Below are 56,518 nucleotides of genomic sequence, written 5' to 3'. Positions count from 1 at the left end.
CTTTGCGATGCAGCCAGCCGGCTTCGCCCTGGATCACCGACGGCGTCACCAGGTTGTGGTGCACGTCCAGCACCTGTTCGCCCTTGGCTCCCAGGCGGTCCAGCATGCGGCGCGCGATCAGTTGCCGGTTGGCTTCGGCGTAACGCAATGCGCCGTCGTGCTGGGCCAGGTAGGCCGTGCAGTCTGCGCTGCCTTGCGCCAGGCCGGCATGCCCATGCCGATGGATGTGGTCTTGCAGAATCGCGCCGCCCAATCCGCGCGAGCCGCTGTGCACCAGCAGCACCAGCCGTTTGACGTCCAGCTGCAAGGCCGCGACGGCCTCGGGGTCGTGGATCTCGTCGATGCGTTGCAGCTCGGCAAAATGATTGCCGCCGCCGATGGTGCCCAGCGCCTGCCGATAGCCCACGTCAGCGGGCGCCAGTTCGGACGCGAGCGCTTGCCAGCGGTCGTCCAGCTGGGCATCCAGGTTGCCCAGCTTTCTTTCCAGCTTGTCGGGCGCCGCTTTCCGAGCGTCGACGTCGGTCGACCACAGCGCCATGCCGCAGCCGATGTCGCCGCCGATCAGGGCGGGGTACAGGCGGCCAGTGGAAAAGAATGCTGCGCCCACCGGGTAGCCCCGGCCGGGATGCAGGTCAGGCATGCCGGCCACGCGGCGCATGCCGGCAAGTTCAGCGGTGGTGTGTAGTTGTTGGATCGCGTTGCCTTCGATCCAGGTCTCGTCCGAGGCGATCAACGTGACGCGCTCGGACAAGGTTTGAATGCAATTGCCCATGGTATTTCCAGATCAGATCATCCGGGGCTCCCTGGGCCGCGCGTCCTGCCAAGCGCAGGCGTGCGGATACCGCGCTCGGGCAGGCGATGGCCGTGCGGGGGCGAGGCGTATGGGAGACCCTGTGTGGCAGGTCCGGGCCAAGGCAATGCGAATGGATTGCTATGCGAACGTTGCCCGTCGCGTGGACGGGCGGGGCTGCATGCGCGGGTGGCATGCAGTGGCGACAGCAAGAAGAATTCGAACGGACTAGACGCGGCCTGCAGCGTGGGAAGTTTGTTGTTGCATCGTGTTTTGCATGATTTTTTTCCTCCTGTGCAGTTCGGTAGTGTGAGGGCGCGGGGCCCAACAGAGCGCCACTCTATCATCGATTGCCGCGAGGTGACGCATCAGCATGGGCAAAGCGCCGTCAATCTGGCTGCAGGCGTATGAATTGCGCCACAGTCGTGTCAGTTTCGTGCCAAGCGCGCAGCAGTATGATGCGCATCCCTGACTTGATAACAATAGGGATGGAGACATCATGCAACGCATTACCCTGAACGTCCTGCGCACCGTGGCCGCGCTGGCGGTGGTCCATGGCGCCGCCGCCGCGCAGGCGGCCGGCTATCCGGCCAAGCCCATCACCTTCATCGTGCCCTACACGGCGGGCGGCACCACCGATCTGGTGGCGCGCACCGCGGGCCAGAAGGTGGCCGAGAAACTCGGCCAGCCCGTCATCGTCGAAAACCGCCCCGGCGCGGGCGGCAACATCGGCATGGACGCCGTGGCCAAGGCCGCGCCCGATGGCTACACGATCGGCTTCGGCGCCATTTCGACCAACGCGCTCAACCCGTTCGTCTATCCGTCGATGCCGTTCGACCCCACCAAGGACTTCACCGGCGTCAGCATGCTGGGCGCGTCCACGGTCGTGCTGGAAACCGGCCCAGCCTTGAAGGTCGACAGCGTCAAGGACCTGGTGGCCTACGCCAAGCAGCATCCGGGCACCGCCTTCGGTACGCCGGGCACCGGCACGTCCATGCACCTGGCGGGCGTGATGTTCGATCAGCTGACGGGCGCCGGCATGCAGCACATTCCGTACAAGGGCAGCGCGCAGGGCCTGAACGACCTGTTGGGCGGCCATCTGCCGGTGATGTTCGACAACCTGCCGGCGTCCTTGCCGCACATCAAGGCGGGCAAGGTCCACGCCTTGGCAGTGACTGGCAGCAAGCGCGCGCCCGCGCTGCCTGATGTGCCGACGCTGGCCGAACTGGGCTACGGGGCGGCCGTGGTGGACCCGTGGTTCGCGGTGTATGGCCCGGCCAAGATGCCGGCGGACGTGACGGCCGCGCTCAGCGACGCGTTCCGCGAAGCGCTGGCGATGCCGGATGTGAAGGACAAGCTGGAACAGGCCGGCTTCATGCCGTACGGTTCGACGCCCGAGGAAGTGGAGCGCCTGACGCGCAGCCAGTACGAGGCCTTCAAGGCCTTGTCGCAAAAGGTGAAGCTGTCGGCCGATTGAGGCAGCGGCAGGGCGGTGGGCGGCGCGCGCCGCCGCCCACATGGTCGGTCACGTGCGGGCCGGCTAGCGGCCGCGCGCGAACACCTGTTCGCGCTGTTCGGCCAGCGTTTCGCGGCGGATGAAATCGCGTACGAAGTCGTCGGCCGGGTGGTGGTGCAGGTTGTAGGGCGTATCCCACTGCGCGATGCGCCCGGACGCCATCACGCCGATGCGGTCGGCGATGGCGAAGGCCTCGGCCTGGTTGTGTGTCACCAGGATGGCCGTGTGGCCCGTGGTCTTCAGGATTTCGCGCACTTCGAACGCCAGGCGTTCGCGCGTGTCCACGTCCAGGTTGGAAAACGGTTCGTCCAGCAGCAGCAGGTCGGGCGAGGGCGCCAGGGCCCGCGCCAGCGCCACGCGCTGCTGTTGGCCGCCGGATATCTCATGCGGATAGCTGTTGGCCGCGTGCGCCAGGCCGACCAGCGTCAGCATTTCCTCGACGCGGCGGGTGCGTTCGGTGCGTTCCAGGCGGCGCAGGCCGAAGGCCACGTTCTCGGCCACCGACAGATGCGGAAACAGCGCGTAGTCCTGGAACATCATGCCGACGCGGCGCTTTTCCGGGGCGACCTGTTCGGTGGGTGACGAGATGACGGTGCCGTCCAGCAGGATGCGGCCGGCGCGCACCGGCTCGAAGCCGGCGATGGCGCGCAGCACCGTGGTCTTGCCGCAGCCGGATTCCCCGAGCAGGCAGCCGATGTGGCCGGCGGGCAGGCCCAGGGTCAGGTCCTGCACCACGGGGCGCAGGCCCTTGGGGGTGTCGTAGGCCAGCGAGAGATGGTCGAGTTCAAGCAAATCGGGCACGGTGGTCAATGTCCCATTTTCAGATTGGTGCGCGCCAGCAGGATCACGGGCAACAGGCCGGCCAGCACGATGGCCAGCGCCGCGACGGCGCCTTCTTCGTAAGTGCCGCGGGCCGCTTCGGCATAGAGCCAGGTGGCGAGCGTGTCGAAATTCATCGGCCGCAAGAGCAGCGTGGCCGGCAGTTCTTTCATGGCGTCCACGAACACCAGCAGCGCGCTGGCGGCCAGGGCCGGGCGCAGCAGCGGCAGGTGAACGCGGCGCAGCGTGCCGGCCGACGTCTCGCCCAGCAGCCGCGAGGCCTGTTCCAGCGACGGCGGCACGCGGGCCAGGCCCGCTTCCAGCGCACCGGTGGAAATGGCCAGGAAGCGGATGGCGTAGGCGCATACCAGCGCGGCCATCGACCCCATCAGGAACAGGCCCGTGCCGCCGAACACCTTGGCCACCGCTGTGTCGATCCAGACGAAGGGCGTGAGCAGGCCGATGGCCAGCACGGTGCCGGGCACCGCGTAACCCAGGCTGGCAATGCGGGCGCAGGCGCGGCCCGGGTTGAAGCCGGCGCTTTCGCGCAGTGTGCGGCCGGCCCAGGCCACGATCAGACCGCAGACCAGCGTGACGATCGTGGCGCTGAAGGCGACGATGAGGGTGTTGCTCAAGCCGTTGAGCAACTGGTTCGAGACGCCGCCCACCAGGTGCAGGCGCTTGTAGGTTTCCACCACCAGGTACAGGGCCGGCGCGACAAAGCCGATCAGCACCGGAATCCACCCCAGCACGGCGGCCAGGGCCGCGGCCGGTCCGCGCAGCCGGCGCGGCTGCATGGGCCGCATGCGTTGCGTATTGGCGTAGCGCTGGCGCTTGCGGCCATGGCGTTCCAGCAGGATCAGGCCGATCACGATGGCCAGCATGGTCAGCGCGATCTGCGCGGCGCCCGCCAGGTCGGACCGCGTGACCCAGGTGGTGTAGACCGACACAGTCAGGGTCTGCACGCCCAGGAATTCCGAGGCGCCGATGTCGTTCAGCGTTTCCAGCAGCGCCAGGCTGACGCCCACCACGATGGCCGGCCGGGCCAGCGGCAGCGCCACCCGGAAGAACACGCCGTAGCGGCCGGCGCCGAGCGTACGGGCCGCTTCCAGCAGGCTGGCCGCCTGCGTCATGAACATGACGCGGGTGCTGAGATACACATAGGGATACAGCACGAAGCCCAGCACGAAGATCGCGCCGTAGATCGAGCGCAGGTCCGGCAGCCGGAACTGGCGCGGGCTGTCGTAGCCCAGCAGGGCGCGGATGGCGGTCTGGATCGGGCCGATCGGGTGCAGCAGGTCCAGGTAGGCGAAGGCGATGATGTAGGTCGGCACCGCCAGCGGCAGCAACAGCGCCCAGGTCAGCGCGCGCCGCGTCGGGAATTCGTAGGCGGTCACCAGCCAGGCGGATCCGGTGCCCAGCAGGGTCACCAGCACGCCCACGCCGGCCAGCAGCATGGCGGTGTTGGCCAGGGCCTGCGGCAGCACATAGTTGGCCAGGTGCTGCCAGTGCGACAGGTCGCCGCCCAGCGCCCACCACACCAGCGTCAGCACAGGCGCCAGCACGGCCAGGGCGATCAGGACCGCGCCGGCCAACCAGCCGGCGCCGCGTTCAGCCCAGCGCAACCGCAGCGGCCGGGGCAGGGAATCGGTATGCATGCTTCAGAAAGGGTGCTGCTTCAATAATGCTGCGGATCGGGCGCCGCGCGGGGCAGCGCCTGTAGCGTCAAGGCCTGCCGCCGCCCAATCCGGCGCGAATCCGGGTTTGGGCGAGGGCAGGCCTGAAGGCAGAAGGGCGGCGCCGAGGCGCCGCCGTGCCGTGTTTTAGTTGTCGAAACCGACCTTGTCCACCAGTTCGCTGGCTTGCTTGCGGTACTTGGCGATTTCGGTCAGGGGCAGGGGATCGACCTTCAGTTCGCCGAAGCTGGCGACCACGGGGTCGAGCTTGACGCCCTTGCGCACCGGGTATTCGTAGTTGGCCTGGGCGTACAGCGCCTGGGCGGGTTCGGACACCAGGAAGTCCAGCAGCTTGACCGCGTTGGCCTTGTTGGGCGCGTTGACCGCCACGGCGGCGCCGCTGACGTTCACGTGGGTGCCGCCGCTCTTGCTGTTGGCGAAGGTCGGACGGATCACCTTGATGGCGTCGCCCCACTTGCGGGCGTCGGTGCCGGCTTCGGCGTTCTTCATGTGACCGACGTAGTAGGCGTTGGCCAGGCCGATGTCGCAGATGCCGCCCAGGATGTCGCGGGCCACGTCGCGGTCGCCGCCAGCGGCCTTGCGGGCCAGGTTGGCCTTCACGCCGCGCAGCCATTTTTCGGTGGCTTCGGCGCCGTCATGGGCGATCATCGAGGCGACCATGGCGGTGTTGTAGGGGTGCTGGCCCGAGCGGATGCAGACCTTGCCCTTCCATTTGGGATCGGCCAGGTCTTCGTAGCGGAAGCTTTCCAGCTTCAGGTCTTTTTCGACATACAGCACGCGGTCGCGCAGCGACAGGGCGAACCACTTGCCGTCGGCGCCGCGCAGGTTGGCGGGAATGACCGATTCCAGCGTCTGCGACTTGACCGATTGGGTCACGCCGCCGTCCACCAGGTCGAGCAGGTTGCCGATGTCCACGGTCATCAGCACGTCGGCGGGCGACTTGGCGCCTTCGGCCTTCACGCGCTCGAGCAGGCCGTCTTTGACGAAGACGGTGTTGACCTTGATGCCGCTTTCCTTGGTGAAGGCGTCCAGCAGCGGTTGGATCAGCTTGGGTTCACGCGTGGTGTACAGGCTGACTTCCTCGGCGGCGTGGGCCGGGACGGCAAACGCGGCGGCGCCGGCCAGGGCCAGGGTGCGCAGCAGCGTTTTCAATTGGGGACGCATAGACATGAAAGGAACTCCGGCAAGGTCTGCAGCGGTCAAAGCCAGGGCGGGCCGGGCTAGTCCGCTGCTCAAAACGGTCTGCTAACGAAAATGATTATCAAATGAGAACCGCACAATAACAGGAAGTTTTAAGGCGTTCAACTGTTCGTAAGGCTTGCGATCAGACCCTTGATCCCCATCAATACGGCATAAGGGTATTACGGAATAATGAGAGCAATTATCATCGGGACCCTGTAGAATAGGGTCAACCCTAATAGTCTCTAGATACGACATGGCTGCTTTCAACACCGAGCGCGTGCTTAGCGTGCACCACTGGAACGACACCCTGTTTTCCTTTACCACCACGCGTGACGCGGCCTTGCGGTTCCACAACGGCCACTTCGTCATGATCGGCCTGGAAGTCGAAGGCAAGCCCCTGCTGCGGGCCTACAGCATCGCCAGCGCCAACTACGAAGAAAACCTCGAATTCCTCAGCATCAAGGTGCAGAACGGTCCGCTGACCTCGCGCCTGCAGCATCTGAAGGAAGGCGACACCATCCTGGTCAGCCGCAAGCCGGTGGGCACCCTGGTGGTCGACGACCTCAAGCCGGGCAAGCACCTGTTCCTGTTCGGCACGGGCACGGGCCTGGCGCCCTTCATGAGCATCATCAAAGACCCCGACGTCTACGAACGCTTCGACAAGGTCATCCTGGTGCACGGGGTGCGCTGGGCCAGCGAGCTGGCCTACGCCGACTTCATCGAAAAAGAACTGCCCAACAACGAGTTCTTCGGCGACGTGGTGCGCGACAAGCTGGTCTACTACCCGACCGTCACGCGCGAGCCGTTCCGCAACCAGGGCCGCATTACCGAGCTGATGGAAAACGGCAAGCTGTGCGCCGACATCGGCATTCCCCAGATCAACCCCGAAACCGATCGCGCCATGATCTGCGGTAGCCCGCATATGCTGGCCGACATCAGCGCCATGCTGGACAAGCGCGGTTTCGTGGTGTCCCCGGGCGTGGGCCAGCCGGGCGACTACGTGGTCGAACGCGCTTTCGTCGAAAAGTAAGCCGCGGCGGCGTTTGCCGTGGCAATGAAAAGGCGCAGCCCAGGCTGCGCCTTTTGCATTTGAGCCACATCTCCAACGCCGCTGGCGTCACGCCGGGGTGCGCGGGCCGCCACGCAGTCTTTCTGCGTTGGCCAGGTCGGCAATGGGCGAGAGCAGGGCGCGATCGAACGCTTGCAGGACCAGGCCGTTGCGAAGGCGATGCGGCCAGTCGGCATGGGTCAGTGCCCCGCGGCCCAGCGACACCAGGTCCGCCTCGCCGCGATCGACCATCCCCACGGCTTCGCTGGGGGTGTGCAAGGCGCCGTTGGCGATCACCGGCACGGTGCCGTGTTGCCGGGCCAGCGCGGCAAGGCTGGGGCCGGCGCCAAAGGCCGGCTGCCAGGCTTCGAATTCCGTCGTATGCAGGTAATCGATGCCGGCGGCCGACAGCGTCTTGAAGATGAGCGCCGCCTCTGGCTCGCCGCCTGCCCACTTGTGGGTGAAGTCGTTGACCTTGCCTTGCGACACGCGATAACCCACCGTGAAATCGGCGCCGACGGCGCGGCGCACGGCCTGGATCGTCTCGACGCCCAGGCGCAGGCGGTGCGCCAGCCCGCCGCCGTAGCCGTCGGTGCGTTGGTTGGTGTAGTCCGTCAGGAACTGGTCGAGCAGGTAGCCGTTCGCGCCGTGCAGTTCCACGCCATCGAAGCCGGCCGCCTTTGCCCTGAGCGCCGCCTGGGCGAAAGCCGCCACCGCATCGTTCACTTCCGCCAGCGACAGCGCTTCAGGCAGCCGGTAGGCGCCTTCCCCACGATAGAAGCTCATCTGCATGCCTTTGGGCTGCACCGCTGACGGGCCTTTGGCGTTCGGTCGATGGGGATTGCCTTGCGAAATGGCGCCGGCATGCATGAGTTGGGCAATGATGCGGCCGCCGCTCGCATGCACACGATCTACCACGGGGCGCCATGCGTCGCGCTGCGCGTTGTCGGCCAGGCCGGGCTGCAAGAGATAGCCCTGGGCGTAGGCCTGGTCGGTGTAGACGCCCTCGGTGATGACCAGGCCGAACCCGCCGGCAGCGAAATCGCCGTAGTAATCCGCCATCTGCGCGGTGGCCCGGCCATCGGCCAAGGCACTGACCCGCGTCATCGGTGCGACGGCCAGGCGGTTCGCCAGCCGCAGCGCGCCGATCGCAACCGGGTCGTAAAGCGTCGACGTGGCCATCTCAACGACCCTCTGCGTGGGGGACGACCGCGATCGCTTCGATTTCGATCATCGCATCGGGTGTGTAAAGGGCGCGAATCTCGGCGATGGTGTCGGCCGGGTAGGGCGCCGCGAAGAATTCGCGGCGCAGCGTCACGACGTCATCGAAGTGGCCCATGTCGGTCACGAAAATGGTGACCTTGACCACATCCTTCAGGCTGGCGCCGCCGGCTTCGAGCGCCCGGCGCAGGTTCGCAAAAGCCTGCCGCCCCTGTGCCAGGAAGCCGCCCTGGACGATCTTGCCGTTCTCGCCCGCGCCGGCCTGGCCCGAGATGAACAGCCAGCCATTGGCCTTGATGCCTTGCGACAGCAGGAAGGGTTCGTAGGGGTCAGGCTGGGTGGTGACGCGTTCGATCATGATTAGTTTCTCTCATTTATCAAGTCCGCCGACGATGGCGGGTAGAGAGAAGATAAGGGAGTGGAATCCGCCCGACAAAGGTTCATTTATCAAGCATCAGGTGAGATAATTTCATTCATATCAACACCGGTCCCAGCCTCATGCATCGACGATTCCTGCCCCTGTCAGCGCTACGCGCCTTCGAGGCCGCGGCCCGCCTGGGCAGCTTCAAGGCGGCCGCCGAAGAACTCGCGGTCACGCCCACGGCCGTCAGCCACCAGATTCGAGGGCTTGAACAACAGGTCGGCGCGGCCCTCTTTACCCGGCAGGTCCGGCGCGTCGCGCTTACCGATGCGGGCACGCGCCTGTACCCGGTGCTGCGCGATGGCTTCGACGCCTTCCAGGCGGCGCTGGAACGGCTGACCGAAGCCCGGCAGCGGCCCCAGGTGGTCATCTCGGCGACCAACGCGTTCACGGCGAAATGGCTCTTGCCAAGGATGGGGGCGTTTCGCCGCGACCTGGCGGGTATCGACCTGCAAGTCCAGGCCTCGGACGAGATCGTCGACCTGCGTTCGACGGCGGTCGACATTGCCATCCGCTACGGCCGGGGGCCGTATCCCGGCCTGACCGTCGAACCGCTATTCACAGACCGCTTTGCCCCCGTTGCCAACCCGCGGCTGGGTGTGCGCACAATCGAAGACCTGGCGCGTTGGCCGCTGATCTACTTCGAATGGCGGCGGCAGCATCCGCACAATCCCACCTGGGAGCGCTGGTTTGCCCAAGCCGGGCGGCCCGAGGCATCGCCCGCGGGCGAGCTGCGGTTTTCGGATGAAGGGCACGCCATTCAAGCGGCCGTCGCGGGGGAAGGCATCGCCTTGGTCAGCCAGGCGCTGGTCGCCCAGGAACTGGCGGCGGGCCAGCTCCATCAGCCTTTCGGGCCGAGCATCGACGGGCACACGTACCACGTCGCTGTCAGCGCCGAGCGAGCGCTGTCGCACGGCGCGCGCGCCGTGCTGGAATGGCTGAAGGCGCAGGCGGCGGGGTGACGCGCTTATTCCGGCTGGATGCCGGCCTTCTTGATGATGTCGCCCCACTTCTTCGATTCGGCCAGCTGGAACTGCGCCAGTTCGTCCGGCGTGGATGAGGCCGGATCGGTGCCGGTCTGGGCATAGAACTGCTTGGCCGGCGCGCTCTGGGTGGCCTTGACCAGCAGTTCGTTCAGGCGCTTGACCACGTCGGGCGGCGTGCCGGCCGGCGCGTAGGCGGCGAACCAGTAGCCCATTTCGTAGCCCGGCACGCCGGATTCGGCGATGGTGGGCACATCGGGGGCCAGCGGCGAACGCGTCAGGCCGGTGACGCCCAGCGCGCGCAGTTTGCCCGACTTGACCTGCGGCAGGCCGGTGGCGGTGTCGGTGATCATCATGTCGATCTGCCCGCCCAGCAGGTCGGTCACGGCCAGCGGGTTGCTCTTGTAGGGCACGTGCAGCAGTTGCACGCCCGCCATCTGTTGCAGCAGTTCGCCCGCGATGCGGCTGCTGGAACTGCCGCTGCCGAAACTCAGCTTGCCCGGCGACTGGCGCGCCTGCGCCAGGAAGTCGCCCACCGTCTTGGCGGGCGAGCCGGGGTTGACCACCATGATCTGGCCGCCCTTGCCCAATAGCGAGATCGGGGCGTAGTCCTTGACGGGGTGATAGGTCAGCGTCTTGTACAGGTGCTCGTTGGCGGCGTGTGTGGTGTTGGTGGTGATCAGTACCGTGTAGCCGTCGGGCGCGGCGCGGGCCGCGGTGGCGGCGCCGATCATGGCGCTGGCGCCGGGCTTGTTCTCGATGACCACCGCCTGGCCGGTCTGCTCGGTGACGCCCTGGCCGATGGCGCGGCCGATCTGGTCGGTGGCGCTGCCGGCGGCAAACGGCACGATGAAGGTGATGGGCTTGGCCGGAAAATTCTGGGCCAGGGCGGTCAGCGGCAGGGCTGCCATCAGCAGGGCCAGTCGGCTCTTGAGGGGAATGCGCATGGGGTTGTCTCCTGGGTGTGTTTTTTTATGGGGTGGGGCGTAAAGGTCAGGCGGGGGCGGGGCGGTCGCCCGGGATGTCGGGCAGCCGGTCGGCCAGCGCGGGGCTGACCAGGACCGTCATGTCCAGCAAGCGGAAAGACAGGCTCTTGCCGTGGGCGTCCAGGTTCAGGGCGTCGTTGACGCCGCCGTCCAGCACGCCTTCCAGCACGAAGTTCATCGCGTGCAGGGTGGGCAAGAGGTAACGGGTGACGCGCACCGGGTGGCGATAGGCGAACCAGGCGGCCACGCGGGCCTCGGTCACCTGCTCGGCCAGCACGGCGTGGCACTCGGGGTCCCAGGCGATGAGGCTCAGGTTCGAGATGTCGCCTTTGTCGCCGGACCGGCTGTGGCCCAGGCGGTACAAGGGCACGGCCACCCGGGGCACGGCCACGCGGGACTCGGTGTGGGGCGCGGCCGCCCCGGATGCGGTGGCAGGGTTCATTGTGCGATCTCTTCCAGGAAGCGCCAGCCGCTGTGCACGGCGTCGCGGGGGATGGTGCAGGACACCATGTTCAGGCGCGGGCGCAGCGCGGTGCGCACGCCGCCGCCGCCGGCCGGGCCGCAGGTGTACAGCGCGGTCACTTCGCGCAGCACGCGTTCGGCCACCGCGCGGTCGGCATGTTCGCCGGCCATGCGCAGGCGCACGTCGCGGCCGTGGCCATCGGCTTGCGCGCCGCGCAAAGCGCCGGCGTCATCGTCCAGGATGCTGATGGCGCCGATCAGGTCGGCGCGCAGGCGCAGGGCCGATCCCAGGCGCTTTTGCACGATGTCGGCGGCCAGCCGGGCGCGCGCTTCGGCCTGCACGCCGGCATAGGAAATCTCGGCCTCGGCCAGCCAGCCGCCGTGATAGCAGACGTTGACCTTCAATTCATCGGGCCGCGCATGGCCGGTGATGCCGCGCACGGCCACTCGGTTGCCGCCCAGGTCCTGCACCTGGGCCTGGGACAGGTCGGCCACGACGTCGGGCGTCAGGTAGCGGGCCGGGTCATGCACTTCGTACAGCAGCTGTTCCTTGACCGTGCGCGCATCCACCGCGCCGCCGGTGGCGTCCGCCTTGCCGATGATGAATTCGCCGTCGGCCTGGATCTCGGCGATGGGAAAGCCCGCCGCGTGCACATCGGGCACTTCTTTCAGGCCCGGCACGCAGAAGTAGCCGCCGGTGACCTGCAGGCCGCATTCCAGCATGTGGCCGGCCATGGTGGCGCGGCCCAGCCGCGGCCAGTCGGCCAGGTCCCAACCGAAATGCGCCAACGCCGGGCCCAGCGTCAAGGACGGGTCGGCCACGCGGCCGGCCACGACAATCTGCGCGCCCGCGGCCAGGGCCTGGGCGATCTCGGTGGCGCCCAGATAGGCGGTGGCGCTGACCACGTCGACGCCGTCCAGCGCCGCACCCAGCCGCTGGCGCAGCAGGTCGCGCTGCGCCGGCGATTCCAGCGCGTCGCCATGGATCACGGCGATACGCGGGGCGGGCAGGCCCTGGCGGGCGGCCAGTTCGGCAATGCGGCGGGCCGCGGCGACGGGATTGGCGGCGCCGAAGTTGCTGACGATGTTGATGCCATGGCGCAGGCAGTCGGCCAGCACGGGGGCGACCAGGTCGTCCAGCAGCGGCTCGTAGCCGCGCTGCGGGTCCTGGTTGCGCGCCAGTTGGGCCAGCGCCAGCGTGCGCTCGGCCAGCGTTTCGAAGATCAGCGTGCCGCCGCCCCGGGCGGCCAGCGTGCGCACCACGGCGGCGGCGCCGTCGCTGCGGTCGCCGGAAAAACCCGAAGCGCAGCCGATGAGCAGGGGATTGGAAGGCATAAAGGGTCCAGGCAAGGCGCGGCGGGCAGCAAGCTCGGCGCGCAGGGAAAACCGGACCCCACTATAGGCAGCGCTTGATCATCAGTAAAATAGAAATATCGGATCAATTCATAAAGAAAAGCCATGAATCTGTCTGCCCGCCAATTGCGCGCGTTCGTGGCCCTGGCCGACGAAAAGCACTTCACCCGCGCCGCCCAGCGCTGCCACCTGACCCAGCCGGCCTTCAGCGCCCTGATCCGGCAACTGGAAGACAGCGCCGGGCTGCGCCTGTTCGACCGCAACACCCGCAACGTGGAACTGACCGCCGAAGGGCGGGTGCTGGACGCCTCGGCCCGGCGCCTGCTGGCCGACATGGATCTGGTCATGGAAGACCTGCGCGACCATGCGGCCCGGCGCCGCGGCCGCGTGGCGCTGGCCGCCTTGCCGTCGCTGGCGGCGGGCTGGCTGCCGCAGTTGCTGGCGCAGTTTCGGGCGCAGCATCCCGGTATCGCGGTCGACCTGCGCGATGCCTTGCTGGACCCGTGCCTGGACATGGTGCGCGACGGCCAGGTGGATTTCGCGGTGGCCTCGCGGCGCCCGGACATGAGCGACCTGGACAGCGAATTCCTGCACGCCGACCGCTATTTCCTGGTGTGCCGCGCCGACCACCCGCTGGCCGGGGCGGCCCGGGTGCGGCTGCGCGATATTGCCAAATATCCGGTGATCCAGCTGGCGCGCGGCAGCAGCGTGCGCAAGCACCTGGATGCCGCCTTTGGCGCGGACGCACCGCCGCCGGTGTTCGAGGTGGAACACCTGGCCACCGTCACGGGGCTGGTGCGCGCCGGCCTGGGCGTGGCGGTGGTGCCGGCGATGACCCTGTTCCATTTCGGCGGCGCAGACCTCTCTATCGTGCCGCTGGCGGGCAAGGCGCTGCTGCGGCCGCTTTATCTGGTGTGGCGCCAGGGGCGCAGCCTGCCGCTGGCCGCGCAGGCGCTCTATGACTTGCTGTGGGCCAGTCGCGCGGACATCGGCGGCGCACCGAAGGTTGGGTAAGATGGAAGGTTCCGGGGTTTCGCAAAACCCTATTGCCGATTAAAATCCGATAGTTGTAGCTTCTATCCGTCACCCAAGGATTCCGCCCATGAGCAAGCAAATCATCCATACCGACGCCGCGCCCGCCGCCGTCGGCCCTTACTCGCAAGCGGTTGCCGCGACCGGCACCAAGACGGTTTACCTGTCCGGCCAGATTGGTCTGGAGCCCGGCACGGGCGACCTGGTTTCCGAGAACTTCGACGCCCAGGTGCGTCAGGCGTTCGCCAATATGGAAGCCGTGGTGGCAGCCGCCGGCGGCACGCTGAACGACGTGGTCAAGCTGACCCTGTTCTTGACCGACCTGGGCAAGTTCACCGCCGCCAACGCCATCATGGCCGAACTGATTCCGCAGCCGTTCCCGGCGCGCTCGACCGTTGGCGTGGCCAGCCTGCCCAAGGGCGCGCAGTTCGAGGTCGAAGCGATCCTGGTCCTGTAAGGCCAGACCACGCGCGATTTGCCAGGGGTTTCATCCCATATGCCGGCCGCGGCCGTGGCATCCAAGCGATCCGGCGCCGAACCCAAAGGCGCCGGCAAAGCCATGACGGATACGGAGCGCAAGCTGCGTAACCTGGGTCTGGTGCTGCCCGAGGACTTCGTGCTGCACCTGCCGCTGCGCTACGAGGACGAAACCCGCATCGTGCCGATCAGCGACCTGCGGCCGGGCTTTCCCGGCCAGGTCGAAGGCGAGATCACCAAATCCGAGGTCCTGTACCGGCCCCGGCGCCAGCTCACCGCCACCTTGGTGGACGACAGCGGCGAACTCCAATTGCGCTGGCTGAATTTCTACCCCAGCCAGCAAAAGCAAGTCAGCGTGGGCAAGCGGCTGCGCGCGCGCGGCGAGGTCCGCGGCGGCCTGTTCGGGCGCCAGATGGTGCACCCGCGCATGACCAACGCCGACGCGCCCCTGCCCACGGCGCTGACCCCCGTCTATCCCACCACCGAAGGCCTGCCGCAACTGACGCTGCGGCGCGCCATCGCCCAGGCGCTGGATCGCGCCGACCTGTCCGACACGCTGCCGCCCGAAGCGCTGGCGCGTTACGACCTGCCGCCGTTCGAGCCGGCGATCCGCGCGTTGCACACGCCCGCGCAGGGCGAATCCGAATCGGCGCTGCTCGAACGCGTGCATCCGGCCTGGCGCCGCATCAAGTTCGACGAATTGCTGGCCCAGCAGCTGTCGCTGGCGGCGGCCCGCGCCGCGCGCCGCATCAAAGAGGCCGAGGCGCTGCCCGTGCGCAACGAGGCTGGCGGCCTGGTCGACCGGCTATATCAGGCGCTGCCGTTCAAGCTGACCGGCGCGCAGCAGCGGGTGGTGGCCGAGATTTCCGCCGACCTGGCCAAGTCCTACCCCATGCACCGCCTGTTGCAGGGCGACGTCGGCAGCGGCAAGACGGTGGTGGCGGCCATTGCGGCGGCCCAGGCCATTGCCGGGGGCGCGCAGGTGGCGTTGATGGCGCCCACCGAAATCCTGGCCGAACAGCATTTCCGCAAGCTGGTGTCGTGGCTGCAGCCGCTGGGCGTGAACGTGGCCTGGTTGAGCGGCAGCCTGACCGCCAAGGCGCGCCGCGAGGCCGCGGCTGCCGCGGCCGATGGCAGCGTGCAACTGGTGGTGGGCACCCAGGCCCTGATCCAGGACCATGTCGAATTCCATCGCCTGGGGCTGTCCATCGTCGATGAGCAGCACCGCTTCGGCGTGGGCCAGCGCCTGGCGCTGACCCGCAAGGGCGAAACGGTGCGCGGCCGCATCGTGCCGCATCAGCTCAACATGAGCGCCACGCCCATTCCGCGCACGCTGGCCATGACCTTTTTCGCCGACCTGGACGTGTCGGTCATCGATGAACTGCCGCCGGGCCGCACGCCGGTGCTGACCAAGCTGGTGTCCGAGGCGCGGCGCGAGGAAGTCATCGCGCACATCGCCCAGGCGGCGCGCGGCGGGCAGCAGGCCTATTGGGTCTGTCCGCTGGTCGAGGAAAGCGAGGCCCTTGAACTGCAGACCGCCGTGGACACCTACGAGGGCATGCGGGTCGACCTGCCGGACCTGCGCATCGGCCTGGTGCACGGCCGGCTGCCGCAGGCCGAAAAGGCGGCGGTGATGCAGGCCTTTCGCGAAGGCGAGGTCGACCTGCTGGTGGCCACCACCGTGATCGAGGTCGGGGTCGACGTGCCCAACGCCTCGCTGATGGTCATCGAACACGCCGAACGCTTCGGCCTGGCGCAGTTGCATCAGCTGCGCGGGCGGGTGGGGCGCGGCACGGCCGAATCGGTCTGCGTGCTGCTCTACCAGACGCCGCTGTCGCAGGTGGCGCGCGAACGCCTGCGCGCGATGTTCGAGACGTCCGACGGCTTTGAAATCGCGCGCCGCGACCTGGAACAGCGCGGCCCCGGCGAATTCCTGGGCACGCGCCAGTCGGGCATGGCGCTGTTGCGCTTTGCCGATCTGGAAACCGACGCCGCTATTGCCGAAGACGCGCGCGATGCCGCGGTGTGGCTGCGCGCCGAACACCCCGCTGCTGTCGAGACGCACCTGGCCCGCTGGATGCGGGGCAGGGAAGACTTCCTGCGCACATGACGCACGCAGCCACCATGACCTTCCCATTTTCCAGCGCCGCCCGCCGGGCCGGCGCCCAACCCCTGGGGGCGTAGTCCACCATGACTCTGACCGAACTCAAATACATCGTAGCGGTGGCCCGCGAGCGGCATTTCGGCCGGGCGGCCGAGGCCTGTTTCGTCAGCCAGCCCACGCTGTCGGTGGCGATCCGCAAGCTCGAGGACGAACTGGGCGTGACGCTGTTCGAACGCGGCGGCGCGGAAGTGGGCGTCACGCCCATCGGCCAGCGCATCGTGGCCCAGGCCCAGAAAGTGCTGGAAGAAAGCGCCAGCATCAAGGAAATCGCGCGCCAGGGGCATGACCCGCTGGCCGGGCCGTTGCGGGTGGGCGTGATCCACACCATCGGACCCTACCTGCTGCCGCGCCTGGTGCCGGTGCAGATCGGCCGCACGCCGCAGATGCCGCTGCTGCTGCAGGAAAACTTCACCGTGCGGCTGGTCGAACTGTTGCGCCAGGGCGAGATCGATTGCGCCATCATGGCCTTGCCGCTGCCGGAAGCCGGGCTGGTGATGCAGCCGCTGTACGACGAGCCCTTCGTGGTGGCCGTGCCGCAAGACCATGAACTGGCGCAGCGCAAGGCCATCGACGCGCAGGACCTGAAGCAGCAGACCATGCTGCTGCTGGGCAGCGGCCATTGCTTTCGCGACCAGGTGCTGGAAGTGTGCCCCGAGCTGTCGCGCTTTTCGGCGGCCAGCGACGGCATCCAGCGCACTTTCGAAGGCTCGTCCCTCGAAACCATCCGCCACATGGTGGCCGCCGGCATCGGCGTGACCGTGCTGCCCGTGACCGCCGTACCGCAGCCGCCGCCGTCGAACAGCCTGCTGCGCTATCTGCCGTTCGAAGGCCACGTGCCCGAGCGCCGCGTGGTGCTGGCCTGGCGTCGCAGCTTTCCGCGCCTGGCGGCGATCGAGGCGCTGGCGCAGGCAGTGTACGAATGCGAGCTGCCGGGCGTGCGGATGCTGTCCGACGAAACGGCGGCGGTGCAGGATTGATCCGGGCGTTGTTTGCGTTCGGTCAAGCGATCGCCAAGTCGTTGATTGGCATGCGTTTTTGCCGCGAAATCGCAGGTTTCGCGGTGTTATCCTAGTTTTGTCCACCCACCCCTCAGGGAGCTAGCAATGGCAAAGACCTCCAAGAAGACCTCCATCAGCGCACCGCGCATCAACATCGGTATCTCGGACAAGGACCGGGCCGCGGTGGCCGGCGAATTGTCCAAGCTGCTGGCCGATTCGTACACGCTGTACCTGATGACGCACAACTTCCACTGGAACGTCACGGGCCCCATGTTCAACACGCTGCACCTGATGTTCATGACGCAGTACACCGAAGAGTGGAACGCCCTGGACAGCATCGCCGAACGTATCCGCGCCCTGGGCCACTACGCGCCGGGCACGTACCGCGAATATTCCAAGCTGTCGTCCATCGCCGAACCGGAGTCCGTGCCGGAAGCCCTGGAAATGGTGCGCCTCCTGGTCAGCGCCAACGAGTCGGTCGCCAAGACCGCCCGTTCGGCGTTCGAGAAGGCCGATGCCGCCAACGACCAGCCCACCGCCGACCTGCTCACGCAGCGCCTGGACGTGCACGAAAAGAACGCCTGGATGCTGCGCAGCCTGCTGCAGTGATCCCCACGGCGCCCTGACCGGCGCCAATGACGAAAAAAAGCCCCCGGCGCCGCAAGGCGCCGGGGGCTTTTTCATATGCGCGCCGTGATGATTCCTCGCGCGCGCCATTCACACTGCCGCGCCGGGGATAAATGGTCAATAGGTTTTGATTTTTCCTGATACACGCCTGGGACGATATTTTTCGGTAATTCCGACGCGATCAGTGACTTGAAGTTGCAATACCGCGCGGTCTCCCGGGGCATTTACAGATAACCCCTGATTCCATACTCATTCCTTGCGGTTTTATTAAATCAAGATAAGAAAACGACTTTATATATTTGCTAACAAAACAAACGATCTAATCTATTTCAATTTGTACGGATAAAGCCATTGTCTGAGGGATTTCCCCCGGTTTATTGCAATATTTCCGATTTATTTCCACAGCGATGAAAACCTTTAGAAAGAAATTCGCTGTCTGACCGGCCTACCATTCGTTGGCTCGTTCCCCACACGTATAACGGGGTATCGAGATGTAATTAATTCTGAGCAACGCGTCCTCCCCAGGCAGGGAATAGTCATTCGATTCCATATCGATTAATCGGTTCCTGGGGGTCGGTCTTTTTATGTACTCGACACGACGAAAACAGTGAGGTCCCCCGTGGTAAAGAGAATCGCAGTGTGCGGTCTTGGATATGTCGGCCTGCCCGTGGCCGTGGCATTTTCCAGGCGTTTTGATGTCGTCGGCTTTGATGTGGACAAGCGGCGGATCACCAGCCTGAAGCAGGGAGAGGACTGGACAGGCGAAATCGAACGCGATGCATTGCTGGCTTCCCCCATGCAGTTCACTGATCAGGTCTCCGAGCTGGAAGGCTGCGACTTTTTCGTCGTTGCCGTGCCGACGCCCGTCGACGAGAAGAACAATCCCGATTTTTCCCTGCTGGTGCGCGCCTGCCGTTCGATCGGCCCCGTGCTGCGGCCGGGCTGCATCGTGGTCTTCGAATCCACCGTGCACCCCGGCGCCACCGAGGAAATCTGCGGACCGGAACTCGAAAAAGTCTCGGGCCTGCGCTGCGGCGTCGATTTCAAGCTGGGTTACAGCCCCGAACGCATCAATCCGGGCGACCGCGAGCATCCGCTGGAGAAGATCGTCAAGATCGTGTCCGGCCAGGACGAGGAATCGCTGGAAACCATTGCCGGCGTCTACGAGCAGATCATCGACGCGGGCGTGCATCGCGCCTCGTCGATCAAGGTGGCCGAAGCGGCCAAGGTGCTCGAGAACACCCAGCGCGACATCAACATCGCGCTGATGAACGAGATGTCGAAGATCTGCGATCTGGTCGGCATCCGTACCTCGGAAGTGCTGGCCGCCGCCGGCACCAAGTGGAATTTCCTGAAGTTCACGCCCGGCCTGGTCGGTGGCCACTGCATCGGCGTGGACCCGTACTACCTGACGTCCAAGGCCCAGGAACTGGGCTACCACCCCGAAGTCATCCTGTCGGGCCGCCGTATCAACGACGGCATGGCCAGCCACGTGGCCTCGCGCGTGGTGCAGACGCTGGCCCGCAACGGCCGCCTGAACGCCTCGACCCGCGTCGGCATCCTGGGCATGACGTTCAAGGAAAACGTGCCGGACATCCGCAACTCCAAGGTCGTCGACCTGTATCAGGCGCTGGGCAACTACGGCATCACGCCGGTGGCCTGCGACCCGATGGTCGATGCCGAGCAGATGCAGCATGAATACGGCATCAGTCTGGTCGATCGCGACCAGTTCCGCGACATGGACGTGCTGATCCTGGCCGTGCCGCACCGCGAAACCATGGACACCATCTGGGAAGACCTGCCGCAACTGGTCAAGGCCGACGGCATGGTGTGCGACTTGAAATCTGTGCTGGACAGCCGCCGGCTTCAGCCCGGCCTCGTGTACTGGACGCTCTGAGTCCAGCTTTTGCGTAACCCATCAACACAGGAGAGGCCCGGAATGACCGCCTTTACCATCGCTCCGATTGGCACCTGCCGCATCCACACGCCGCTACGCGATGCCGTGGGACGCTACCCGATCAAGCAACAGCTCGGGCGCAATTACGGTTTCGTGCACACCAGCGCCGAGGCGCTGCAGCAAGCCCGCTTCATGTTCGGCCAGACCGAGATTCCCGCCGACGTGCAGCGCCTGATCTTCCGCCCGTCCAATGGTGAGCAGGCCCGCCGCGGCGTGCACAAGCCGGCCGACCTGTACATGGTCGAGCTGTCCTCGCGCAAGCTGCTGACCATTGGCGCCCACCCCATCCAGTCCAACTACCTGGTGCGCTTTTTCAGCGAATTCTTCGCCGACCGCACGCGGACCCGCGCGTTCTGGTCCCAGGCCACCGAAGAACGGCTGGCCGAGCGGCGCGAATGGCTGGAGCGGGACCCCGTCTTCAAGAGCCTGTCGCCGGACAACCGCGAACTGCTGGCCCGCATCGTCAAGCGCGAGCAGACGGACGAAGAGATCGAACAGCAGATGCACGAGCTGGTCGACCTGCTGGGGCGCGACAAGGTCGTGTTCGTCACGCACGTCAATGCGATGACGCCGGACAATGTGCCGATCGAACAGCGCGCGCAGCTGATATCCGCGGTGACGGCCAGCGCGCAGCGCATCGGCGTGCCGTGCTATGACCCGACGCCGCTGATGAACAAGATCGGCCAGGCCGACGCCATGGAAGACGGCGGCCTGGACCTGACGCACTACACGCCGCTGTTCGCCGAGCGCCTGTACACCGAGTGGTACAAGACCTTCGTGCGTCCGCGCATGAGCGCTTCGACGCCGCAGCCGTCAGTGCCCAAGCTGAGCGCCGACGAAAGCGCCGAACGCATCGAGAAGATCTGGGATTCGGGCGACCTGCGCGAAGCCTCGCGCCGCCTGCGCGACGTGCTGCGCCGCCACCCGGGCCTGCCCGACCACACGCTGCTGTTCGCACGCATCCAGGAAGAACTGGGCGACTACGAAGGTTCGCTGGCGCTGCTGGGCAGCGCGGACGGCACGCTGGCCACCGGCAGCAAGGCCGAACAGATCCTGATGCGCAACCACTTCAAGATGGGTCGCCACGACGTGGCGCACTCGCTGGCCGCCGGCCTGCTGGGCGACGAAATCGAGACCCCGGAAATCGTGCGCATCGCGGCCATTTCCGCCGGCCACCTGGGTTTCGTGGACGAGGCCCTGGGCAACTGGAAGCAGCTGTTCCGCATTTCCTCGCCGCAAGACGCCACCGCCACGGAAGCGGCCGACACCGTGCTGTCGCTGCTGCAGGCCGGCAGCGACATGGATGCCACCTTGCGCTGGGTCCATGAAGTGCGCGAGGCCATTCCCGCGCACGGCCGCAGTTTCGCCACGCTGTGGCGCGACCGCCTGATCGCCGGCGACCGCGCGGGCCTGCGCGCCTTGGCGTTCGAATCGCCCACGCTCAAGGAAGTCGAGGCGCTGGAGCTGGTCAAGGAAGCCACGTGGCGCGGTTGCATCATGGCCGCCGCCGCACTGGCCGTGTCGTGCAAGCTGGCCGATGCCCAGCAGGAAGACATTTCGGCATGGCTGGCCACGCAGTCCGCAGCCTGGGCCGAAGAGGGCGCACAGGCGCTGGAAGAAGGCCGCCTGCGCGATGCCGCCGAGCGCATCTGCGCGCATCGCCTGCTCAATCCCGATGCCTTGTCCGGCGTGCGGGCGCAGCGCGCCTTCGAGCGTGCGATGCGCCTGGGCGTGCGGGCCGCGCTGGTGGCGGGCAACCACAAGGAAGTGATCGACCTGACCGACATCGCGCTCGATACCCAGGTCGACTTTCCCGAACTGCACGCCATGCGGGGCCGCGCGGCCGACGCGCTGGGCGACAAGAAGACCGCCATGCGCCACCTGGAACAGGCGGCCGCCAACGAGTCCGCGCCGTTCAGCACGCAGTTGCACTTTGCCCGCGTGGCGTTCAACGGCGGCTGGTTCGGCGAGGCCATCGACGCCTACAAGATGGTGCTGGCCCATGCCTCGGCCGACCAGAGCGCCAAGGAAGAAGCCGAACGCCAACTGGGCAGGCTCGGCCCCCGCGCCATCCGCGGCGCCCGGGAAATCCTGTCGGCCGGCGATCCCAAGGCCGCCTGGACGCTGCTCGAGCGCGTTGCGCAATCCTGGCCGGGCATGACGGAAGTCGACCACGAAAAGCGCCGCATCCTGGCCGTCATGTACGCCGAAGCGCGCGGGCTGGAGTCGTCCAGCACCACCGAGCGCCTGGCGCTGGGCGAGCGGATTCTGCAGCTGGTGGCCGATGATCCCATCGGCCTGCGCCTGGCCGCCGTCGGCGCCATGCGTCTGCACCGCTTCGAACAGGCCCTGCCGTACTGGCGCGCCCTGCAGGAACGTTCCGACAACCCGGCCCAGTACGATCACTACATCCAGCGCTGCCAGGTGTGGATCGACAAGGCCAACCGCAGGAAGGCCGCATGAATCCGCCACTGATCACCGAGCGCGAGAACGCCGATTCCGAATTGCAGCAGGTGCAGGCCCGGCTGGAAGAGATCGTCGCGGCATCGGGTCGGGTCCAGGTCGCGCAGGACAACCTGGCCGCCGCCCAGGCGCTGGCGCGCGGCCACATGGCCGATCCCAAGGTCCGTTTCCTGCTGCTCCGGTTGAAAGAGGCGGGGGGCCTGAACGAGGGCATGTCCGAACAGTGGGCCACGCTGCTGCGTGAATGCCCCGATGACCTGGAAATCGTGCGCTACCGCGCGACCCGCCTGGTCAAGGAGCGCCACGTCGAGGATGCGCTGGCCCTGGTGGACCGGCACCTGCCCGCGTCCGCCGAAAGCCCGGCCCGGCTGTTCGCCCGCGCCAAGCTGCTGAACGACATCCGCGCGTACGAGCAGTCGGACGAACTGTTTCGCCGGCTGATCCTGCAGCACACGGACCGCAACATTCGGGTCGAGTTCGCCAAGCGCCTGCGCAAGCGGGGCCTGCTGGCAGACGCCTTTGATGTCATCTCGCCTGTGGCCAAGCACCTGGCGCCGGGCAGCAAGGCCGCGGAACTGGCCAACGGCCTGGCCAGCGACTACGCCTTCTACCAGCGCCTGGAGCCCGAGGCGGCTCTGGCCGGCAAGGACATCCGGATCGTGTCGATGAAGCACGCCATCCTGCATTTCCGCAACCGGCAGATTCCGGAATACTCGCCCGACAAGCCGGTGTCGGTGGCCCTGGTGACGGGCAGCCTGGGCCCGGGCGGCGCCGAGCGGCAGCTGACGCGGCTGGCCGGCGAGCTGGCCCGCATGGCGGACGCGCCCAACCCGCGTCCCGTCGATGTGCCGATGAAGCCGGAGAAGGTCGAAGTGCTGGTCAAGCAGCACACCGAGCCGGCCGGCTCGACCAAGAAGCAGGGCCTGGATTTCTTCCTGTCCGTGTTGGTCAAGGCGCAGATTCCGGTCACGGAAATCAACAAGCTGCCCGCGATCTCGGTGGCCCACCAGTCGGTGCCGGACGGCAGCCTGACCCGCCTGCTGGAGCAATTGCCCCCGCCGGTGCACTACGGCGTGACGCGGTTGGCGCCGGTGTTGCGCGCCAGCACCTTCGACGTGGTGAGCCTGTGGCAGGACGGCACGTGCCTGTTCGGCGCCCTGGCGGCCCTGCTGGCGGGTGCACCGACCATCCACCTGGTGTTCCGCGGCCTGCCGCCGAACATCCGCAAGGACCGCTTCCGCGAAGAGTATCCCGAGCTGTACCAGGCGCTGGCCCAGGTGCCCGGCGTGCATTTCGTCAGCAACAGCCGCAAGGCCGCCGAAGCCTACGCCGAATGGCTCGGCATTCCCATCGTGCGCTTTCACGTGCTGTACAACGGCGTGCCGGACCTGGCCACGGATGCCGCGATTACGGACCAGGAAAAGTGGGAGGCGTTCCAGGCCAGCACGGCCGACGCCACGGAAACCATCGGCGGCGTGTTCCGCCTGGAACCGGACAAACGGCCGCAGCTGTGGATCAAGCTGGCCGCGCTGTACCTGAAACAGCGGCCACAGGCGCGCTTTGTCATCGTCGGCGATGGCCGGCTGCACGACAACATCGTGGCGCTGGCCGAAGAGCTGTGCGTGATGGACCGGCTGCTGCTCGTCGGTCTGTCGAACCACGTGGGCTACTGGTATTCGCAAATGGATGCCAAGGTTCTGCTGTCGCGCTACGAGGGCCTGCCCAATGTGCTGATCGAGGCGCAGTTGCTGGGCGTGCCCGTCGTCTCGACGCCGGCCGGCGGGGCAGGGGAATGCTTCGAGGAAGACCAGACGGGGCACCTGCTGGGCGACGTCGAGCATCCGGACCTGCACGAAGCCTGCGACAAGGTTGTATCCATCGTGGACCGCGTGCGCGCCGATGAAAGCCTGAAAGCGCAAAGCCGCCACCGGGCGCAGACCCTGTTTTCGCTGGAGGCCATGCTGGCCAAGTTCCTGAGCCTGTGCATGCCGGTCATGGCGGTGTCGGACAACGACGAGTGCATGGAACTGCCGCCGATGCGTCTGATGCAGGCCTGATCCCTGATCGGCCGCCCGGCTGACCCTCGTTCTGAAAAAAAGGAAGTTATGCAAATGAACGTCCCGGCCGCGGGCCCGCGCCGCTTTGCGGCGCCGGCCTTGCTGCTGATTACCATCCTGACACTGAGCGGCTGCCAATTGCCGCGTTCCGGGCCCATGCTGGCCGAGATGACGGGCGCGCATGACGCCAAGGACGTCATCGTGATGCCCGCCTCGCGCGAACTTGCGCGCGAGAGCCGGGTGCCGGACGTGTCCGATTTTCCCGTGCGCTACCGCGACCTGACCGAGGCCGGTTTCGACAGCCTGGTGCCGGGCGACGGCATCAACGTCAAGGTCTGGGAACGCGGCGGACTGGGCGTGTTCGCGGCGGACCCGTCCGGCGTGAGCGACCTGGGCAACCAGGAACTGGACCGCAACGGCAATGTGTCCTTTCCCATCCTGGGCAAGTTCCAGGCCGGCGGCAAGACGCTGGGGCAGTTGCATGACGCCATCGTGGCGCGCCTGAGCCGCCTGGTGGCCGGCGCCGACGTCAGCGTGACGCGCGCGGCCGACGCGCGCGGGCAGATGGTGACGGTGCAGGGCAACCTGACCAAGCCGGGCATGTATCCCATCACGCAGACGTCCCAGCGGCTGAGCAGCGCGCTGGCGCAGGCTGCGCCGGTGCAGACCAATCCCGAGCAGCTTGTCGTCAGCCTGCGGCGCGACAACCAGGTGGCCTCGGTGCGCCTGTCGGACATCTACCGCAACCAGAACAACGACATCCTGCTGCGTTCGGGCGACGTCATCACCGCGTACGAATCGCGCGAATTCCTGACGGTGCTGGGCGCGGCGGGCAACCAGGGCCGTGTGGCCATCAGCAAGCGCAATTACAGCGTGCTGGACGCCCTGGCCGATTCCAAGGGCCTGGACGACCAGACGGCGGACCCGCGTTCGGTGTTCCTGTTCACGCCCGCGCAAGCGGGTGCGGAGGGCAAGCCGGACCTGCTGCCCGTGGTGTACCAGTTTGACCTGACGCGTCCGGAACAGGTGGCGCTGGCCCGCGAATTCACGGTGCGGGAAGGGCAGGCCATCTATATTTCCGATGCGCCGTTCACCCAGGTGCAGAAGGTGCTGTCCGCGTTCCGCGTGACCATGAGCGCCGGCTTCAGCGCCACCCGGGCCATCGATTCGAATTCCGGCGGCTCTTCGACCGGCGTCAGCCAGTAGTGCGTCGATGAGTAACGAGGATCGGATCAAAGGATGGCGCGCGCGCAAGAAAGACAGCAGCTACGCGGTGGGTTCAGGCGTCGATGCCTGGCGCCTGGACCCCGCCAAGCTGTTCGAGGCCAAGGCTGAGCCGGCTGTCCTGCTCAAACCCTTGCTGGCGCGCTTGCAGGGCGAGCCGCACGACTCCGTGGCCGCCCGGCGGGCGGTCTACGAGGCCGTGCAGGCCGAGCTGGACGCCGAGATCGAGCGCGGCAAGGTCGACGAGGCGCTGGCGGACTTTTCCCGGCGGCGCCTGCGCATCATCGTGCGGCTGCTGGAACAGGACATTCGCGCGGGCATCGAGGTGTTCGCGCCGGGCTATATGCCTGCCCGGCTGGTGGCCGAAGACCAGCGCCTGGCCGACGCCCAGGCGCGGCGCGAGCAGCGGCGCAAGCAGGACGAGGCGCGCGACGCGCGGCGTCATGCCTCGCGCAACGACATCGCGCTGGAAATGGAGCTGCCCGCGGGCGAGGCCGGCGACCTGGCAATTCTGCAGGACCGCCTGCGCGGACTGCATGCCGGCCATCATCCGCGCATCATCGGCCGCGGCTGGCCGGGCGGGCGCACGCTGCTGGCGCTGTTCGTCTACCAGCTGAACGTGATGCACGGCGAAAGCCGGATCGCGCTGCTGTGGGCGCTGGTGGGGCCGGTGGTGCTGCTGACGTTGATTTCGTCGCTGTACATCCTGATGGGCACGCACTACATCCTGGGGATGGACGTGCAGACCTTCTCGCTGCTGGGCGCCACGACCTGGATCATGTTCCGGCAGATCATCTTTCGCAGCAGCACGGCCTACGTCTCGGCGCGCGGCCTCTTGAACTTCCAGGGCGTTTCGCCCTTGATGTGCGCGCTGGTGCAGGCGCTGCTGTACGTGTCGGTGTACCTGGTGGTGTTCGGGGTGCTGATCACGGCGGGGCATGCGCTGGAGCTCATCACGCTGCCCAAGAGCTGGCCGGGCTTCATGCTGTTCGTGGTGCTGATGGCGTGCTGCGCGGCGGCGATGGGCCTGTTGTTCGGCGCGATCGCGACGTACTGGCACTTCTTCCTGCGGCTGGCGCCGGTGATCGAGCGCTTCCTGCAGATTTTCTCGGGCGTGTTCTTCGTGTCGGAACAGCTGCCCGAGAACCTGCGGCCCTGGATGCTGTGGCTGCCGTTCGCGCATGGCATGCAGTTGCTGCGCTCGGCCTATTTCGACGCCTACACGTCGACGGACGCCAGCCTGGGTTACTTCCTGACCAGCCTGGTGTTCCTGATGGCGGTTGCGCTGGCAGCGGAACGGCTGGCCCGTCCCAACATCCAGCCCATGTGAGGAACGACGATGATTCATCTCAATGGCGTGACGGACGATCCCAAGGCCTTCGGCAGCCGGCAGGCGCTGCTGGCCCAGGCGCATCTGGACATTCCCGTCGGCCGCTATGCCTTGCTGTCGCCCGCGCCGGAGCTGCATCGGCAGATCATCGATCTGCTGTGCGGCCTGCGGCCGCCGCGCCAGGGCTTTGTCCATCACGACGGCAACGTGTCCTGGGCGATCGGGCGGCAGGGCTTCATCCGCGGCAAGGCCAGCGGCGTCAGCATGATCGAACTGGTCAGCCAGATGTACGAGCTCGATGCCGATGCCACCTACGAACTGGTGGCGGACCTGATCAGCGAGCCGAAGGTCCTTTCCCGGCCGATGGAACATTGGCCGCTGTTTGCGCGGCAGGAGTTTTCGTTCGCGCTGGCCTTGGCGCCAGCGTTCGACGTCTACGTGATCGAGGGGGCCATTCCCTTCGAGCCCTGCCGCTTCACCCGTCTCTGGCTGGCGCTGTTCGAAGAACGGCTGATCGGCAGGACGCTCATTCTTTCCAGTTACCGCCAGAATCAGTTGGCGGACTATTGCCTCAAGGGCCTGATTTATGAACGAAGCGCACTCCGCATCGAAGACGACCTCGACCAGTGCATCCAGAAGTTCCCTCCGCGACGATCAAGAAGCGATTCAGGAACAGGCGACGACGTCCTCGGCGGATTCGATGAGGGACAGCTCGGGTTCTGAGAGCGGGTCCGAGATCGAACGCCGGCGGCGCGAACGGCAGGCGGCGCTGATCGAGCGCCGTCGCCGTCGCTGGGTCAATGTCTTCATCGTCATCGCCCCGGTGGCCCTGGCCCTGGCGTACGTGCTGTGGATCGCCACGCCGCGCTACGAGGCCGAATCGCGCTTCTTCGTGCAGTCCGGGTCCGGCCAGCAGGGCGGCGGCGCCATGGCGGCCAGCCTGCTCACCACCGGCAATTCGGGCGGCATGCTCGGCGGCTTTGTCGACGGCTGGGCGGTCAGCGATTTCCTGAAGTCGCGCGACTGCATGCGGCAGCTGGACAAGAAGGTCGGCCTGCGCCATTACCTGTTGAATGCGGGCATGGACCCGGCCAACCATCTGTCCGAGGATTCGAGCGAGGACGATCTCTACCGCGCTTACCGCGCCTCGGTGCAGGTGTCGTTCAACGCGCTGGAACAGATCGACGTGCTGCGCGTGCGGGCCTATTCGCCCGAAGACGCCGAAACGCTGTCCAAGGCCCTGATCGGCTTGGCGGAAGAGTTTGTCAGCACCATGAACGAGAAGGGCGTGGCCGACAAGCTGAAGGTCAGCGAGGAATCGGTCAGGCAGGCCGAACAGAAGGCGCTGGGCGCCCGCGAAGCCTTGACGTCGTGGCGGACCACCCACGGCAATATCGACCCCACGGCCACGGTGGCCATGTTGCTCAACCTGTCCAGCCAGCTGGAAGGGGAACTGAGCAGCGCGCAGATCAACCTGGACAAGATCCGTGCGCTCGACAACAAAGACCACTTCATGCTCAAGCCTGCCGAAATGCAGGTCGTAGCCTTGAAGAAGCGGCTTGCCAGCGTGCGCCAGCGCTTGAGCGGCGACGGCAACACAGAGGCCAAGCAGCTGAAGTCGTACGAGGCGCTGCGCAATACGCAGGCTTTCGCCGATTCGAACCTGACGCTGGCGCAGCAGTCGTACCAGCAGGCCGTGACCGACGCCCTGCGCTTGCAGCGTTATCTGTCCATCATCGCCCAGCCGGTGTCCACCGACCGGCCCAGCAGCCCGCGCACGTCCGTGCTGCTGCTGCAGGCGCTGGCGCTGGGCTTCGTGCTCATGTTCGTCCTGCGCGCGGCGATGGCCCTGCTACGAGGATTGCGCCATGGTTGATACGACGATAGAACGCCCCGCGCCAGCTGCCAAAGCCCGCCCCGCCGCGGACGAGGCCACCGGCCACCTGCGGGAGGTCATCGAGCAGGTCCTGCAGGCGGATGACACAGCGCCGGTCCTGGCCGAGCTAGGCCCCGCGCTGGCGCGCGTGGAGGACGGTTGGCGCGACGCGCGGCGCCTGCTGGTGTCGCCGCTGGTTCGGGCCGGTCGCCTGGATCGGGCGATCGCCGTGCTGGAAGCGCTGGTAGAGGTCTATCCCGCGCGCACAGACGACCGCCGCATGCTGGCCAGCCTGCTGGGCCGCACACAACAATGGGACCGCGCCATTGCCCAGGCGGATGCCGCCGCCGCCATCGCGCCCGACACCGGGGCGCTGCAGGCGGTACGGATACAACTGCGCGTGCAGGCCGCGCAGATCCCGCAGGCCGCCGAGGTCGCACGCCAGACCCACGCGCTGGCGCTGGCCGACCCCGGTGATGCGCATTGGTGGATGCTGGCCTATTCGCGCAGCGGTGACTCCACGGCGGCGGCGGACATTGCCGCGGCCTTGCAGGCCGGGGACTTGCCGAACGCGCGCGTGGCGACCGTGGCCGTACGTGCGCTGCTGGACGACGATCGGGCCGAGGCGGCGATCCTGCTGGGCAATGCAGCGCTGGCCGCCAGCCACGATGTCCCGGCGCTGCGCGCCTCGCTGGGCCTGGCGCACCTGCGCCGGGCCACGGAAGACGACCGCAAGATCCACGCGTTGGCCCATTTCGAGGCGGGTTTGCAGGCGGCGCCCGCCGACGTGCGGCTCTTGACGCTGTACGGCGAGACCTTGCTGCGCGCCGGCCGCTACAAGGAAGCCGTGGCGCCGCTGCGCCAGGCCATCGACCTGGCGCCGGACCTGGAGCAGACCCAGGGCCTGTACGCCCGGGCGCTGCGCTACACGCTGCAATACCAGGAAGCCGCCGACCAGTTGCTGCGCCTGGTCGAGAAGTCCCCCGACAAGACGCTCTGGCAACGCGCCGCCATCGGCGCGCTGTCGCAAGCTGGCCGCAAGCCGGAAGCCGAGGCCTTGTTCGAACGCTATGTGGCGCAACGCGGGCAGAAGCTGCCGCCGACGTTCCAGCAGGCCCTGGATGAACTGGACCAGAAGCTGGATTCGGCGCCGATTCCGCAGGCCCGGCTGGATTGGGCCTGGTCGCTGCGTGGCGACGCCACGGCCGACCGCGTGCAATGGGAGCGGCGCGCGCGCTGGGGCCACCTGGTGGATCACCTGCTGTTCGATTGGCTCGAATGCCGCGAAGACAGTGTCGAGGAAGCCATGCAGGTGCTGGGCGAACTGGACACGGGCGAACGCTTCTTCGCGCCGCTGTTGGCGGCCGGCCGGGGCGTGGTAGTGGCCACGGCGCACGTGGGCCCCATGTATGCCGGCCTGATGGCGCTGGAACTGCTGGGCATCCCGTCGCGCTGGCTGGCCACCGCGCCCAGCATTGCCCAGAGCAGCTATGCCGCCGCCCTGATTTCCACTGCCGACCAGACCGAAGCGCAGGTCGCCAAGGCCTGCATGCGCGCGCTGGGATCGGGCAATGTGCTGTGCCTGGCCGTGGATGGCGCCGCCAACCCCGCCGCGCCGCGCACCGACTTCGCCGGGCAGTCGGTGACCTATTCCAGCTTCGCGGCCCACCTGGCGCATCGCCAGGGCGTGCCGTCGGTGTTCTACGTGCCGCGCTGGGAAGACGGCCATGTGGCCTACACGCTGGAAATGCTGCCTGCGGTCGAGCCGGGCGAAGACGCCGATACCTATGCGCGCCGCTGGCAAGAGGCCTATTTCAAACATCTCAGGGCGCATGTGGCCGGTCCGCCGGAGAACCTGCGCCTGAGCGGCGGCATCTGGCGCCACGTACAGTCCGCGGACCGGTCCGCGCAGCGTTAAGGAGTGAGAATGTCCATGAAATCAACAACGAACCGGGCGGGCTATCGCAGGCTCTTGCGTATGTTGTCCTGGGTGCCTGTTCTGGGCGTGCTGTACGGCGGCGCGGCGGCCGCCAGCGAGTCCTGCGCCAGCCCGGATGAGCGCTGCGCCTTCGTCTCGGCGCTGCTGCAGCAGCGCGAAGGCTACGGCGCCAAGGCCACGGGCGGCCTGGGCGGGCGCTTCATCGAGGTCACGTCCGACCAGGATTCCGGGCCGGGCACGCTGCGCGCCGCGCTGGCGCAGGCCAAGAAGGGGCCCACCTGGATCCGCTTCGCGTCCGACATGACGATCGTGCTGGACTCGCAACTGCGCGTGCCGTCCAACACCACGATCGACGGCCGTGGCAAGCATGTGGCGCTGATCGACGACGGGCTGGGCGTGTATGGCAGCAAGAACGTCATCCTGACGCACCTGACCATCGATGGCCGCCTGAACCGCCTGACCCAGGCCGTGAACATTGCAAATGACAGCCGCGACGTGTGGGTGGATCACATGGATCTGTCGCGCATGTCGGACCGCCTGCTCAACGTGAAGAACGGGTCCACCGACGTCACGATTTCCTGGACCAAGTTCCACAATTCGAACAAGGTCATGCTGCTCAACAACATCACGTCCAAGGACCTGTTCGCCAATTACGAACGTGATTCCATCGCCCGCGTGACGCTGCACCACAACTATTTCTTCAACACCGTGCAGCGCAACCCGCGCGGCCAGTTCGGCACGTTCCACCTGTTCAACAACCTGCTCGAGAACTGGGACTTCTACGGCATGAGCTTCAGCCTGGAGGCCAAGGCGCTGGTGGAAGGCAACATCTTCAACAATGACGCCAAGCGCCAGTGCGTGGAGCCGGAATTCTTCCCCACGGTGGAAGGCGTGAAGGTGAACTACTGCCGCTACATTCCGACGGCCGCCAAGCGCAGCGCGCTGGACAACGGTGCATCGGACGAGGGCGCCTACCAGGAACGCAAGGCGCAGCACGGCTACACGCGCGACTTCAAGGCGTTCCTGCGCCTGAAAGACAACCTGTACCTGGGGGATGCGAAGCCGGTGCTGCAGGATTACCGCCCCGAGGCGGCGCCGACGCCGCCTTACTGCTATGGGTACGAGAAACCCTCGGCCGAACTGGCCGACCGGATCCGCAAGCACGCCGGGAACACCAGCGGCGATACGCCGCTGCCCGCCTCGCGGACGGGCGCCGGCTGCGGGGGCTGAGCCGGCGGCGGGGTCAGGCCTGCTGCGACAAGGGGCGGTCCAGGATCGGGGCGATGCGTTCGGGTGGCGGGGATACCCGCCACGAGGCGCGGCGGCGCAGCGCGCCAAAGAGCTTGAGCCCTTGCGGCCAGTCGCCCAGGCCGCTGTCCGCATTCAGATGGCCGGCGCCGGGCACCACGACGACCCGGCTGCCCCAGTCTTCGGCGAAACGACGGGCGCGTTCGAGTCGACAGTAGGGGTCGTTGTCGCTGGCCACCACCACGCTCTGAAAGGGCAGCGATTGCCGGGGCACTGGCGCAAAGCCGCGCAGGCAGTCGGGGGCATCGGGCCGCTCGACGTCGGCGGGCGCCACCAGCAGGGCGCCGGCGACCTTGGCGCGCAGCGGCACCGGCAGCGCCGCGCTGATCAGGCAGCCCAGGCTGTGGGCGATCAGCAGCACCGGGCTGCGGGCGCTGTCCACTTGGGCGGCCAGGGTGGAAATCCATTCCGCGCTGACAGGGTTTTCCCAGTCACGCTGCTGCACGCGCGCCGCGTGCGGCAGCAGGGCGGCCCAGCGCGATTGCCAGTGTTCGGGTCCGGAGTTTTTCCATCCGGGGACGATGATCGGTTGGAGTCTCATGGCGGCCATGATGCCGCGCGGCCTTAGTAACGCAAACGAATAAATCGTCTTTTGCATATACGGTAGGGGGCATAAGGCCGGCTGCCCGCCGAGCCGCCTTTGTATGCGGCACTGCAATAACGAAACGTCGCCCAAATCGGGTCGGAACCCCTCCAAAAGGGGCTATTTTTCAGTGTATGCTTGCCGTGCTTATGCAAAGTAACGGGGCGTGACCAACACTTTTCCGGCTGTCCGCCCGGCTTACAAACCAACGACTACAAGCCATTCGAGGAGTCCACTCATGAAGCAAGTATTTCGTCTGACCCCGGTCATCGCGGCGCTCGGCGTCGCCGCCGGTCTGACGTTCGGCGCGGCAGCGCAGGCGCAGACCATCAAGATCGGCGTGGTAGGCCCCACCACCGGCGCGGTCACCCAATATGGCGACATGGTCCGCGAAGGCGTGGACACCGCGGTGGAACGCATCAACGCCGCTGGCGGCGTCAACGGCAAGAAGCTCGAAACCGTGGTCATCGACGACGGCTGCGAACCCAAGCAGGGCCCGGTGGCCGCCAACCGCGTGGTCAACAGCAAGATCGGTTTCGTCGTGGGCCACGTGTGCTCGGGCGCCACCATCGCCGCCGCCGACATCTACAACAACGAAGGCGTGGTCATGGTCACGCCCTCGGCCACCTCGCCGGCCCTGACCGACGGCAAGAACTACGAGTTCATCTTCCGCACCATCGGCCGCGACGACCAGCAAGGCCCCGCCGCCGCCAAGTTCGTGCTGGAAAAGCTCAAGCCCAAGAAGGCCGCCGTGCTGCACGACAAGCAGTCGTACGGCCAGGGCATCGCCACCTCGGTCAAGAACGACCTGGAAAAGGGCGGCGTGCCGGTTGCGATCTTCGAAGGCATCAACGCGGGCGACAGCGACTACTCCGCCGTCATCACCAAGCTCAAGAGCCAGGGCGTGGACTTCGTCTACTACGGCGGCTACCACCCTGAAATGGGCCTGCTGCTGCGCCAGGCGGCCGAGCAGGGCGTGAAGGCCAAGTGGATGGGCCCCGAAGGCGTCGGCAACCCCGACATCAACGCCATCGCCGGTGACGCCGCCGAAGGCATGCTGCTGACGCTGCCGGCCGACTTCACCCAGAACGCCGCCAACGCCGAGATCGTCAAGGCCTTCACCGCCAAGAAGCGCAACGCCAGCGGCGCGTTCCAGCTGACCGCCTACACGGCCACCCAGGTCATCGCCGACGGCATCAAGGGCGCCGGCAGCGAAGACCCGTCCAAGGTCGCCAAGTACCTGCACGCCAATTCGTTCGAGACCCCGATCGGCAAGGTGTCCTGGAACAAGCAGGGCGACCTGACCAACTTCCAGTTCGACGTCTTCGTCTGGCACAAGGACGGCTCCAAGTCGGTCTACAAGTAAGGACCTGACGGCGCGTTCCGGGGTGTTTTCCCTGGGGCGCCCGCCCAGCGCCTGACCCCCGAACCGGGCCGGAAGCACAGTCTTCCGGCCCGGTTTTTCCGTGCGCGCCGCCCGCCGGGAACCGATGCCAGATTCCGTGGGTCGAACGCCGCTTGCGCGGTTTTGCGTAGAATGCGGCCAAATCGACCCCTCACTTTCTAGTCCGGACACCATGACCAAGGCATTGCTAGTCGAAGACGATCCGAAGCTCTCGCGCCTGATCGCGCAGTTCCTGGAGCAACACGGGTTCAATGTCGCCCAGGCCTACCGCGGCGACCATGCGGTAGAGGCTTTCCGCCGCCACGACCCGGCCATCACCATTCTTGACCTGATGCTGCCGGGCCGCGACGGCCTGCAGGTCTGCCGCGACCTGCGCGCCTTTTCCTCGGCGCCCATCCTGATGCTGACCGCCCGCGAGGACGACCTGGACCAGATCCTGGGCCTGGAGTCCGGCGCCGACGACTACGTCATCAAACCGGTCGAGCCGCGCGTGCTGCTGGCCCGCATCCGGGCGCTGCTGCGCCGTCACAGCCAGCTCGAGGAACCGCCGGAGCGCCTGGAATTCGGCCCGCTGGTCATCGACCGGCGCACCCGGGCGGTGGTGCATGCCGGCGCCGAGGTCGACCTGACGACCATGGAATTCGAGATGCTCTGGGCGCTGGCCAGCCAGGCCGGCCAGGTGCTCACGCGCGACGACCTGCTCAATGCCGTGCGCGGCATCGAATTCAACGGCCTGGACCGCAGCGTCGACGTCTGCGTCAGCAAGCTGCGCCGCAAGCTGGACGACGACCCGCGCGATCCGGCGCGCATCAAGACCGTGTGGGGCAAGGGCTATCTGTTCTCGCCCAAGGCGCACGAGGGCAGCGATGATTAAGTTTGTCCTGCGGCTCTTCGTGGTGCTGGCGGTGGGGTTCGTGATTTCCAACGAAGTCGTGGACCGATCGGCCAACTACCTGTTCGAGCCGGTCAGCGACGCCTACACCCGCGAGTCCGTGCGCGGCCAGATCCACAGCCTGGTGCTGGAACTGTCCAAGGTCGAGCCCGGGGCCCGCGCGGCCCACATCGAGCAGCAGCTGGCGCCGTACTACGGCCTGGGTCTGCGGGTGTTCAACGCCTCGGACTACAACGCCAGCGACAAGGAACGCCGCATCGCCGCCCGCGGCGATTTTTTCATCCGCGACAAGATGCAGACCTTCGTGGCGGCCATTCCCGGCCCGGGCAACCAATGGCTGGAAGTGAAGCTGCCGCCCGAGCCGTCGTTCGGTCCGTGGGTGATCGCGGCGGTGTACTCGGCCCTGGGCCTGCTGCTGTGCGCCTTCATGCTGGTGTGGGCGCTGCCCATCTGGCGCGACCTGGAAGCCCTGAAGACGGCCGCGCTGCGCATGGGGCAGGGCGATCTGCAGGCCCGTGCGCGCCTGTCGCGCCATTCCAGCATCGGCAACCTGGGCGACACCTTCAACCTGATGTCCGAGCGCATCGGCGCCCTGATCGGCAACCAGCGCGAACTGACCAACGCTGTCTCGCACGAGCTGCGCACGCCCATCGCGCGGCTGACGTTCGAGCTGGACATGATCGGCCGCACCGAGGATGCCACCGAGCGCAAGCGCCTGATCGACGACATGAAAAGCGACGTTGCCGAGCTGGACAGCATGGCGTCCGAGCTGCTGATGTACGCCCGCCTGGAGCACAAGAGCGACGGCGTGGCGTTGCAGGCAGAGGATGCGCGCAGCTGGCTGGATTCGGTGGTGCAGCACGCCGGTTTCGAGGCCGGGCAATCGGGCGTGCGCCTGGAGGTCGTGCTGTGCCAGGTGGGCGAGGTGCACCTGCACCCGCGCTACATGACGCGGGCGCTGCTGAACCTGCTGCAGAACGCCATCCGCTACGCGGGCGGCCGGGTGCAGGTCAGCCTGATCTCGCCCGCGCCGCGCGAATACGTGCTGATGGTCGACGATGACGGCCCCGGCATCCCGCCCGCCGACCGCGAACGCATTTTCGAGCCCTTCATCCGCCTGGACGAAAGCCGCGACCGCGTCACCGGCGGCACCGGCCTGGGCCTGGCGATCGTCAATCGCGTGGCCCGCTGGCACAACGGCACCGCCGAGGCGGCCGACAGCCCCTTGGGCGGCGCGCGGTTCATCGTCAGCTGGAAAGCGGCGTAACGTAAACAAACTTCACAATCTGCCGCCGCAATCTTCACAAACTCCCTACAAAGCGGGAAAGATCGACGCGGCGACCCTGACTAGCATGACGGCAGTTCTCCAAAGAGGAATCGCTGCCCGTCATGTTTTCGCTCACCCGCCTGGCCGCCGTCGCCATGCTCCTGATCGCCGCGGGCGGTTGCCAGGGCATGTCCCCGGCCGCGCCGCCCGCCATCGCCCAGGGCGACTACCCGGCGGTGGTGGCGTACCTGAAGCAGCGCATCCCCCATGAGATGGGCGCGCAGCGGGTGCCGGGCCTGTCGATCGCCATCGTCGATGACCAGCGCATCGTCTGGGCCAGCGGCTTCGGCTATGCCGACACCGCCCGCCATCGCAACGCCACCGGCGACACGCTCTACCGGGTCGGGGCCATCTCCAAGGTCGTGACCGCCGCCAGCGTGCTGCGCGCCGCCGACGACGGCCGCCTGTCGCTCGATACGCCGGCCGGACAGGCGCTGCCGCAGTGGGAATTCGAACCGCGCCGCACCGCCATGCACTGGATGGGCACCTATCCCTTCACCGCCCGGCGCCTGTTGGCGCTGCGTCCGGACACGCTCGAAGACACCATGGGCCGGGCCCGTGCAGACATGGGCTATGCGCTGCTTGGCGACATGGTGGCGCACGTGGCCGACGAACCCTTTGACACCTACGTGCGGCGCACGCTGCTGCAGCCGCTGAACATTCCCCGCACCGGCTTTCGCCTGGCCGTCGAGAACGACGAATCGCGCGAATTGCGCGCGGCCGGGTATCGCCGCGGCGTGCCGTGGCGCGAAACGCCGCAGTCCAACGAAGCCGCCGAAGGCCTGTGGGCCAGTTCGGCCGAGATGGCGCGCTTTTCCAGCATGTTGTTCGCGGGCGGCACCTACGAGGGCCGTCGCGTCCTGAACGATGAATCGGCCAGCGCCGTGCTGAACCTGGAAACCGTGGGCAATGGCCTGGACCTGGAGTGCCGCCTGGCGCTGTCCTGGCTGGCCGCGCCCTGCGACCAGGACTACATCGCCGGCGATTCGCTGCGAGAACACAGCGGCGCCACCGAAGCCTTCCATGCGCGCTGGCTGCTGGCGCCGCGCGACAAGCTGGCCGTGCTGGTGATGAGCAACGCGGACACCTCCGAGCCGCTGGTGGCATCGGTGTCCAGCCTGGCCATGAACCTGATGCGGCAGGCCAAGCACGGCCCGGCACAGCAGTAGCCCTGCGCCGCGATCCGCGGCGCATTCCGAGTTTCCCCTCAACCTCGTTTCCTGGAAGTATTTATGAAGCGATATCCCCCTCTGTCCTCGTTGTCGCGCCGCGCCGGCGCCTTGTGCCTGCTGGCTTGTCTGCCCGCGGTATCGTCTGCCGCCGGTGAGCTGGTCGCCGACAACTCGGTCTACAGTTCGCGCGGCGCCAGTTCGCGCGGCATCGACGTGCCCACCGGCACCGACAAGCCGGCGGACGAATGGAAGTTCTACGGCACCCTGGGCGTGGGCTATGCGCCGCGCTACAGCGGCAGCGATGAAAGCTCGGCGCTGCCGGTGTTCGGCCTGGGCATTCGCAGCCCCGGCGGCTTCTTCCTTGACACGGCGCATGGCCTGGGCTGGGAAACGCAGGCGCTCAGCAGCACCTTCCGTTTCTATGTCGCGCCCAGCGCCTCGCGCAAAGACCACAAGAGCGGCTTCCAGGGCTCGAACAAACTGCGCGGCCTGGGCGACATCAAGAGCCGCGCGCAGATCGGCATGGATGCCGAGACCACGCTCGGCCCGGTGACGCTGTCGGCGACCGTGGCGCATGCGTTCAAGAAGGGCGACGACCGCGATGTGGGCAGCGCCTACACGCTGTTCAACCTGGGCGCCAGCACCACGGTGTACGAAGGCTCGGCCGGCTCGGTGTCGCTGGCATTGACCGGCAACTTCGGCGACGGCAACTACATGCGCACCTGGTATGGCGTGAGCGACCGCCAGTCGCAGAAGTCGGGCTATCGCCGCTACAACCCCAAGGGCGGGCTGGAAAGCGTGGGCCTGGGCGCCACCTGGGCGCTGCCGCTCAGCAAGGAATGGTCGTGGTCGGTCATGGCCGAAGCGCGCCGCCTGTACGGCGATGCGGCCGACAGCCCGATCGTGAAAGACCGCAACCAGTATTCGGTCGGCACCGCGGTGACTTACACCTACTAAGGGAAAGCGCCAGCCCCGGGAGGCGGGGAGGGGAAGGGCGGGCCCGGCGGCGCGAAGCCGCCGGCACCCGCAGAGAAGGACTTACAGCCCTTGCACGCGGCGGCCGGTGTCGGCCTCGAACCAGTGCAGCGGGTGGCGGCCATCCGGGCCGACGTTGACGCGGTCGCCGACCTTGGCCGACGACTCGGACAATTGGCGGGTGGTGCAGCGCACGACCAGGGTGGTCTTGCCGCAACGGCAGTGCACCAGCTGTTCGGAACCCAGCGTTTCGACCATTTCGACTTCAGCCGGCACGCCTTGCGTGTTCAGCAGCATGTGCTCGGGGCGCATGCCCATGATGACCTTGCGGCCGCGCACCTGCGAAGGCACTTGCAGCGGCGAGATTTCCAGCGCCGAGCCATCGGCGGTCTGCACCGTGCCGTCGCCGGCCACGTTCACTTCCATCAGGTTCATGGGCGGCGAACCGATGAAGCCGGCCACGAAGGTGGAGGCAGGCTTCTCGAACACTTCCATGGGGGTGCCGATCTGCTCGGGCACGCCCTGGTACATGACGATCATGCGGTGCGCCAGCGTCATGGCTTCGACCTGGTCGTGCGTGACGTACAGGCTGGTGGTGCCCAGGCGGCGGTGCAGCTTCATGATTTCAAGGCGCATCGCCACGCGCAGCTTGGCGTCCAGGTTCGACAGCGGTTCGTCGAACAGGAAGACCTTGGGTTCGCGCACGATGGCGCGGCCCATGGCCACGCGCTGGCGCTGGCCACCCGACAGGGCGCGCGGACGGCGGTCCAGCAGGTGGCCCAGTTCGAGGATCTGCGCGGCGATGTCGACGCGCTTCTTGATTTCGTCCTTGGAGAACTTGCGGATCTTCAAGCCGTAGGCCATGTTCTCGAACACGGTCATGTGCGGGTAGAGCGCGTAGTTCTGGAACACCATCGCGATGTCGCGTTCGGCCGGCTCAAGCGTGTTGACGACCTTGTCGTCGATCACGATCTCGCCGCTGGTCACGGTTTCCAGGCCGGCGACCATGCGCATCAGCGTGGACTTGCCGCAGCCGGACGGGCCGACGATGACGATGAATTCGCCGTCTTTCACATCCATGTCGATGCCATGGATGACCGGCACGTTGCCGGCGTAGGTTTTCTTTACGTTGCGAAAGCTGAGAGTAGCCATGAGTTATTCGTATTCGGAGTCGTTGTCGGGTGGGCTTTAGCGGGCAATAGTTACTTTTCAGTATCTACCAGACCCTTGACGAACCATTTCTGCATCAGGATGACCACCAGCGCCGGCGGAATCATGGCCAGCATGGCCGTGGCCATGGTGATGTTCCATTCGGTGACGCTGTCGCCGCCGCTGATCATCCGCTTGATGCCGATGACGACGGGGTACATGTCTTCCTGCGTGGTCACCAACAGCGGCCACAGGTATTGGTTCCAGCCGTAGATGAACTGGATCACGAACAGCGCGGCGATGCTGGTCTTGGACAGCGGCAGCAGCACGTCGCGGAAAAAGCGCACGGGGCCGGCGCCGTCGATGCGCGCGGCTTCGATGAGCTCGTCCGGCACCGTCAGGAAGAACTGGCGGAACAGGAACGTGGCCGTGGCCGACGCAATCAGCGGCAGGGTCAGGCCCGCGTAGCTGTTGAGCAGGCCCAGGTCGGCCACCACCTTGTAGGTGGGCGCGATCCGCACTTCGACCGGCAGCATCAGCGTGACGAAGATCATCCAGAAAAAGAACATGCGGCCGGGGAAGCGGAAATACACCACCGCAAAGGCCGACAGCAGCGAGATCGAGATCTTGCCGATGGAAATCGCCAGCGCCATGATCAGGCTGACGTACATCATGCGGCCCACCGGCGCGCCGGACGAACCGCCCGACGAGCCGCCGAACAGCGCCTGCATGTAGTTATCGACAAAGTGCGGACCGGGGATCAGCGACATCGGCGCCTGCGCGACTTCCTGGGCGGTCTGGGTAGACGCGACGAAAGTGACGTAAAGCGGAAATGCCACCATCGCCACGCCGCAGAGCAGAATGACGTGGGCCAGAATATCCAGCCAGGGACGGCGTTCAACCATTGTTATCAGCCTCGAACAAGATCAGTACTGCACTTTGCGGTCGACGTAGCGGAACTGTACGACCGTCAAGGCAACCACAATGAACATCAACACCACGGACTGCGCCGCGGACGAACCCAGGTCCAGGCCACGGAAGCCGTCGCTGTATACCTTGTAGACCAGGATGGACGTCGACGTGCCGGGACCGCCCTGCGTGGTGGTGTCCACCACCGCGAAGGTGTCGAAGAACGCATAGATGATGTTGACCACCAGCAGGAAGAACGTGGTGGGCGACAGCAGCGGGAACACGATGCTCCAGAAGCGGCGGGCGGGGCTGGCGCCGTCGATCGCGGCGGCTTCGATGAGCGAGCGCGGAATCGATTGCAGGCCGGCCAGGAAGAACAGGAAGTTGTACGAGACCTGCTTCCATACGGCGGCGATCAGCACCAGCATCATGGCCTGGTTGCCGTCAAGGCGGGGGTTCCAGTCCACGCCCGATTTACGCAGGGCCACGGCCAGGATGCCCACGGAAGGCGAGAACATGAACAGCCACAGCACGCCGACGACGGCAGGCGCCACGGCGTAGGGCCAGATGAGCAGCGTCTTGTACAGCCCGGCGCCGCGGATCACGCGGTCTGCCATGACGGCCAGCAGCAAGGACACGCCCAGGCCGACCACCGCCACGAGGATCGAGAACACGGCGGTGACACGGAAGGAATCGAGGTAGGCCTGTTGCGAGAACAGTTCCATGAAGTTGTCGAAGCCGACGAACTCGGACGACAACCCGAAAGCGTCTTCCAGGCGCATGGACTGCCACATGGCTTGTCCGGCGGGAAGGAAGAAGAAGACCACGGTAATGATGATCTGCGGCAGGAGCAGCAGATAGGGCAAGGTCTTATGCCCGAAGACGACACGTTTTTCCATAGGGGGGACCTAATGGGTACTCATGAAAACACGATAGGCTTAAAGCCCCAAATTGACCAGGGCTTTAAGCCTCGTTCGCTGCAGCCGGGGATCATGCAAGTCCCTGTCGCGCAAGGAAAATATTGCGGGCAGGGCGCGTGCGGACCCCCGGAAAGGGCGTTACTTTACACTCTTCTCGAACTTTTCCAGCAGTTCGTTGCCGCGCTTGACGATGTTCTCGGCGCCATCCTTGGCCGCAACCTTGCCGGACACGATGCGTTCGATTTCAGCGTCTTCGATTTCACGGATCTGCGGCAGGAAGCCCAGGCGCAGGCCACGCGATTGCGCGGTGGTTTCGACGTTCAGCTGCTTGACGCCGACTTCGGTGCCCGGGTTCTTGTCATAGAAACCGTCTTTCTTGGTCAGCTCGTAGGCGGCCTTGGTGACCGGCACGTAACCGGTCTGCTGGTGCCAGCGGGCGGCGATTTCGGGGCTGGCCAGGAACTTGAAGAACGCGGTCACGCCCTTGTAGGTTTCCGGCTTCTTGTTGGCGAAGACCCACAGCGAAGCGCCGCCGATGATGGTGTTCTGCGGTGCGCCTTGCACGTCGGCGTAGTAAGGCACGGTCGAGGTGCCGAATTCGAACTTGGCGTTCTTGGCGATGTTGGCGCGCAGGCCGGACGAACCGGTGATCATGGCGCACTTGCCGCTGATGAACAGCGAGTTCGGCTCGTCGCCGCGCCCGCCGTACATGAAGATGCCTTCCTTGCCCAGCTTGGCCAGGTTTTCCAGGTGGCGCACGTGCAGCGGGGTGTTGATGGCGATGCGGGCGTCCAGGCCGCCGAAACCGTTGTCCTTGGTGGCGTACGGCACGTTATGCCAGGCCGAGAACGTTTCCAGCTGGACCCACGACGGCCACGAGGTGGTGTAGCCGCATTCCTGGCCCGCGGCCTTCAGCTTCTGGCCGGCGGCGGCCAGCTCTTCCCAGGTCTTGGGCGGCTTGTCGGCGTCCAGGCCGGCCTTCTTGAAGGCGTCCTTGTTGTAGTAGAACACCACGGTCGAGCTGTTGAAGGGCATCGACACCAGCTTGCCGTCGGCCGACGAGTAGTAGCCGGCCACGGCGCCGATGAATTCCTTCGGATCGATCGGGTTGCCGACTTCTTCCGACATCTGCTGCACCGGCTTGATGGCGCCCTTGGCGTACATCATGGTGGCGGTGCCGACTTCGAAAACCTGGAGGATGTCCGGGGCGTTGCCGGCGCGGAACGCGGCGATGCCGGCGTTCATCGATTCACCGTAGTTGCCCTTGTAGACGGCCTTGACCTGGTAGTCGGGGTTCTTCTTGTTGAACTCTTCGACCAGGCCGTTCACGCGGTCGCCCAGCGCGCCTTCCATCGAGTGCCAGAACGTGATTTCGGTAGCAGCCTGCGCGGAAGCGCCGGCAAACGCCGCCATGACGGCGGCAAAGGTGAGGGCAATTCGGTGGGATCGCATGAGAGGTTTCCTCCAGTTGGGCGTGTATCGCGCACGGGGTTGTCCGGGCGCGGAAAACACGTCACCTTATGAATTGTTTGTGACAAAACCGTGACTTTCACATCACTTAAAACGCCTGTCAAATTGCGCGTTTTAGGCGCGAACGAACATTTTCTTTTTTTTCCAGGGGTAGCCCCTCGGTTTACAATCGCATCCTATGAAAAACGAACTTTCGATTGCGTTCATCGGCGGGGGCAACATGGCCTCCGCTTTGGCATCCGGACTGGCCGGCAAAGTATGCCCCGCCGGCAGCATCCATGTCATTGACATTAACCAGGATTCCCACGCTGCCTGGCAGGCCCGCGGCATGACCACCGCGACGGCCCCCGGCGAGGCCCTGGCGGCCTGCCGCGTTTGGGTGTTCGCGGTCAAGCCACAGAACATGAAAGACGTTGTGGCTTCCACGCGTCAGTGGTTGCGCGACGACACGTTGGTGGTAAGCGTGGCGGCCGGCATTCGCGCCGATACGCTGGCCGGTTGGCTGGGCGAGCCGGGCGCGCCGTGGCGCCGACTGGTGCGCTGCATGCCCAACACGCCCGCGCTGGTCGGCGCCGGCATCACGGGCCTGGCCGCGCTGGACGGGGTGGGGCAGGAAGATCGCGAATTGGCCGCCACGTTGCTGGGCAGCGTGGGCGAGGTGGTCTGGGTGGCCGACGACGCCGCGCTGGATGCCGTGACGGCGCTGTCCGGCAGCGGCCCGGCCTATGTGTTCCTGTTTCTCGAAGCCCTGATCGCGGGCGGCCAGAAGGTCGGCCTGACCGCCGAGCAGGCTCGCCAGCTGGCGCTGGGCACGTTTGCCGGCGCCACGAAACTGGCGGCGGAATCGTCCGACCCGCCTTCGGTCCTGCGCGAACGGGTCACGTCCAAGGGCGGCACCACCGCCGCGGCGCTGGCCGCGTTCAATGCCGCGGGCTTTGCCGGCATCGTCGAAGACGCCATGGCCGCGGCTGCGCGCCGCTCGCGCGAGCTGGCCGAGGAGTTCGGCAAATGAACCAGGCGGTCTCGCGCTTCGCGCCCATGAGCCGGGCGCAGTTCGGCATTGCCGTGCTGTGCATGCTGCTGGTGGTGGTGGGCTCGAACATCCTGGTGCAGGTGCCGCTGAACGACTGGCTGACCTGGGGCGGCCTGTCGTACCCTGTCGCGTTCCTGGTGACCGACGTGCTGAACCGCCGCTTCGGCCCGGCCGCCGCCCGGCGGGTGGCCTGGTTCGGCTTTGCCGCGGCGCTGGCGGTGTCCGTGTGGGTGGCCTCGCCGCGCATCGCGCTGGCCTCGGGCCTGGCGTACATCTGCGCGCAACTGGTCGACATCCAGGTGTTCGACCGCCTGCGCGACCAGCGCTGGTGGCGTGCACCGCTGGTGTCCGGCGTGCTGGGCGCAGTGCTGGATACCGCCGTGTTCTTCAGCGTAGCCTTTGCCGCCACCGGCGCGCCGTGGGTCACCTGGATGGCGGGCGACCTGGCGGTCAAGCTGGTGGTCAACATCAGCATGCTGGCGCCGTTCCGAGCGCTGATGTGGAACCTGGCCAAACCGGCCAACGCCTGATTTTATTTTCGAAAATCACGCTGGATTATTAACGCGATAATCATTATCCGTAAGACTCGCGTAAGTACTGTATGAAAACGCGAAATCAAACGGCGTATTAATGATTATTCATATAAATCATCTAACCTGATTCTCGCGCCGGCGCCAGTGGCTTTCCAAGGCGCCGGGCGGATTTCTCCTGTGATTTCACGCACTTGTCGCACTAATGCGTCACGATTAAAAGTTTGCCGTGAAATATTGGGGATTACACGCAGTGACAGTATGTCTGCTTGCTTCCAGAATACCGCCCACACTGTGTTTTTGCCCAAGAAGCCGGCGACGGGCGATGCGGATTTCGGGGTATCCACCTGATAAGCCGGGTCGAACAGAGCCGCTCACAACCTTGCTGGAGAACTCCGCATGAAGTTTCTGCATCGCCTTACCCCGGTAGCTATGGCATTCGGGGCGCTTGCCCTGGCAGGTTCCGTGCACGCCGCCGATACGATCAAGATCGGCATCCCGCAACCCATGACGGGTCCCAACACCCAGTACGGCGACCAGATCCAGGCTGGCGCGCTGACGGCCATCGAGACCATCAATGCCAAGGGCGGCGTCAAGGGCAAAAAGCTCGAACCCATCCTGATCGACGACGGCTGCGAACCCAAGCAGGCCGTGCCGGCCGCCAACCGCGTGGTCAACTCCGGCGCCAAGTTCGCCGTGGCCCATGCGTGCTCGGGCGTGACCGTGGCCGCCGTGAACGTCTATGAACAGGAAGGCATCGTCGGCATCACCCCGGGCGCCACGTCGCCGCTGGTCACCGACACGATCAAGCCGCATTACTTCTTCCGCACCATCGGCCGCGACGACCAGCAAGGTCCGTACGCTGCCCGCTACATCGCCAACACCCTCAAGCCCAAGAAGGTCGCCGTGCTGCACGACAAGCAGACCTACGGTTCGGGCGTGGCCACCCAGGTCAAGGACACCCTGACCAAGGAAGGCGTGAACGTCGCACTGTTCGAAGGCATCAACGTTGGCGACAGCGACTACTCGGCCATCATCACCAAGCTCAAATCGGCCGGCGTCGACCTGGTCTACTTCGGCGGCTACCACCCCGAACTGGGCCTCTTGCTGCGCCAGTCGCGTGAACAGGGCCTGAAGGTCCAGTTCATGGGTCCGGAAGGCACGGCCAACCAGGACCTGGTGGCCATCGCCGGTCCGGCCATCGAAGGCCTCCTGGTCACGCTGCCGGCTGACTTCACCAAGCTGCCGGGCAACGAAAGCATCGTCAAGGCCTTCAAGGACGCCAAGCGCGATCCGGACGGCGCCTTCCAGATGCCGGCCTATGCCGCCGTCCAGATCCTGGCCGACAGCATCACCGCGGTGGGCGAAGACCCCGCCAAGGTGGCCGACTATATGCACAAGACCACCTTCAACACCGGCATCGGCAAGGTCGAGTACGACGCCAAGGGCGATCTGAAGAACTTCGAGTTCGCCGTTTACAAATGGGACAAGAACGGCAAGAAGACCCAGCTGTAAACTCCCGCGATTGTCGCCGGCGCGGTTGCCGGCGTGAAGGGCCTGTCGTTGTCGTTGTGCCGTAATCCGCGTAGCGATGCGCCAAAAGCGCTGTGCGGCCGGCAGACGCTGACTACAGGCCCTTATAAAATACGCCCAGGTTTCCGGCTCCGGGTCTCTCTACCGGAGCCGGAACTATTTGGAGCAAGAGAAATAATGTCCGACCTCATACCCCAACTTACCCAGCAATTCTTCAATGGATTGTCTCTGGGCGCGATCTACGCGTTGATTGCCATCGGCTACACAATGGTCTACGGCATCATCGGTATGATCAACTTCGCTCACGGCGAAATCTACATGATCGGCGCCTATGTCGGCCTGGTCACCTTGACGGCCATCGGCACAGGCAGCGGCCTGCCGGTACCGTTCATCATCGCGGCCATGCTGCTCGTGGCCATTACCGTTACCGGCATCTACGGTTTCTCGGTCGAACGCGTGGCGTACCGCCCCGTGCGAGGCAGCCCCCGGCTGGTGGCGCTGATCTCGGCCATCGGCATGTCGATCTTCCTGCAGAACTGGGTGGCCCTGGGCCAGGGCGCGCGCGACATGGCCGTGCCATCGCTGGTGTCCGGCGCCGTGCAGTTCCACATGGGTTCCGATTTCGATGTGACGGTGCCGTATTCGCGCATCATGATCATCGTGGTGACCGTGGTGCTGATGGTGGCCCTGACGCTGTTCATCAAGTATTCCCGCATGGGCCGCGCCTCTCGCGCCTGCTCGCAGGACATGCACATGGCGAACCTGCTGGGCATCGACACCAACCGCGTGATCTCGTTCACGTTCGTGATGGGCGCGATCCTGGCGGCGGTGGGCGGCGTGCTGATCGCCATCACCATCGGCAAGCTCAATCCCTTCATCGGCTTCCTGGCCGGCATCAAGGCCTTCACGGCGGCGGTGCTGGGCGGCATCGGCAGCATCCCCGGCGCCATGCTGGGCGGCGTGTTGCTGGGCCTGGCCGAAACGTTCGCGGCAGCCTATATCTCGTCGCAGTACAAGGACATCGTGGCGTTTTCGCTGCTGGTCCTGATCCTGCTGTTCCGTCCCACCGGGCTGTTGGGCAAACCTGAGGTGGAAAAAGTCTGATGTCGAACAACAACCTGAAAAACGCCACGATGGCGGCGGTGCTGACCGCTGTCATCGTCACCCCCGTCTTCGGCCTGCAACTGATCCGCCAGGGCGCCCGCACGTCGATGGAATCGCACTGGTCGCTGGTGGCCCTGGCCGCCGCGGTCGTGTTCGTGTTCCAGCTGTTGCGTCCCTGGATCGCCAAGCCGTTCCAGAAATTGAAGACGGGCCTGCCGACGCTGCCGTCGGCGCCGGCCAAGAGCAACAAGCTGCTGATGTTCCTGATCCTGGCGGTGGCGGTCACCTGGCCGTTCTTCGCCGGCCGCAGTTCGGTGGACATCGCCACGCTGGTGCTGATCTACGTGATGCTGGGCCTGGGCCTGAACATCGTGGTGGGCTTTGCCGGGCTGCTGGACCTGGGCTTCGTGGGCTTTTATGCCGTGGGCGCCTATACCTACGCCTTGCTGTACCACTGGGGCGGCTGGAGCTTCTGGGAAGCGCTGCCGTTCTCGGGCGCGATGGCCGCGCTGTTCGGCTTCGTGCTGGGCTTTCCGGTGCTGCGCCTGCGCGGCGACTACCTGGCGATCGTGACGCTGGGTTTCGGCGAAATGATCCGCTTGCTGCTGATCAACCTGAACACGCTGACGGGTGGTCCGGACGGTATCTCGGGCATTCCGAAGCCGTCGGTGTTCGGCCTGGAAATGACGCGTCGCGCCAGCACGGAAGGGGGCACGACGTTCCATGACTTCTTCGGCCTGACGTTCCAGAACCAGCACATGGTGATCTACCTGTACATGATGGCGCTGCTGCTGGCGCTGGTGACGCTGTTCGTTTCGACGCGCCTGATCCGCATGCCGGTCGGCCGCGCCTGGGAAGCGCTGCGCGAGGACGAGATCGCCTGCCGTTCGCTGGGCCTTAACCCGACCCGCATCAAGCTGTCCGCGTTCACGCTGGGCGCCACCTTCGCCGGTTTCGGCGGCGCGTTCTTCGCGGCCCGCCAGGGCATGGTGAACCCGGAATCCTTCACCTTCATCGAGTCGGCGCTGATCCTGGCGATCGTGGTGCTGGGCGGTATGGGGTCGCAGGTGGGCGTGATTCTCGCGGCCATCCTGCTGACGGTGCTGCCCGAGCTGGCGCGCGAGTTCGCCGAGTACCGGATGCTGATGTTCGGTCTGGTGATGGTATTGATGATGATGTGGCGTCCGCAGGGGTTGTTGCCCATGAAGCGTCCCCACGTGGAGCTGGCTAAATGAGCGAGGCATTGCTGAAGGTATCCGGACTGACCATGCGATTCGGCGGCCTGTTGGCCGTGGATAGCGTGGCGTTCGAAGTCAAATCCGACGAGGTGTTCGCCATCATCGGCCCGAACGGGGCCGGCAAGACCACGGTGTTCAACTGCGTGGGCGGTTTTTACGCCCCGACGGCGGGCGATATCGTGATGGACGGCAAGTCCATCACGGGCCTGCCCAGCCACAAGGTGGCGCGCCACGGGCTGGTGCGCACGTTCCAGAACGTGCGGCTGTTCAAGCAGCTGACGGTGCTGGAAAACCTGCTGGTGGCGCAACATACGCAGGTGGAGTCGCGGCTGCTGCCGGGGCTGCTCAAGCTGAAGTCCTACCGCCAGTCGGAAGCCGATGCGCTGGCGCGCGCGGCGCAGTGGCTGGATTTCATGGGGCTGCGCGAGTATGCGAACCGCGAGGCGGGCAATCTGGCTTACGGCCACCAGCGCCGGCTTGAGATCGCGCGCTGCATGATCACGAAGCCGCGCCTGTTGATGCTGGACGAGCCGGCGGCGGGCCTGAACCCGCAGGAAAAGCGCGATCTGCAGTCGCTGATCGACCAGCTGCGCCGCGAGTTCGGCGTGGCGGTGCTGCTGATCGAGCACGATATGAGCCTGATCATGGGCATTTCGGACCGCATTCTGGTGATGGAGCACGGCAAGCCGATTACGACCGGCACCCCCGAGCAGGTGCGCAACGACGAGCGCGTCATCAAGGCGTATCTGGGGGAGGAATGATGCTTAAGCTGGAAAACATACACACGTTCTACGGCGCGATCCAGGCGCTGAACGGGGTGTCGGTGGATGTGAACAAGGGCGAGATCGTGACGTTGATCGGCGCGAACGGCGCCGGCAAGACGACGTTGCTGATGACGGTCTGCGGCAATCCGCGCGCCAAGGAAGGCAAGATCACGTTCGAAGGCGAGGACATCACGAACCGGGATACCCACCACATCATGCGCAATGGCATCGCCATTTCGCCGGAAGGGCGGCGGGTGTTCAAGGACCTGACGGTGGCCGAGAACCTGATGATGGGCGGCTTTTTCCTGAAGCGTGACGAGATCCAGGCAGGGATCGATCACGTGTATGGGCTGTTTCCGCGGCTGAAGGAACGCGCGGCGCAGCGGGCGGGGCTGATGTCGGGGGGCGAGCAGCAGATGCTGGCGATCGGGCGGGCGTTGATGACGCGGCCGCGGTTGCTGCTGCTGGACGAGCCTACGCTGGGGTTGGCGCCGCTGGTGATTGCGCAGATTTTCGACATCATTCGCGAGATTCGGGAGCAGGGGGTGACGGTGTTCCTGGTTGAGCAGAATGCCAATAAGGCGCTGCAGGTGGCGGATCGCGGATACGTGTTGGAGAACGGGCGGGTGGTGCTTCAGGATACTGGGGCGAACTTGCTGGTGAACGATCAGGTGCGGAAGGCTTATCTGGGCGGCTGATCTTTTTGCTTTTGGTTTATTCCCCGCGAAGGGAAATTGGGCGTATCTCGTGAGAGTGCGCCTTTTTTTTTGTTTGCTGGTTTCTTCGTAGGTCGCCCTGGGTGACCGGCGTACCCCGATCGCGCGCCAACGATTGCGGTCCGGAGCCTTCGCTCCGGACTTCCCCTTCGTCATCTTCGTCACCGCCTTCGGCGGTTCCTTCAGATTCCCTCGGGCGCATCGACGGCGCGCGATCGGGGTACGCCGGCCACCCAGGGCTACGGGTTTCGAGGTTTGTGGCGCTGCTGGACCGAGGGGGTGCGTGGGGGATTTGCGGGGCCCGCCGGGACCGGCCGCGCGGGCGGCCGGCTCCCGGCATACGCGCCGAGGGGCGTCGTGGCGTAGTCGCTGCGCGCTTGTGCTGTTTTGGGGGCTTGGCGAATGGCGTGCAACGGTGGAGGTTGCTGGGGCAATTCGCGTTTGGATGGGGCGGTGGCCTGCGGCCGGCTGGGCAGGCTGGCCGCTTGCGTAGCGGGGCGGGCGCGGCCTGCGTTTGGGCGCAGGCCGGCTTGTTGGTCTTGCGTCAGGCCGCGATGCGGTGCTCGGGCTGGTCGGCGAGGTAGTGCGCTATCGCGGCGCGAGCGAGGGCGTCTATCGAGTCGGTCAGCGTGATGCCCAGGCTGGGGCGCAGCGCGTGGGGGACGGCCAGGGGGAGTTCGGTGCAGCCCAGGACGACGGCGTCGGCGCCGCGGGCTTTCAGGCGGGCGATGCCGTCGGCGGCGGGGGCGTAGGCGGCTTCCAGGCGGTTGCCTTTGACGGCGCGGATCGAGGCCATGCAGTAGCGTTCGACTTCGTCGTCGTTGGGGACGATGCACTCGTAGCCTTCGGCTTCCAGGTGGCGTTGGTACAGGCCGAGCTTGAGCGTGGCGGCGGTGCCCATGAGGCCGATGCGGCCTTTGGGCAGGCCGAGGCGGCGCAGGTCGTCGATGACGGCGCGGATGATGTGCAGGACCGGGCGCTGGGTGGACGCGGCGATTTCGTCGTACCAGAGGTGGGCGGTGTTGCAGGGGATGGCGATGAGCTGGGCGCCGGCGCGTTCGAGGAAGCGCACGCCTTCTACCATGTAGGGCAAGGGATTTTCGCCGCCGGCCATGTAGGCGCTGGAGCGATCGGGGATGCGGGGATCGTTGCGCAGCAGGGTGGGGATGTGTTGCTGGTCCGCGTCGGCGGGGGTGAGCGCCGCGAGGCGGAGCGCGAAGGCGGCGCCGGCCATGGGGCCCATGCCGCCCAAAACACCCAGGTAACAGCCCTGGGAATAGCTATTCACTTTGTTGACTCCAAGGTATTGCATTCCCGGGCGACAGAACCTGGCCCGGGCGTTCGGTGCCGGTTCGTTCCCCGTCCCAGACGGGTTTGCCGTTGACCCACACGTGGTGGATGCCGCGGCTTGCCTGAATGGGAGCTGAAAAAGTGGCCGTGTCTGTGACGTTGGCGGGATCGAACAGCACCAGGTCAGCATGATACCCCTCGCGCAGCAGGCCGCGCCCGGCCAGGCCGTATTGGGCGGCGGCCAGGCCGGTCATTTTGTGGATGGCGGCTTCGAGGGAGAGCAGGCGTTGTTCGCGCACCAGGGTGCGCAGCACGTTGGTGAAGGTGCCCCATTGGCGCGGGTGCGGATGGGGGTCGAAGGGCAGGCCGTCGGAGCCGACCATGGTCAGCGGATGGCTGAAGATGCGGTTGACGTCGGCGGGGTCCATCAGGAAGTAGATGGCGCCGGCGGGGGCCAGGCGGGCCAGGGCGGCTTCGTCGTCCAGGCCGAGTTCGGCCATGACGTCGCTGAAGTCGCGGCCGGTGGCGGCGGGGTAGCCCTTGGACCAGGTGATCATGGTGCGGCTGGCCAGGCGGGCGCGGTCCAGCCGCAGCATGGTGGAGGTGGCCGGGTAGGGGTGGCAGTCCAGGCAGACGGGCTGGGCGGCGGCGGCGCGGCTGATGAGGTCCAGGGTTTCGCGGCTGCGGCCGTGGTTGCGTTCGCCGGCCAGCTTGTGGTGCGAGAAGACGACGCGGCAGTCGAGTTCGCGGCCGATGAGCAAAGCCTCTTCCATGGCCGGGACGATGTGGTCGGCTTCGTCGCGCAGGTGGGTGGCGTAGAGGGCGCCTGGGCGGCCGCGCAGCGGCTGGCAGACGTCGATGATTTCGTCGGTGGGTGCGGCGCTGGCGGGCGGGTAGAAGGTGCCGGTGGAGACGCCGAAGGCGCCGGCGTCCAGGGCTTCTTGCAGCAAGGCGCGCATGGCCTGGCGTTCGGCGTCGTTGGCGGCGCGCGAGGTGTCGTCCATGACGGCGACGCGCAGGGTGGTGTGGCCGACGAGCGGGATGACGTTGACGGCGGCGGGGGTGTCGGCCAGGGCGTCGATCCAGGCGCGGAAGGTGGGGTAGCGAAACAGCTCGGTGGGGCCGAGCAGGTCCAGCGGCTGGGGGATGTCCTGGCGCGACAGGGGCGCCAGGCTGACGCCGCAGTTGCCGGTGACCACGGTGGTGATGCCCTGCGAGACCTTGGGCAGCATGTCGGGGTGCGCCAGCAGGTAGCCGTCGTCGTGGGTGTGCGAGTCGATGAAGCCGGGCGCGAGCGCCATGCCGGCGGCATCGATGACGCGCGCGCCGGGCGGATGGTCGAAGGCGCCCACGGCCACGATGCGGCCGTCCCGCACCGCCAGGTCGCCCGGGCAGCCGGGGCCGCCCGTGCCGTCGATGAGCGTGGCGCCCGCCACGATGAAGTCGGCCTGCAAGGGCTCAGGGGCCTTGCGGGATGAAGCGGCGGGGGCGCGATCGGTCATTGATGTGTCGGTCATGGGCGGTGGGGCGGGGTTCAGTCCAGTTTCTCGATGCCGGCGGATTCGATGATCTGCTTCCACTTGGCGGTTTCGCGGTCGATCAGCTGCTTGAATTCTTCGGGCGAGCCGGTGGCGGGCACGGCGCCCAGGGTTTCCAGGCCGGTGCGCACTTCGGGGGCCTGCAGGGCTTGCTGGATGTCGGCATTGAGCTTGGCGAGAACGTCGGGCGGGGTGCCCTTGGGGGCGACGACGCCGCCCCAGGCCACGGTTTCATAGCCCTTCAGGCCGGCCTCGTCCAGGGTGGGCACGTCGGGCATGAGCGACAGGCGCTTCAGGCTGCTGACGCCGATGGCGCGGACCTTGCCGCTCTTGACCAGCGGCGCGGCTTCGGACGTGTTGACGAACAGGTAGTCCAGGCGGCCGCCCAGCAGGTCCTGGATGGCGGCGGGGCCGCCGTTGTAGGGGATGAACATGACGTCGACTTTGGCCATGCTCTTGAACAGTTCGCCGCCCATGTGGCCGGTGGTGCCGACGCCGGATGCCCCGTAGGACAGGCGGCCGGGTTCCTTACGGGCGCGGTCGATCAGGTCCTGCACGCTCTTGACGGGGGAGTCGGCGGGCACGATCAGGGCGTTGTACAGGTCGAACATGTGGGCGACGGGGGCCAGGTCCTGGTCGACGTCGTAGGGCAGGCGCTTGAACAGCGAGCGGTTGACCGCCAGCGTGTTGATGTTGCCGTAGCCGACGGTGTAGCCGTCGGCGGCCGCGCGCTTGACCAGGGCGATGCCGATGTTGCCGGCGGCGCCGGGGCGGTTTTCGACGACCAGGGTGGCGCCGGTGTTCTTGGACAGCTGGGTGGTGATCAGGCGCGACAGCACGTCGGGCGAGCCGCCGGCGGCGGATGGCACGATGAAGGTGATCGGGTGGTCGGGATAGGCGCCGGCCAGCGCGCTGCCGGCAAAGGTGGCGGTCAGTGCCAAGGCGGCGAGGCTGCGAAAGACAGAGCGTTGCATGGTGGAAATTCCCCTTGTTTTGTTGTGTGGAGGCGGGCAGATTAGCACCGGGTTTGCCGCAGTGCGTCATCGAAAAATGTCGAAAACCTATAATCCGCCGTTATCGATGGTTGTGATGTCCAGGGCCCGTTCGAGGTCCTGTCGAGAGAACCGGTGCAAGGGGAAAAAATGGATGTGGACGCGTTTGTCGACGAGGTCGGGCCCAGTGCCGGCCGGCCGCTGAACCTGCGCCAGATCGAAGTGTTTCGCGCGATCATGATGGCCGGCTCGATCAGCGGCGCGGGCCGCATGCTGCACGTGTCGCAGCCGGCCGTGAGCCGGGTGCTGGCGCTGACCGAAAGCCGGCTGGGCTATCGGTTGTTCGAGCGCGTGAAAAGCCGCTTGTCGCCGACGGCCGAGGCGCGGCGGCTGTATGCCGAGGTCGAGCAGGTGTATGGCGGCATCGAACGGGTGAACGACCTGGCGGCCAGCCTGGGGCAATCCGGCGCGGGCATGCTCAAGGTGGTGGCCAGCGCCAGCTACGGGCAGCGCCTGGTGCCGCTGGCGCTGGGGCGCTTTCGCGACCGCAATGCGGATGCGCGGGTGGACTACCGCAGCGTCACGTTCGATGAACTGGCAGCGTATTTCCTGTCGGGCCAGGCGGATATCGGCATTTCGATGCAGCCGCCCGACCATCCCAACCTGACGTCGGTGAAGCTTGCCACCGTGCCGGTGATCTGTGCGCTGCCCAAGGGGCACCCCTTGGCCGAGCACGAGGTGGTGCATCCCGAAGATTTCGTGTCGGCGGCCTGGATCGGCTATCCGCGCGATACGCCGCTGGGGCGCGCGTTGCAGTCGTTCTTCGGCGCCGGGCCGGCCTGCGCGGCGGCGGTCGAGGTGCATTCGCCGGTCACGGCGTGTTCATTCGTGCAGCAGGGGTTGGGGCCGGCGCTGGTGGACGCCTGGTGCGTATCGCCGGACCAGACCGAGCACATGGTGCTGCGGCCGATCGCGCCGGCAGCCAGCGTCGAGGTGTGGGCGACGCACTCGAACCTGAGCGCGCCGCCCTTGCTGGCGCGGCGTTTCCTGGCCGCCGTGAAGAAGGTCCTGGAAACCGCCGCGCCGGTCTGATTACTCCAGGCCTTCGGCCTTGAGCGCGGCCATGACGCCGCTGTTTTCCTGCATGCGCGCAAAGAACGCGGCCAGGTGGTCTTGCCCCGACAGGTCGACCTGCTTGGCGTGTGCCCAGCGCAGCACCACGTACAGGTAGGCATCGGCCACCGACGGCTCGGCGCCGGCCAGGTAGGGCTTCTTGGCGAGCTGGGCGTCGAGCAGGGCGAACAGGCGCGTCAGCTGCTTGGACGCCGAGGCGGCCAGTTCGCGCTGCGGACCTTCGTCATTCAGGTAGCGCTGCGCGCCGAAGATCATCGAGAACGTCTTGTGGATGTCCGAGTTGATGAAGCCCAGCCAGCGGCGCACGTCGGCGCGCGAATGCGCCGAGCCATCGCCCAGCAGCTTGCTTTGGGGGGCTTGTTCGGCCAGGTATTCGAGAATGGCGATGTTCTGGGTCAGGGCGAAGTCGCCATCGACCAGCGCAGGCACGGCGCCCAGCGGATTGACCTTCAGGAACTCGGGGCCCTTCAGTTCATCGCGGCTGAGCTTGTGGGTGTCGTAGGGCTTGCCGATCCATTCCAGGACGATGTGGGACGCGAGCGAGCACGCGCCGGGCATGTAGTACAGTTTCATGTAAGGTTGACTCCTTGGAGAAAGAGCGGAAGCCGCCGCTCTTTGCGCCTATGGTACGCCACCGCCACGCGCCGTTGCGTACCGCTGCACCCCACACAGCCGCCGGAGACGTCCATGCCGCAACGCCTATCCGCGACTCGTCGCGCCTTGTCCACTTTCACCTTTGCCCTGGCGGGTTCCGCGTGCTTCGCGGCAAGCACCTGGGCCACGCCTGTCAAAAGTCCCGATCAACCCCCCGCCGTGGCCGCGCAGGTCACCGTCGTGGTGGGCGGATTGTCCAGCCCCTGGTCGATGGCGTTCCTGCCCGAAGGCGGAATGCTGATCACCGAACGCTCTGGCCAGCTGCGGCTGCTGCGCACGCCGGGCGGCCTGTCCAAGCCCCTGACGGGCGTGCCCAAGGTGGCCGCGCAGGGCCAGGGCGGGCTGCTGGATGTGGCGCTGTCGCCGGATTTCGCACAAGACCGTTATGTGTATCTGTCGTATGCCGAGTCCGACGGCAAGCGCAGCGGCACCGCGGTAGGCCGCGGCAAGCTGGCCGCCGATGGCAGCGGACTGCAAGACTTCAAGGTGCTGTTCCGCCAGGAACCGAAACTGTCCGAGGGCCAGCATTTCGGTTCGCGCCTGGTGTTCGACGGCAAGGGCTATCTGTTCATTTCGCTGGGCGAGAACAACCAGCGCCCGACCGCGCAAGACCTGGACAAGCTGCAAGGCAAGGTGGTGCGCCTGAAGGTGGACGGCTCGGTGCCGGCCGACAACCCCTTCGTGGGCCAGGCCGGCGCGCGGCCCGAGATCTGGTCGTACGGCCATCGCAATCCGCAGGGCATGGCGCTGAACCCCTGGACCGGCGCGCTCTGGGAACACGAACACGGGCCGCGCGGCGGCGATGAAATAAACCTGGTGCAGCCGGGCAAGAATTACGGCTGGCCGCTGGCAACCTACGGCATCAATTATTCGGGCCAACCGATCCCCGAGGCCAAAGGCGAGACGCTGCCGGGCATGGAGCCGCCGCTGTACTGGTGGGCCAAGTCGCCGGCCATCAGCGGCATGGCGTTCTACAACGCCGACCGCTTTCCGGCCTGGCGCCATTCGCTCTTCATCGGCGCGCTGGCGAACCAGAACCTGATCCGCCTGACGCTGGATGGCGACAAGGTGGTGGCCGAAGAACAGTTGCTGGTCGACCGCAAGGCGCGCATCCGCGATGTGCGCCAAGGGCCGGACGGCTATGTGTATGTGCTGACGGATGCGTCGCCGGGCCAGCTGCTGCGGTTGGCCCCGGCGCCTACGGGAGGGTGATCGCCATGAAGACCTATGAATTGATCGGTTCGCCGGGCTGCGGTTCGG

Annotated in this window: 50 protein-coding genes (2 of these 50 running past the window's edge); 32 read left to right on the top strand and 18 right to left on the bottom strand. The window is 66.3% G+C overall.

What is annotated here, in order from left to right:
* Positions 1-772, bottom strand: partial view of an RNA ligase RtcB family protein gene (locus tag HV798_RS19960; RefSeq protein ID WP_175193526.1) — the 5' portion only. It extends 365 nt beyond the left edge of the window; 772 of the gene's 1,137 nt are visible here — the first part of the coding sequence; it begins with the start codon at positions 770-772; the stop codon falls past the left edge of the window.
* Positions 773-1,289: 517 nt separating this feature from the next.
* Between HV798_RS19960 and HV798_RS19955 the strand changes: the two genes are divergently transcribed.
* On the top strand, positions 1,290-2,267 hold the full coding sequence (locus tag HV798_RS19955) for a Bug family tripartite tricarboxylate transporter substrate binding protein (RefSeq protein WP_175193525.1): 978 nt from the start codon (positions 1,290-1,292) through the stop codon (positions 2,265-2,267).
* A gap of 63 nt (positions 2,268-2,330) precedes the next feature.
* Here HV798_RS19955 and HV798_RS19950 read toward each other — a convergent pair whose 3' ends face one another.
* From HV798_RS19950 to HV798_RS19940, 3 genes are all read right to left on the bottom strand, one after another.
* Positions 2,331-3,107: an ABC transporter ATP-binding protein gene (locus HV798_RS19950; RefSeq protein ID WP_175193524.1), complete on the bottom strand. Its 777-nt coding sequence runs from the start codon at positions 3,105-3,107 to the stop codon at positions 2,331-2,333.
* Positions 3,108-3,112: 5 nt separating this feature from the next.
* Positions 3,113-4,783, bottom strand: a complete 1,671-nt coding sequence (locus HV798_RS19945; protein WP_175193523.1) for an ABC transporter permease — start codon at positions 4,781-4,783, stop codon at positions 3,113-3,115.
* 165 nt (positions 4,784-4,948) lie between these two features.
* Complete coding sequence (locus HV798_RS19940) at positions 4,949-5,992, bottom strand: Fe(3+) ABC transporter substrate-binding protein (protein ID WP_025140854.1); 1,044 nt, start codon at positions 5,990-5,992, stop codon at positions 4,949-4,951.
* Positions 5,993-6,257: 265 nt separating this feature from the next.
* On the opposite strand from HV798_RS19940, the gene HV798_RS19935 reads away from it, so the two are divergent.
* Positions 6,258-7,034 (top strand): ferredoxin--NADP reductase, encoded by a 777-nt coding sequence (locus tag HV798_RS19935; protein ID WP_175193522.1) that lies wholly within the window; start codon positions 6,258-6,260, stop codon positions 7,032-7,034.
* Positions 7,035-7,121: 87 nt separating this feature from the next.
* On the opposite strand, the gene HV798_RS19930 is transcribed toward HV798_RS19935, so the two are convergent.
* Together HV798_RS19930 and HV798_RS19925 are read right to left on the bottom strand one after the other, a co-directional pair.
* Positions 7,122-8,234, bottom strand: coding sequence for an oxidoreductase (locus HV798_RS19930; RefSeq protein ID WP_175193521.1), 1,113 nt, complete (start codon positions 8,232-8,234; stop codon positions 7,122-7,124).
* 1 nt (position 8,235) lies between these two features.
* Positions 8,236-8,631, bottom strand: a complete 396-nt coding sequence (locus tag HV798_RS19925; RefSeq protein ID WP_175193520.1) for a RidA family protein — start codon at positions 8,629-8,631, stop codon at positions 8,236-8,238.
* 140 nt (positions 8,632-8,771) lie between these two features.
* On the opposite strand from HV798_RS19925, the gene HV798_RS19920 reads away from it, so the two are divergent.
* Positions 8,772-9,656, top strand: a complete 885-nt coding sequence (locus HV798_RS19920) for a LysR substrate-binding domain-containing protein (protein ID WP_175193519.1) — start codon at positions 8,772-8,774, stop codon at positions 9,654-9,656.
* 5 nt (positions 9,657-9,661) lie between these two features.
* On the opposite strand, the gene HV798_RS19915 is transcribed toward HV798_RS19920, so the two are convergent.
* From HV798_RS19915 to HV798_RS19905, 3 genes are read right to left on the bottom strand one after another with little or no spacing between them, the layout of a single operon-like run.
* Entirely contained in the window at positions 9,662-10,624 is a 963-nt protein-coding gene (locus tag HV798_RS19915) for a Bug family tripartite tricarboxylate transporter substrate binding protein (protein WP_175193518.1), read from the bottom strand.
* A 46-nt stretch (positions 10,625-10,670) separates the two neighbouring features.
* On the bottom strand, positions 10,671-11,105 hold the full coding sequence (locus tag HV798_RS19910; RefSeq protein ID WP_246288980.1) for an AtuA-related protein: 435 nt from the start codon (positions 11,103-11,105) through the stop codon (positions 10,671-10,673).
* Positions 11,102-12,460, bottom strand: a complete 1,359-nt coding sequence (locus HV798_RS19905; RefSeq protein ID WP_175193517.1) for an acyclic terpene utilization AtuA family protein — start codon at positions 12,458-12,460, stop codon at positions 11,102-11,104. The genes HV798_RS19910 and HV798_RS19905 overlap by 4 nt, the downstream gene beginning before the upstream one ends.
* A gap of 123 nt (positions 12,461-12,583) precedes the next feature.
* Between HV798_RS19905 and HV798_RS19900 the strand changes: the two genes are divergently transcribed.
* From HV798_RS19900 to HV798_RS19835, 14 genes are all read left to right on the top strand, one after another.
* Positions 12,584-13,492: a LysR family transcriptional regulator gene (locus tag HV798_RS19900; protein ID WP_175193516.1), complete on the top strand. Its 909-nt coding sequence runs from the start codon at positions 12,584-12,586 to the stop codon at positions 13,490-13,492.
* A gap of 88 nt (positions 13,493-13,580) precedes the next feature.
* Complete coding sequence (locus tag HV798_RS19895; protein ID WP_025140845.1) at positions 13,581-13,967, top strand: Rid family detoxifying hydrolase; 387 nt, start codon at positions 13,581-13,583, stop codon at positions 13,965-13,967.
* 39 nt (positions 13,968-14,006) lie between these two features.
* Positions 14,007-16,097, top strand: coding sequence for an ATP-dependent DNA helicase RecG (gene recG / locus HV798_RS19890; RefSeq protein ID WP_175193515.1), 2,091 nt, complete (start codon positions 14,007-14,009; stop codon positions 16,095-16,097).
* Between the two features lie 80 nt (positions 16,098-16,177).
* Positions 16,178-17,128, top strand: coding sequence for a LysR substrate-binding domain-containing protein (locus HV798_RS19885; RefSeq protein ID WP_175193514.1), 951 nt, complete (start codon positions 16,178-16,180; stop codon positions 17,126-17,128).
* A 126-nt stretch (positions 17,129-17,254) separates the two neighbouring features.
* Complete coding sequence (locus tag HV798_RS19880) at positions 17,255-17,758, top strand: Dps family protein (protein WP_175193513.1); 504 nt, start codon at positions 17,255-17,257, stop codon at positions 17,756-17,758.
* A gap of 655 nt (positions 17,759-18,413) precedes the next feature.
* Complete coding sequence (locus HV798_RS19875; protein WP_175193512.1) at positions 18,414-19,673, top strand: nucleotide sugar dehydrogenase; 1,260 nt, start codon at positions 18,414-18,416, stop codon at positions 19,671-19,673.
* Positions 19,674-19,715: 42 nt separating this feature from the next.
* Positions 19,716-22,196 (top strand): hypothetical protein, encoded by a 2,481-nt coding sequence (locus tag HV798_RS19870; protein WP_175193511.1) that lies wholly within the window; start codon positions 19,716-19,718, stop codon positions 22,194-22,196.
* Positions 22,193-24,253 (top strand): glycosyltransferase, encoded by a 2,061-nt coding sequence (locus HV798_RS19865; RefSeq protein ID WP_175193510.1) that lies wholly within the window; start codon positions 22,193-22,195, stop codon positions 24,251-24,253. The genes HV798_RS19870 and HV798_RS19865 overlap by 4 nt, the downstream gene beginning before the upstream one ends.
* Positions 24,254-24,301: 48 nt before the next feature.
* On the top strand, positions 24,302-25,459 hold the full coding sequence (locus HV798_RS19860) for a polysaccharide biosynthesis/export family protein (RefSeq protein ID WP_025140838.1): 1,158 nt from the start codon (positions 24,302-24,304) through the stop codon (positions 25,457-25,459).
* A 7-nt stretch (positions 25,460-25,466) separates the two neighbouring features.
* Complete coding sequence (locus tag HV798_RS19855; RefSeq protein WP_175193509.1) at positions 25,467-26,807, top strand: ABC transporter permease; 1,341 nt, start codon at positions 25,467-25,469, stop codon at positions 26,805-26,807.
* Positions 26,808-26,816: 9 nt separating this feature from the next.
* Positions 26,817-27,530: a P-loop NTPase family protein gene (locus HV798_RS19850; RefSeq protein ID WP_025140836.1), complete on the top strand. Its 714-nt coding sequence runs from the start codon at positions 26,817-26,819 to the stop codon at positions 27,528-27,530.
* A gap of 121 nt (positions 27,531-27,651) precedes the next feature.
* The gene (locus HV798_RS19845; RefSeq protein WP_175193584.1) at positions 27,652-28,683 is read left to right on the top strand and encodes a KpsE/RkpR family capsule polysaccharide export protein; all 1,032 of its coding nucleotides are present in this window, start codon (positions 27,652-27,654) and stop codon (positions 28,681-28,683) included.
* Complete coding sequence (locus HV798_RS19840; RefSeq protein WP_175193508.1) at positions 28,676-30,601, top strand: Vi polysaccharide transport protein VexE; 1,926 nt, start codon at positions 28,676-28,678, stop codon at positions 30,599-30,601. The genes HV798_RS19845 and HV798_RS19840 overlap by 8 nt, the downstream gene beginning before the upstream one ends.
* A gap of 60 nt (positions 30,602-30,661) precedes the next feature.
* Positions 30,662-31,852 carry a pectate lyase family protein gene (locus tag HV798_RS19835; protein ID WP_175193583.1) on the top strand — a complete coding sequence of 397 codons (1,191 nt, stop codon included), beginning with the start codon at positions 30,662-30,664 and terminating at the stop codon, positions 31,850-31,852.
* Between the two features lie 13 nt (positions 31,853-31,865).
* Here HV798_RS19835 and HV798_RS19830 read toward each other — a convergent pair whose 3' ends face one another.
* Positions 31,866-32,471, bottom strand: a complete 606-nt coding sequence (locus HV798_RS19830; RefSeq protein WP_025140832.1) for an RBBP9/YdeN family alpha/beta hydrolase — start codon at positions 32,469-32,471, stop codon at positions 31,866-31,868.
* Between the two features lie 280 nt (positions 32,472-32,751).
* On the opposite strand from HV798_RS19830, the gene HV798_RS19825 reads away from it, so the two are divergent.
* The 5 genes from HV798_RS19825 to HV798_RS19805 all read left to right on the top strand — a co-directional run bounded on the left by HV798_RS19825 (position 32,752) and on the right by HV798_RS19805 (position 38,266).
* A complete protein-coding gene (locus HV798_RS19825) occupies positions 32,752-33,879 on the top strand; it encodes a branched-chain amino acid ABC transporter substrate-binding protein (protein WP_175193507.1) in 1,128 nt (375 codons plus the stop codon).
* A gap of 211 nt (positions 33,880-34,090) precedes the next feature.
* A complete protein-coding gene (locus HV798_RS19820; protein ID WP_175216492.1) occupies positions 34,091-34,792 on the top strand; it encodes a response regulator in 702 nt (233 codons plus the stop codon).
* Positions 34,785-36,077, top strand: coding sequence for an ATP-binding protein (locus HV798_RS19815; protein WP_175193505.1), 1,293 nt, complete (start codon positions 34,785-34,787; stop codon positions 36,075-36,077). The genes HV798_RS19820 and HV798_RS19815 overlap by 8 nt, the downstream gene beginning before the upstream one ends.
* A gap of 122 nt (positions 36,078-36,199) precedes the next feature.
* The gene (locus HV798_RS19810) at positions 36,200-37,306 is read left to right on the top strand and encodes a serine hydrolase domain-containing protein (protein ID WP_175193504.1); all 1,107 of its coding nucleotides are present in this window, start codon (positions 36,200-36,202) and stop codon (positions 37,304-37,306) included.
* 63 nt (positions 37,307-37,369) lie between these two features.
* Entirely contained in the window at positions 37,370-38,266 is an 897-nt protein-coding gene (locus HV798_RS19805; RefSeq protein WP_246288977.1) for a MipA/OmpV family protein, read from the top strand.
* An 81-nt stretch (positions 38,267-38,347) separates the two neighbouring features.
* Here the strand turns inward: HV798_RS19805 and HV798_RS19800 are convergent, their stop codons facing one another.
* The 4 genes from HV798_RS19800 to ugpB all read right to left on the bottom strand — a co-directional run bounded on the left by HV798_RS19800 (position 38,348) and on the right by ugpB (position 42,714).
* Positions 38,348-39,436: a sn-glycerol-3-phosphate import ATP-binding protein UgpC gene (locus HV798_RS19800; RefSeq protein ID WP_025140826.1), complete on the bottom strand. Its 1,089-nt coding sequence runs from the start codon at positions 39,434-39,436 to the stop codon at positions 38,348-38,350.
* Positions 39,437-39,486: 50 nt separating this feature from the next.
* A complete protein-coding gene (gene ugpE / locus HV798_RS19795; RefSeq protein WP_025140825.1) occupies positions 39,487-40,338 on the bottom strand; it encodes a sn-glycerol-3-phosphate ABC transporter permease UgpE in 852 nt (283 codons plus the stop codon).
* A 21-nt stretch (positions 40,339-40,359) separates the two neighbouring features.
* Positions 40,360-41,241: a sn-glycerol-3-phosphate ABC transporter permease UgpA gene (gene ugpA, locus HV798_RS19790; protein WP_025140824.1), complete on the bottom strand. Its 882-nt coding sequence runs from the start codon at positions 41,239-41,241 to the stop codon at positions 40,360-40,362.
* Between the two features lie 159 nt (positions 41,242-41,400).
* Positions 41,401-42,714: a sn-glycerol-3-phosphate ABC transporter substrate-binding protein UgpB gene (gene ugpB, locus HV798_RS19785; protein WP_025140823.1), complete on the bottom strand. Its 1,314-nt coding sequence runs from the start codon at positions 42,712-42,714 to the stop codon at positions 41,401-41,403.
* 196 nt (positions 42,715-42,910) lie between these two features.
* On the opposite strand from ugpB, the gene proC reads away from it, so the two are divergent.
* The 7 genes from proC (at position 42,911) to HV798_RS19750 (ending at position 49,632) form a co-directional block, all read left to right on the top strand.
* Positions 42,911-43,744 carry a pyrroline-5-carboxylate reductase gene (gene proC / locus HV798_RS19780; protein ID WP_025140822.1) on the top strand — a complete coding sequence of 278 codons (834 nt, stop codon included), beginning with the start codon at positions 42,911-42,913 and terminating at the stop codon, positions 43,742-43,744.
* The gene (locus tag HV798_RS19775) at positions 43,741-44,295 is read left to right on the top strand and encodes a queuosine precursor transporter (RefSeq protein WP_025140821.1); all 555 of its coding nucleotides are present in this window, start codon (positions 43,741-43,743) and stop codon (positions 44,293-44,295) included. Before proC ends, HV798_RS19775 begins: the two co-directional genes overlap by 4 nt.
* Positions 44,296-44,694: 399 nt before the next feature.
* Positions 44,695-45,810, top strand: coding sequence for a branched-chain amino acid ABC transporter substrate-binding protein (locus HV798_RS19770; protein ID WP_025140820.1), 1,116 nt, complete (start codon positions 44,695-44,697; stop codon positions 45,808-45,810).
* A gap of 195 nt (positions 45,811-46,005) precedes the next feature.
* On the top strand, positions 46,006-46,932 hold the full coding sequence (gene livH / locus HV798_RS19765; RefSeq protein ID WP_175193503.1) for a high-affinity branched-chain amino acid ABC transporter permease LivH: 927 nt from the start codon (positions 46,006-46,008) through the stop codon (positions 46,930-46,932).
* Entirely contained in the window at positions 46,932-48,167 is a 1,236-nt protein-coding gene (locus HV798_RS19760; protein ID WP_025140818.1) for a high-affinity branched-chain amino acid ABC transporter permease LivM, read from the top strand. The genes livH and HV798_RS19760 overlap by 1 nt, the downstream gene beginning before the upstream one ends.
* Positions 48,164-48,931, top strand: a complete 768-nt coding sequence (gene livG, locus HV798_RS19755) for a high-affinity branched-chain amino acid ABC transporter ATP-binding protein LivG (protein ID WP_025140817.1) — start codon at positions 48,164-48,166, stop codon at positions 48,929-48,931. The genes HV798_RS19760 and livG overlap by 4 nt, the downstream gene beginning before the upstream one ends.
* Complete coding sequence (locus tag HV798_RS19750) at positions 48,931-49,632, top strand: ABC transporter ATP-binding protein (RefSeq protein ID WP_025140816.1); 702 nt, start codon at positions 48,931-48,933, stop codon at positions 49,630-49,632. Before livG ends, HV798_RS19750 begins: the two co-directional genes overlap by 1 nt.
* A gap of 562 nt (positions 49,633-50,194) precedes the next feature.
* Here HV798_RS19750 and cuyB read toward each other — a convergent pair.
* Genes cuyB through HV798_RS19735 form a run of 3 tightly spaced genes read right to left on the bottom strand, consistent with a single transcriptional unit; the run spans position 50,195 to position 53,452 of the window.
* On the bottom strand, positions 50,195-50,938 hold the full coding sequence (gene cuyB / locus HV798_RS19745) for a cysteate racemase (protein ID WP_175193502.1): 744 nt from the start codon (positions 50,936-50,938) through the stop codon (positions 50,195-50,197).
* On the bottom strand, positions 50,931-52,442 hold the full coding sequence (locus HV798_RS19740) for an N-acyl-D-amino-acid deacylase family protein (RefSeq protein WP_246288974.1): 1,512 nt from the start codon (positions 52,440-52,442) through the stop codon (positions 50,931-50,933). The genes cuyB and HV798_RS19740 overlap by 8 nt, the downstream gene beginning before the upstream one ends.
* Before the next feature lie 32 nt (positions 52,443-52,474).
* Positions 52,475-53,452 (bottom strand): Bug family tripartite tricarboxylate transporter substrate binding protein, encoded by a 978-nt coding sequence (locus HV798_RS19735; protein WP_025140813.1) that lies wholly within the window; start codon positions 53,450-53,452, stop codon positions 52,475-52,477.
* 168 nt (positions 53,453-53,620) lie between these two features.
* Here HV798_RS19735 and HV798_RS19730 point away from each other — a divergent pair, with 168 nt between their 5' ends.
* A complete protein-coding gene (locus HV798_RS19730) occupies positions 53,621-54,562 on the top strand; it encodes a LysR family transcriptional regulator (protein ID WP_029954537.1) in 942 nt (313 codons plus the stop codon).
* Here HV798_RS19730 and HV798_RS19725 read toward each other — a convergent pair whose 3' ends face one another.
* Complete coding sequence (locus HV798_RS19725; RefSeq protein ID WP_175193500.1) at positions 54,563-55,177, bottom strand: glutathione binding-like protein; 615 nt, start codon at positions 55,175-55,177, stop codon at positions 54,563-54,565. It abuts the gene before it with no gap.
* A 114-nt stretch (positions 55,178-55,291) separates the two neighbouring features.
* On the opposite strand from HV798_RS19725, the gene HV798_RS19720 reads away from it, so the two are divergent.
* Both HV798_RS19720 and HV798_RS19715 read left to right on the top strand, forming a co-directional pair.
* Entirely contained in the window at positions 55,292-56,470 is a 1,179-nt protein-coding gene (locus HV798_RS19720) for a PQQ-dependent sugar dehydrogenase (RefSeq protein WP_175193499.1), read from the top strand.
* 5 nt (positions 56,471-56,475) lie between these two features.
* On the top strand, positions 56,476-56,518 hold the 5' portion of the coding sequence (locus tag HV798_RS19715; RefSeq protein WP_175193498.1) for a glutathione S-transferase family protein. It continues 596 nt past the right edge of the window; 43 of the gene's 639 nt are visible here — the first part of the coding sequence; it begins with the start codon at positions 56,476-56,478; its stop codon lies off the right edge, out of view.

The organism is Achromobacter deleyi, from assembly GCF_902859705.1.
Classification (GTDB): domain Bacteria; phylum Pseudomonadota; class Gammaproteobacteria; order Burkholderiales; family Burkholderiaceae_B; genus Achromobacter; species Achromobacter deleyi.
This window is presented reverse-complemented; position numbering and strand designations above follow the sequence as displayed.

Excerpts from the sequence above, each read along its gene's own strand:
- HV798_RS19810 (WP_175193504.1), top strand. The coding sequence starts at position 36,200 with ATGTTTTCGCTCACCCGCCTGGCCGCCGTCGCCATGCTCCTGATCGCC.
- HV798_RS19885 (WP_175193514.1), top strand. The coding sequence starts at position 16,178 with ATGACTCTGACCGAACTCAAATACATCGTAGCGGTGGCCCGCGAGCGG.
- HV798_RS19870 (WP_175193511.1), top strand. The coding sequence starts at position 19,716 with ATGACCGCCTTTACCATCGCTCCGATTGGCACCTGCCGCATCCACACG.
- livG (WP_025140817.1), top strand. The coding sequence starts at position 48,164 with ATGAGCGAGGCATTGCTGAAGGTATCCGGACTGACCATGCGATTCGGC.
- HV798_RS19760 (WP_025140818.1), top strand. The coding sequence starts at position 46,932 with ATGTCGAACAACAACCTGAAAAACGCCACGATGGCGGCGGTGCTGACC.
- HV798_RS19955 (WP_175193525.1), top strand. The coding sequence starts at position 1,290 with ATGCAACGCATTACCCTGAACGTCCTGCGCACCGTGGCCGCGCTGGCG.
- HV798_RS19905 (WP_175193517.1), bottom strand. The coding sequence starts at position 12,460 with ATGCCTTCCAATCCCCTGCTCATCGGCTGCGCTTCGGGTTTTTCCGGC.
- HV798_RS19775 (WP_025140821.1), top strand. The coding sequence starts at position 43,741 with ATGAACCAGGCGGTCTCGCGCTTCGCGCCCATGAGCCGGGCGCAGTTC.
- HV798_RS19915 (WP_175193518.1), bottom strand. The coding sequence starts at position 10,624 with ATGCGCATTCCCCTCAAGAGCCGACTGGCCCTGCTGATGGCAGCCCTG.
- HV798_RS19935 (WP_175193522.1), top strand. The coding sequence starts at position 6,258 with ATGGCTGCTTTCAACACCGAGCGCGTGCTTAGCGTGCACCACTGGAAC.
- HV798_RS19820 (WP_175216492.1), top strand. The coding sequence starts at position 34,091 with ATGACCAAGGCATTGCTAGTCGAAGACGATCCGAAGCTCTCGCGCCTG.
- HV798_RS19750 (WP_025140816.1), top strand. The coding sequence starts at position 48,931 with ATGCTTAAGCTGGAAAACATACACACGTTCTACGGCGCGATCCAGGCG.
- HV798_RS19865 (WP_175193510.1), top strand. The coding sequence starts at position 22,193 with ATGAATCCGCCACTGATCACCGAGCGCGAGAACGCCGATTCCGAATTG.
- ugpB (WP_025140823.1), bottom strand. The coding sequence starts at position 42,714 with ATGCGATCCCACCGAATTGCCCTCACCTTTGCCGCCGTCATGGCGGCG.
- HV798_RS19835 (WP_175193583.1), top strand. The coding sequence starts at position 30,662 with ATGTTGTCCTGGGTGCCTGTTCTGGGCGTGCTGTACGGCGGCGCGGCG.
- HV798_RS19910 (WP_246288980.1), bottom strand. The coding sequence starts at position 11,105 with ATGAACCCTGCCACCGCATCCGGGGCGGCCGCGCCCCACACCGAGTCC.
- HV798_RS19855 (WP_175193509.1), top strand. The coding sequence starts at position 25,467 with ATGAGTAACGAGGATCGGATCAAAGGATGGCGCGCGCGCAAGAAAGAC.
- HV798_RS19805 (WP_246288977.1), top strand. The coding sequence starts at position 37,370 with ATGAAGCGATATCCCCCTCTGTCCTCGTTGTCGCGCCGCGCCGGCGCC.
- ugpA (WP_025140824.1), bottom strand. The coding sequence starts at position 41,241 with ATGGAAAAACGTGTCGTCTTCGGGCATAAGACCTTGCCCTATCTGCTG.
- HV798_RS19940 (WP_025140854.1), bottom strand. The coding sequence starts at position 5,992 with ATGTCTATGCGTCCCCAATTGAAAACGCTGCTGCGCACCCTGGCCCTG.
- HV798_RS19840 (WP_175193508.1), top strand. The coding sequence starts at position 28,676 with ATGGTTGATACGACGATAGAACGCCCCGCGCCAGCTGCCAAAGCCCGC.
- HV798_RS19880 (WP_175193513.1), top strand. The coding sequence starts at position 17,255 with ATGGCAAAGACCTCCAAGAAGACCTCCATCAGCGCACCGCGCATCAAC.
- ugpE (WP_025140825.1), bottom strand. The coding sequence starts at position 40,338 with ATGGTTGAACGCCGTCCCTGGCTGGATATTCTGGCCCACGTCATTCTG.
- livH (WP_175193503.1), top strand. The coding sequence starts at position 46,006 with ATGTCCGACCTCATACCCCAACTTACCCAGCAATTCTTCAATGGATTG.
- HV798_RS19945 (WP_175193523.1), bottom strand. The coding sequence starts at position 4,783 with ATGCATACCGATTCCCTGCCCCGGCCGCTGCGGTTGCGCTGGGCTGAA.
- HV798_RS19925 (WP_175193520.1), bottom strand. The coding sequence starts at position 8,631 with ATGATCGAACGCGTCACCACCCAGCCTGACCCCTACGAACCCTTCCTG.
- HV798_RS19815 (WP_175193505.1), top strand. The coding sequence starts at position 34,785 with ATGATTAAGTTTGTCCTGCGGCTCTTCGTGGTGCTGGCGGTGGGGTTC.
- HV798_RS19735 (WP_025140813.1), bottom strand. The coding sequence starts at position 53,452 with ATGCAACGCTCTGTCTTTCGCAGCCTCGCCGCCTTGGCACTGACCGCC.
- HV798_RS19720 (WP_175193499.1), top strand. The coding sequence starts at position 55,292 with ATGCCGCAACGCCTATCCGCGACTCGTCGCGCCTTGTCCACTTTCACC.
- HV798_RS19900 (WP_175193516.1), top strand. The coding sequence starts at position 12,584 with ATGAATCTGTCTGCCCGCCAATTGCGCGCGTTCGTGGCCCTGGCCGAC.
- proC (WP_025140822.1), top strand. The coding sequence starts at position 42,911 with ATGAAAAACGAACTTTCGATTGCGTTCATCGGCGGGGGCAACATGGCC.
- HV798_RS19830 (WP_025140832.1), bottom strand. The coding sequence starts at position 32,471 with ATGAGACTCCAACCGATCATCGTCCCCGGATGGAAAAACTCCGGACCC.
- recG (WP_175193515.1), top strand. The coding sequence starts at position 14,007 with ATGCCGGCCGCGGCCGTGGCATCCAAGCGATCCGGCGCCGAACCCAAA.
- HV798_RS19730 (WP_029954537.1), top strand. The coding sequence starts at position 53,621 with ATGGATGTGGACGCGTTTGTCGACGAGGTCGGGCCCAGTGCCGGCCGG.
- HV798_RS19825 (WP_175193507.1), top strand. The coding sequence starts at position 32,752 with ATGAAGCAAGTATTTCGTCTGACCCCGGTCATCGCGGCGCTCGGCGTC.
- HV798_RS19850 (WP_025140836.1), top strand. The coding sequence starts at position 26,817 with ATGATTCATCTCAATGGCGTGACGGACGATCCCAAGGCCTTCGGCAGC.
- HV798_RS19930 (WP_175193521.1), bottom strand. The coding sequence starts at position 8,234 with ATGGCCACGTCGACGCTTTACGACCCGGTTGCGATCGGCGCGCTGCGG.
- HV798_RS19725 (WP_175193500.1), bottom strand. The coding sequence starts at position 55,177 with ATGAAACTGTACTACATGCCCGGCGCGTGCTCGCTCGCGTCCCACATC.
- HV798_RS19740 (WP_246288974.1), bottom strand. The coding sequence starts at position 52,442 with ATGACCGATCGCGCCCCCGCCGCTTCATCCCGCAAGGCCCCTGAGCCC.
- HV798_RS19920 (WP_175193519.1), top strand. The coding sequence starts at position 8,772 with ATGCATCGACGATTCCTGCCCCTGTCAGCGCTACGCGCCTTCGAGGCC.
- HV798_RS19895 (WP_025140845.1), top strand. The coding sequence starts at position 13,581 with ATGAGCAAGCAAATCATCCATACCGACGCCGCGCCCGCCGCCGTCGGC.
- HV798_RS19770 (WP_025140820.1), top strand. The coding sequence starts at position 44,695 with ATGAAGTTTCTGCATCGCCTTACCCCGGTAGCTATGGCATTCGGGGCG.
- HV798_RS19800 (WP_025140826.1), bottom strand. The coding sequence starts at position 39,436 with ATGGCTACTCTCAGCTTTCGCAACGTAAAGAAAACCTACGCCGGCAAC.
- HV798_RS19860 (WP_025140838.1), top strand. The coding sequence starts at position 24,302 with ATGCAAATGAACGTCCCGGCCGCGGGCCCGCGCCGCTTTGCGGCGCCG.